General features: G+C 64.3%; 15 protein-coding genes (1 of these 15 running past the window's edge). 5 read left to right on the top strand and 10 right to left on the bottom strand.

Going from position 1 to position 57,671, the window contains the following annotated elements; translation table 11 throughout:
• A protein-coding gene (locus tag CHB97_RS17060; RefSeq protein ID WP_089289209.1) for an alpha/beta hydrolase crosses the window boundary here: on the top strand, positions 1–538 show its 3' portion. 506 nt of this gene lie to the left of the window's left edge; only the last 538 of its 1,044 coding nucleotides appear in the window; its start codon lies beyond the left edge, outside the window; it ends in the stop codon at positions 536–538.
• 266 nt (positions 539–804) lie between these two features.
• Entirely contained in the window at positions 805–1,629 is an 825-nt protein-coding gene (locus CHB97_RS17055; RefSeq protein WP_089289208.1) for a DUF2189 domain-containing protein, read from the top strand.
• A 161-nt stretch (positions 1,630–1,790) separates the two neighbouring features.
• On the opposite strand, the gene CHB97_RS17050 is transcribed toward CHB97_RS17055, so the two are convergent.
• Entirely contained in the window at positions 1,791–2,216 is a 426-nt protein-coding gene (locus tag CHB97_RS17050) for a helix-turn-helix domain-containing protein (RefSeq protein ID WP_200819996.1), read from the bottom strand.
• A 200-nt stretch (positions 2,217–2,416) separates the two neighbouring features.
• On the opposite strand from CHB97_RS17050, the gene CHB97_RS17045 reads away from it, so the two are divergent.
• Both CHB97_RS17045 and CHB97_RS17040 read left to right on the top strand, forming a co-directional pair.
• Complete coding sequence (locus CHB97_RS17045; RefSeq protein WP_089289206.1) at positions 2,417–3,454, top strand: LacI family DNA-binding transcriptional regulator; 1,038 nt, start codon at positions 2,417–2,419, stop codon at positions 3,452–3,454.
• Positions 3,455–3,520: 66 nt separating this feature from the next.
• Complete coding sequence (locus tag CHB97_RS17040) at positions 3,521–5,821, top strand: HAD family hydrolase (protein ID WP_089289205.1); 2,301 nt, start codon at positions 3,521–3,523, stop codon at positions 5,819–5,821.
• A gap of 113 nt (positions 5,822–5,934) precedes the next feature.
• On the opposite strand, the gene CHB97_RS17035 is transcribed toward CHB97_RS17040, so the two are convergent.
• From CHB97_RS17035 to CHB97_RS16995, 9 genes are all read right to left on the bottom strand, one after another.
• Positions 5,935–44,409 (bottom strand): LEPR-XLL domain-containing protein, encoded by a 38,475-nt coding sequence (locus CHB97_RS17035; RefSeq protein ID WP_160105960.1) that lies wholly within the window; start codon positions 44,407–44,409, stop codon positions 5,935–5,937.
• Positions 44,410–44,663: 254 nt separating this feature from the next.
• On the bottom strand, positions 44,664–46,646 hold the full coding sequence (locus tag CHB97_RS17030; RefSeq protein WP_089289203.1) for a hypothetical protein: 1,983 nt from the start codon (positions 46,644–46,646) through the stop codon (positions 44,664–44,666).
• On the bottom strand, positions 46,643–48,793 hold the full coding sequence (locus CHB97_RS17025; protein WP_089289202.1) for a site-2 protease family protein: 2,151 nt from the start codon (positions 48,791–48,793) through the stop codon (positions 46,643–46,645). Before CHB97_RS17025 ends, CHB97_RS17030 begins: the two co-directional genes overlap by 4 nt.
• A 3-nt stretch (positions 48,794–48,796) precedes the next feature.
• The gene (locus tag CHB97_RS17020) at positions 48,797–50,653 is read right to left on the bottom strand and encodes an efflux RND transporter periplasmic adaptor subunit (protein ID WP_089289201.1); all 1,857 of its coding nucleotides are present in this window, start codon (positions 50,651–50,653) and stop codon (positions 48,797–48,799) included.
• A gap of 14 nt (positions 50,654–50,667) precedes the next feature.
• The gene (locus tag CHB97_RS17015; protein WP_089289200.1) at positions 50,668–51,507 is read right to left on the bottom strand and encodes an efflux RND transporter periplasmic adaptor subunit; all 840 of its coding nucleotides are present in this window, start codon (positions 51,505–51,507) and stop codon (positions 50,668–50,670) included.
• Positions 51,507–53,141: a TolC family protein gene (locus tag CHB97_RS17010; RefSeq protein ID WP_089289199.1), complete on the bottom strand. Its 1,635-nt coding sequence runs from the start codon at positions 53,139–53,141 to the stop codon at positions 51,507–51,509. The genes CHB97_RS17015 and CHB97_RS17010 overlap by 1 nt, the downstream gene beginning before the upstream one ends.
• Before the next feature lie 109 nt (positions 53,142–53,250).
• Positions 53,251–54,012, bottom strand: a complete 762-nt coding sequence (locus tag CHB97_RS17005) for a SapC family protein (protein WP_089289198.1) — start codon at positions 54,010–54,012, stop codon at positions 53,251–53,253.
• 414 nt (positions 54,013–54,426) lie between these two features.
• Positions 54,427–55,752, bottom strand: a complete 1,326-nt coding sequence (locus CHB97_RS17000) for a tetratricopeptide repeat protein (protein ID WP_089289197.1) — start codon at positions 55,750–55,752, stop codon at positions 54,427–54,429.
• Between the two features lie 241 nt (positions 55,753–55,993).
• A complete protein-coding gene (locus CHB97_RS16995) occupies positions 55,994–56,932 on the bottom strand; it encodes an IS110 family transposase (RefSeq protein ID WP_160105958.1) in 939 nt (312 codons plus the stop codon).
• Between the two features lie 214 nt (positions 56,933–57,146).
• Here CHB97_RS16995 and CHB97_RS16990 point away from each other — a divergent pair, with 214 nt between their 5' ends.
• Positions 57,147–57,602: a transposase gene (locus tag CHB97_RS16990; protein ID WP_089289195.1), complete on the top strand. Its 456-nt coding sequence runs from the start codon at positions 57,147–57,149 to the stop codon at positions 57,600–57,602.
• The last annotated feature ends 69 nt before the right edge of the window (positions 57,603–57,671 follow it).

Here is a 57,671-nt window from a genome sequence, read left to right as displayed (position 1 = left end):
CCCGCTGCTGGCCATCGATCCGCTGGCCATCGGCGTGGCGGGGGACAGTGCCGGCGGCAACATCGCCGCCGTGCTGGCCCTGAAGGCGCGGGATGAAGGCGGACCGGCCTTGAAGGGGCAGGTGCTGATCTATCCCTGCACCGACCTGTCGGCCAGCCTGCCCTCCCATTTCGCCCATGCCGATGGCTATCTGCTGACGCGCAAGCAATATCTGGCCTATGTCGCCAATTATCTGGCGGGCCAGGATGTTGAACAGGATTGGCGTGTGTCACCCCTGCGGGCAGCCCGGTTCGACGGGTTGCCGCCGACCGTGATCATCACCGCCGGATTCGATCCGCTGCTGGATGAAGGCCGCGCCTATGCCGGGCGGCTGGCCGCCGCCGGAGTGCCGGTGATCCATCGCAGTTACGCCGACATGGTGCACGGCTTCATCACCATGGGCGGCCGCTTGCCGGCCGCCAATCGTGCCATCGCCGATATCGGCCGGGCGCTGGCCTCACACGATATCTACGCCTTCAGCGATGGCGGGGGTATCTGAAACCAGTCAGCGGCGCCTTCCTTACATTTCACCTTCCCTCCTTGACCCGTCCCCACTTGCACCCCTGGCGCCTGTCGCCAGGGGTTCTTTTTGTTGCGCTGCATATATTCTTTGGTTGCGACACAGCATAAATTCAACTGAAAAATATCTCCATTCGATCCATCGTTTTGACTGGCGGGCCGCGACAATTTGCGCCACCATCAATTTTGGGTGACCGCCCGGAAGAGACCGGCACCCCCTGTGCGATACAGGTAAGGGAGGACGTAATGGTGGCGTTTCACGAGGGGGAGCGCATACTGCCGCTCCCGGCGGATTATGTGCCGGTGCCGACGGCACGCCGGTTGACCAACCATGATTTGCAGGAGGCCCTGGCCGACGGCTGGGCCGATTTCAAGGCTGCCCCCGCCTATGGGCTGGCCTTTGGCGGCATCTATGCCCTGCTAGGCCTGGGCGGGCTGTTGGCCCTGACCATGCTGGACCAGCCGCATCTGATGTTCCCGGCCATTACCGGCTTCCTGCTGTTCGGGCCGTTCGCGGCCCTGGGCCTTTATGATATCAGCCGTCGGCGCCAGTTGGGCCGGCCGGTGGAACCGCTGAAGGTGTTCTTCGCGTTTCGCCGGCATGGCGGCAGCCAGATCGGGATGCTGGGCCTGTTTCTGGTATTTGCCACCATCGCCTGGCTGAAGATCGCCACCTTGATCTATGCGCTGTATTTCGGCCCCGCCCCGATGGAGATGGCCCAGCTCTGGGCCGCCGTGACGGGCAGCTTCGCCGGGCTGCGCTTTGCCGCCACCGGCATCATTGCCGGCGGGCTGATCGCCACCACGATCTTCGCATTGTCGGTTTTCTCCGTACCGATGCTGCTGGATCGGGATGTGGATGTTGTGACGGCCATCCTGGCCAGCCTGCGGGCGGTGCTGCTGAACCTGCCGCTGATGCTGGCCTGGGGTGCCATGGTGGCGGTGGTGATCGGGTTCAGCATTGCCGCTGGCCTGCTGGCCCTGATCGTCACCCTGCCCTGGCTGGGCCATGCGACCTGGCACCTGTATGTACGGGCGTTGGGGCGCACCCCGGTTCCCGGCGCTGAATAAATACCTATCTCTCTGGATCGTAACCGATCCAGAGAGATTTGGTGTTCCCTCAGGCGCCGGGCGGGCGCATCCGTGCCCTTGGCTTGCGCGGGCACGGTACCCCGCGGGCCGGCAGTCGCCGGCCTTCAACCGAAGCGGCAAAGCAGCATGACAGCCGCCGGTCAACCGACCGGCGGCTGTTCATTTTCAGGCACCACCCCTGGCAATTGCCGGCGCCAGCGGCCGGGCGTGGTGCCGGTGATGCGTTCAAAAACCCGCGTTAAGTGGCTCTGGTCAGCAAAGCCGCATTGCTGCGCAATCTCCGCGATGGGGGATGGGGAGGTTGCCAGCAGGTGCCGCGCCTGCGCCACCCGCCGTTCCAACAGCCATTGATGCGGCGGCATCCCGGCGCTTTGTTTGAAAGCGCGGGAAAAATGGCCGACGGAAATGCCGCATTCCCGCGCCAGATCGGCCAACCCATGGTCGCCGGCCAGATTGCCCATCATCCGCAGCACCCGGCGCAATTGCCAGGGGGCAAGCCCGCCCCGGTGCGGCGGGCAAGGGCTTGGCGCTATGGCGCCACCATTATCAAAGGCAAGATCGGACATCGGGCGAACAGGCGGGGTGACGGGTTGAACCGCGCCCATCCTATGCCGCAGCGCGCCCGCCCCGCGCGCACCCTGGTACCAGTTTTATAACATTTAACTGACAGAACGATGTCGATAGTGCCGCTGCACCATTGGGAAACCACGGCTTCTATGCTACATCGCCATAATAATCATAATGCCAAAGCCTGGGAGCGGCAGGGTTGAACGGGAAGAAGCCGACCATTGACGATGTCGCCCGCCTGTCCGGCGTGGCCCGTGTCACCGTCTCCCGCGTGTTGAATGGCGGCCCCAATGTCCGCCCCGCCGTGCGCACCAAGGTGATGGAGGCGGTAAAGGCGCTGGATTACAAGGTCAACCCGCAGGCGCGCAGCCTGGCCGGCGGGGCCAGCCGTACGCTGGGCTTTGTCTTCAATTCCGATCCGGAGAGCGAGCCCAATTCCTATTACGAGGCGGCCCTGGAGCTGGGGGCGCTGCGGGCCTGTGTCACGCTGGGCTATCAGCTGCTGATCCACCAGATCCCGCTGGATGCGCCGGACCAGCAGCGGCGCATCCTGGAACTGATCGATGACCAGCGCTGCGAGGGGCTGATCCTCTGCCCGCCCTTCAGCGACGATCTGGCCCTGGTGGAAACCGCCCTGGCGCGGGGCTGCAAGGTGGTGGCCGTTTCCCCCGGCCCCAGCGCCCGCACCCTGATCGACGGAGTGGGTGTGGATGATGAAGCGGCGGGCTATGATCTGACCTGCGCCCTGATCCGGCTGGGCCATCGCCGCTTCGGCTTCATGGCGGGGCTGGAGGCGCATCTTTCCGCCGAACGCCGGCTGGAGGGTTTCCGCCGCGCCCTGACCGACCATGGGCTGGGCGATGATGCCTGCCTGATCCGGCGCGGCGATTTCACCTTCCGATCCGGCACAAGATTGACGCCGGAAATGCTGGATGTCCCCAACCCACCCAGCGTGCTGGTCTGCGCCAATGATGATATGGCGGCGGGCGCCCTGGCAGCGGCCCATGCGCGTGGCCTGGATATACCGGGCGATATTGCCATCACCGGATTCGATGATGCGCCCGTTGCCTCCATCGTCTGGCCGCCGCTGACCACGGTGCACCAGCCGGTGAAGCTGCTGGGTCAGCGGGCCGTTGAACTGCTGGTGGGTCGGCTGACCGGTGCGGTGATGGATGGCCCGCTGTTCCAGCAACTGAACCACGCCCTGGTCTGCCGCCAGACCACCACGGCCTTTTAAGCTATGCTACCGGCCAGTCCCCTTTTGCAGGGTTCGGCCCCATTCACCCAAGAATCCGCAGCGTCCATGGATTTGACCAGCCTGTTGCAACACGACCCGTTGCTGGTGTCGTTCGATATTTTCGACACGCTGCTGCTGCGCCGGGTGGAACCGCCGACGGCACTGTTCGAACAGGTGGGGGCGGCGGCCCTGGCGGCCGGTCTGGTGCCGGCCAGCCTCTCCCCACCCCTGTTCCGGCTGGCCCGGCAGGAGGCGGAGCGGCGGGCCAGGGCGGGGCGGCCGGGCGGAGAGGTCGATCTGGCCGCCATTTACACGGCACTGGGCCTTGGCGATCCGGCGGCGCTGACCGCCCTGGAACTGGCATTGGAGCAACAGGCCATTTTCGCCAACCCGCTGCTGCTGCCGGTGCTGCGGGGGCTGGCGGCGGCCGGCATCCCGGTGGTGCTGCTGTCCGACATGTATCTGGCACCGCCGGACCTGACCCGGCTGCTGGCCGGGGCCGGGATCGGGCCGGACCTCTATCGCCGGCTTTATGTCTCCAACGCAGAGGGTGTGTCCAAGGCAGGGGGCGGGCTGTTCCAAAGGCTGCTGGCCGATCATCCACACATTCCGCCCGCGCGTATCCTGCATCTGGGGGACGATCCGCTGGGCGATGTTGCCATGGCGCGGGCGGCGGGCCTGCAGGCGATCCATTATGTACCGGGGCCGGGGCTGGCCCGGCTGCGGGAACGTGAACGGTCGGTGGCGGGGCTGGCGGCGCCGGTGGAAGGCTTGCCGCCGCGCCGCGCCGCCGCCCTGGCCGGGCGGGCAGATGCAGCGGACGAGGCCGAGGCGCTGGAATTCGGTGCCCTGGTGCTGGGGCCGGCGGTGGCCGAATATTGCCGCTGGGTGGTGGCGGAATGTCGGCGGCAGGGGATCAGGCGTATCCTGCCGCTGATGCGCGAAGCGGCCCTGTTCGCCCCCCTGCTGGAAGATTGCGTCCGCCAGGGCGGCGGGGGGCTGACGGTGGCGCCGCTCTATGTCTCCCGCCAAGCGCTGTTGCCGCTGGAACTGGCGGGGATCAATGCCACCACAGCCCGCCGCCTGCTGACCGCCCGGCCACATCTGCCCTGGGACCGGCTGTTGCAGCAGGCCGGCGGGCAGGTGCCGGCAGACCTGCTGCCCTGGGCCGGGCTGACGCTGGAACAATTGCTGGCCACAGCGGCTGCCGACCCCGCTCTGGCTTTATTCGATGCCCCCGCCCTGCCGGCCAGCGCCGCCGCGCAGGCGGCGGCAACCCGTGCCCTGTTGCTGGATTATCTGACGCCGCTGCTGGGGGAAGGGCCGGTGGCGCTGGTCGATCTGGGGGCGCGGGGCAGTACACCCGCCGCACTGGTGCGGCTGTTGCCGGAGGGGCGGCAGCGCTGCCAGATCTTCCTGGCCTATGCCGTGGCCGATATTGCCGGCCCGCTGGCCGACGGGATCGGCATCCAGGTCTTTGCCGGGCTGGACCCGGCTGGCCAGACCTTGGGCCGCATCCTTTATCGCAGCCCGCAACCGCTGGAACGGGTGCTGACGGGGCTGCATGGCACAACACTTGGCTATCAACGCAAACCGGATGGCAGGGTAGTGCCGCTGCTGGCCGATCCGCCGGCAAAGGGGACAGAGGCACGGCTGCTGGGCCTGATGCAGCAAGGCATCCGCCGCTATGCCGGCATGATGGCCGCCGCCAGCCCGGCGGACAGTCCGCCCGCCCCCGGCCTTACCGCCCTGTTGCCCCTGGCCGCCGCCCTGCTGCGCCCCACGTCGGCAGAGGGGGCTTTGTTGGGCGGGCTGGCCTATGACCAGAATGACGGGACGGAAGGGGAGCGGGTGATCTGCGACGCCACCGCCCTTGAAACCGTGCGTCCCCTGGCCGACCCGCAGATACAGGGGCCGACCCTGGCCCTGGCCATGGGGCTGCGCCCAGCGCTGGCCCCCTGGCCGCAGGGCGCGCTGACACTGCTGGACCCCGGTATTTTTCAGCGACCGGCCGACCGGCTGGGGCTGGAGGCAGGGCATGGCCCCGTCTGCCGAGCGCTGGTGTCCAGATTGCAGCAGCAAGGCGTCCGCCGTTTCGGCATTCTGGCCGTGGGCGGGGAAGGTGGCATGGGGCCGGATTTCATCCGTCACGCGCGGGAAGCCGGGCTGGAGCCAGCGGCCTATGCCGACCTGATGGAACATCTGGCCCCGCCCCCGCTGTTCCACGGCGTGCCGGTGCAGCCGATGGCGGCGATGCGCGATGCCGGCTTGCCGCTGGTGCTGGTGACGCTGGGGTATGCCCGCCAGCTGACCGCCCTGATGCAGCAGGGGTCGGGAGCAGCACCGAGGCTGATCCGTTTGGTTTGAGACCAATCCGCCAAAGGTTAACCCTTGGCGGATATGATGCTGGCGACTGCCCGCCCGGCGCATGAGGGAACGAAAAATCTCCCTTGATCGGTCACGATCAAGGGAGATTGGCATCACAGCGTCAGTTCGAAATGGTCGCCCAGCAGATCGTCCATACCCTGGAACAGGGCATGTTCGTCGGCCAGCGCGGCCGTCGGCAGATCGACAACCTGATCGGTCCCATCATCCTCCATCTCCAGCAGATCGGTGCCACGGGGACCGACCAGCGTGCTGACCCTGATCAGCTTGCTGCTATCCCCCGTGGCCGCCCCGCTGGGCTGGAACGCCAGCAAGGTCTGCAGGGAACCCGGCGCGGTCTTGCCATAAAGCTCAATCGTGCCCCGGCGTTGTTCCAGGATGTCCGCCAGCCGCTGGCTGCCCTCCGTGCCAATGGCACGGATGACGCGGGAAATATTCTCCGGACCGGTTGAACCGTTGACCCGCAGGTTCTGCGCGCCTTCGCCCGCAGCGCCCAAAGTGAAATTGCCACCCAGCAGGCTGACAGCACTGTTCAACACCAGATTTCCCGACAGGGATGACAGCGCCACCGAACCGGTATCCGCCGCCACGCCGACGCCATCGCCGTTGCCACCATCGGCCACGGTCAGGGTGCCGGCGGTCTGAATGCGGATGTCACCGCCAGACAGCGCCACCAGATCGCTGATCGCCGCATCCTCCAGGCTGGTCCGGCTGCCATCCAGGCCGATGCGGTTCACCGTCACGCCCACAGTTCCCGTTGTCAGGTCGCCGGTGGCGAACAGCAACATGCCGCCCGCACCAACCCGTGCCGCCAGGGTGCCAACCGAAAGGTCGATGGCATCACCGGCCAGACCGGCACCCTGGCCCGCCACCAGCCGCAGTGCCGCGGCCGAAACATTGCGGGCCGTGCCGTTGCCATCGATGACGGAGCCGCCTGCCAGCAGGCTGACAGCACCCGCCGCCTCCGACCCGGTGCCCACCAGACCCAGGGTGATGGAACCGCCCGCCGCATAGCGTGCCGCCGTGCCCTCGGCCAGGCTTTCCGCACCGGCCTCCATCACGATATCGCCGGCCGCCGACACATCCAGCGTGCCACCCCCCATCACACTGACATCCCCCGTCGCCGACTGGCGCAGGGTACCGCCCGCCAGCAGGCTGAGGCTGCCGCCGCCGGTGGCCGTCACGGCGGCATTGACACCGACATCCCCGGACAGGGACGACAGCAGAACCGAGCCGCCTTGTGCCACCACACCAACGCCATCGGCATCACCATCGGCAATGGTTAGGGTGCCGGCGGCCTGGAGGCGAATATCCCCGCCGGAACGGGCCGTCAGATCGCTGATCGCCCCATCGCTGAGGCTGATTTCACCGCCATTCGCATTGATGCGGTTCACCGTCGCCCCCACCGTACCCGTGGCCAGATCGCCCGTCGCGAACAGGGCCATGCCGCCGGCCCCGACCTGGGCGGCAAGGGTACGCACCGACAGGTCGATGGCATCGGCCGCACCAGCCGCATTCCCCGCCACCAGCCGCAGCCCGGCGGCGGAAACATTGCGCGCCGTGCCATTGCCATCGATGATGGAGCCGCCCGCCAGCAGGCTGACCGTGCCCGCAGCTTCCGAACCGGTACCCACCAGGCCCAGGGTGATGGAACCGCCGGCCGCATAGCGCGCCGTCGTCCCGTCGGCCAGGCTTTCCGCACCGGCCTCCATCACGATATCGCCGGCGGCCGATACGTCCAGCGTACCGCCCCCCGTCACCATGATATCCCCTGTCGCCGACTGACGCACCGCCCCGCCGGACAGGCTGAGGCTGCCGCCACCGGTCACGGACACGGCAGCGGTGAGGCGCACATCGCCCCACAGGGATGACAGCGCCACCGATCCGGTATCCGCCGCCACGCCGACGCCATCGCCGTTGCCACCATCGGCCACGGTCAGGGTGCCGGCGGTCTGAATGCGGATGTCACCGCCAGACAGCGCCACCAGATCGCTGATCGCCGCATCCTCCAGGCTGGTCCGGCTGCCATCCAGGCCGATGCGGTTCACCGTCACGCCCACCGTTCCCGTTGTCAGGTCGCCGGTGGCGAACAGCAACATGCCGCCCGCACCAACCCGTGCCGCCAGGGTGCCGACCGAAAGGTCGATGGCATCACCGGCCAGACCAGCACCCTGGCCCGCCACCAGCCGCAGTGCCGCGGCCGAAACATTGCGGGCCGTGCCGTTGCCATCGATGACGGAGCCGCCTGCCAGCAGGCTGACAGCACCCGCCGCCTCCGACCCGGTGCCCACCAGACCCAGGGTGATGGAACCGCCGGCCGCATAGCGTGCCGCCGTGCCCTCGGCCAGGCTTTCCGCACCGGCCTCCATCACGATATCGCCGGCCGCCGACACATCCAGCGTGCCACCGCCCGTCACACTGACATCCCCCGTCGCCGACTGGCGCAGGGTACCGCCCGCCAGCAAGCTGAGGCTGCCGCCGCCGGTGGCCTGGATATCGCTGGCAATGACCAGATCGCCCTGCGCCATCAGCACGATGCCGCCGCCGGCCGCCGCCTTGACGTGGGAGAGGGCGGCATCGCCGATCGGCGTGCTGCCGAAGGTCGTGGCCAGCCGGTTGACACTCACGGCCACCGTGCCCAGCGTCAGGTCGCTGGCATCCTGGATGAACAGGCCACCGGCACCGACAGCAGCCGCCAAGGTGCCAATCCGGGTTTCCAGCAGGTCACTGCCGCTACCGGCACCGTCGGCGCTGATGCGCACCGCGCCAGCCCGCAGATTATCGAAGCCGCGATTGCCATCGCTGATGCGGCCACCGGCTGACAGGCCGATGGTGCCGGCCGTCTCCGACCCGGTATCCAGCAATCCGAGGGTGATGTTGCCCCCCGCGACATAGCGGATATTGCCGCCTTCCGTAAGGGTTTGCGCGCCCATCTCCTCAATAACCTCGGCCATGACGATATTGGCCCCGGCCTGGACATCGACGGTGCCGGTGCCGGTGACCATGATGTCACCGGCAGGATCCTGGCGCACATCACCCTTGTTGGCGATAAGGCTGAGATCACCGCCCGACAGGGTGATGCCGCTGGACAGGACCAGATCGTCCGACCCGGCCAAAAGCAGCACCGAACCCTGGCCGCCCATGCGGATACCCTGCCGGTCGCCATCGGTCCCATCGGTGACGGTGATCCCGCCACCGGCCAGGATGACCAGCCGGCCGTGACCGGTCGTCACCTCCACATCTGTACGGGTCTGGTCGCTGACAATCAGGGTGGAGCCATCGGCGGCAACCCGATCCACATCCACCTTGACCGATCCGATGATCAGGGCATCCGTTTCGGCAATGAAGATGGCGCCATCGACAGCGGTAGCCGCCAGGGTACCGACGGTGGTTTCAATATGATTGTCGAAACCGCCGATCCGTCCATGGGCAACCAGGCTAAGATCAGCCGCCGCCAGATTGATATCCGTGTCCCCCGCCGCGCCGGCATCCAGGATATCGCCGCCACGGGCGATGATGCCGATCTTGCCGCTGCCGGCCTCCAGCGCACCCAAGATCACGGTAGAGCCGGCATCCGCCAGGATGCGGCCATCGCTGGCCCGCACAGAAACACCGGCACCCATGCGGATGTCGCCGGCGGCCTGCATGTCGATGCTGCTGCCGCTGGCACTGGTCACCAGCTGGGCCCCCCCGATCAGGACAAGATCATCATCACTATGCAGGCTGGTGCGACCCCGGCTGCTGGTAATGGAGGCATCGATGGTGAGGGCGGCGTTCGTCGCCTCGGTCTTCTCGCGGGCTTCCAGCAGAATATTGCCGACAGCCCCCCGGCTGATGATGTCGCCCGCGACCGACAAAGCGCCATCCTGGGTACGGATCACGACATTGCCGCCGGCACCGGCCAGGGTCACGCCTTCGGATTGGACGATCAGACCATCCACTTCCTGGATGTAAAGGCCGCCCTCTGTGGTCACCTTGGCGGCCAGCCCGCTGATCTGGGTGTTGATATCGTCCGTCGCCGTGCCGATGCCGCGCGCAGCAGTCAACATGGCCAGCCTGGTGTTGCCCCGCAGATTCGGGGCCTCATCCGCCAGATTATCCAGGATCGCACCATCGCTGGCGGTGATGCGGGTTTCCCCGTCTGCTTCCACGATGGTCAGCAGCACATTGCGGGCGGCTGTCAGGGTGACAGCCCCGACATCACCGACAGGATCCAGGGAGCGGATGAAGGCATTGCCGGCCATGGTGATATCACCAGCCGTCGCCTTCACCGTCACCAGGCCACCGGCACTGGTGACGCTGCCCGTCAGGTCAACCGCAGCGGCCGTGGCCGTGATGGCCGACTGTTCCGTCGTCCAGACCCGGTCATTGACGGTGATCTTGCCGGCGGCGGTCAGCTTGATGGCGCCAACGGCGGACCGTATGCCGCCATCCACCAGCAGATCCTTCAGCTTGGCGTTGATGGTGACATCGCCCGCACCATTGGCGCGCACGGTGGCCCCATCCGGGCGGGAGAGAACATGAATGGAGCCATTTTCCGCCGTCAGGGTGATGCTGCCGGCATCCCGCTCCGAAAGCTGGGCCAGATTGACGACGCTGACATCACCACCCGCCGCCAACTGGTTCAGGCTGATGCTGCCAGCACCGGTCCCGGTGACAGAGAGATTGTCAACCGCCAGGGCACCCAGATTGATACCACCGGGGGCCCGCACCTCCAGATCATGGACCTCAATCGCCTCGCTGGCGCGGGCATCGACACCGCTATCCTGCTGGCGCACCGTACCCGTGACGGAATAAAGCCACAGGCGGTGGGTCTCGTCGCCATAGCCGCCCACCACCATGTTGTTCTTGATGGTGATGTTGCCATAGGCCTGCAGGGTCAGATTGTCATCGGTCTTCAGCACGAAGCCGCTATCGGCCAGATCGGCGACCTCGATATTCTGTGCGCGGATCACCGTGACATCATGGAAGGTGGAACCCGCCCCCTCCACAGCGCCAATCCGCACATTACCGCTGGTCTGCAAGGGCTGGATATTTTCCCCGTAACCGATGGTCAGCAGCGAGAAACCATCCGCCAGCGCCCGCATGTCGTTGGAGCTGAGGTTCAGCGTATTGGCCGCCGTGCTGTCATCCAGGCGCCCGATCTCCACATTGTTGGACAGGGTGGCGGTGCGCAGGGTGATGCTGCCGGCCCCGCTGGTGCGGACCGAACCGACGCCGCCATTAAAGTCAATTTCATCCGCCGCGATCAGGATGTCGCCACCGACGGTCAGCCCGCCGGCAAAGGTCACCGAGGCCGCACCGAGAATGGTCAGCTTGCCGGTCACCGTCACCGCTTCGGAGAAGACGACATTGCCGGTGGCATTGATGGTGAGATCACCTGCCACCGAGACCGTCTTCTGGAAGCTGACATCATCGGCCCGCGTGACGGTCAGGCCGCTCAACAGGTTGGCATTGTCGCCCACCGTGGCACCGATGGTGATGTCACCGGCGGCGCCTGCGGTCAGCGTCAGATAGTCACCACCATCGACCCCATTGCCCCGCAGCCCATAGGTACCGCTGGTGCCAATGCTGATATTGCCGCCGGCGCTGATGGTGCGCCGGCCGGTAACAGCCAGGGAGTCCTGAATGTCAACATTGCCATCTTCGCTGATATTGGCGCCCAGATGCAGCGTATGGCCGGACCCGAGAACCTGAAGGGAGGATTTGCTGCCGATCAGATCGGCATCGACATAGATCGCCCCCCCATTCTGCGGGGCCTTCAATACCAGATCGGAGGTGAAGGTGACGCTGTCGCCATTCACGGCGGCATCGCCGATCAGGATGGTATTCGCCCCCTGGTCACTGCCGATTATGATCTGCTTGAAGCCGGCCCCGATCCTGCCGATTTCCGTGTTGTCCAGCTGCAGGGAAGAGGCCGGCGCCGTGGTGATGTTGCCGATCACGATGGTGCGGTCCGTTTGACGCGGACGGATCAGCAGATCGGCCCCAACGCTGCGCAGCGTATCCCGGATATCGAGATCGTCACCTTGCAGAACAATATTCTGCCCCGCCGCATCGATGGCCTTGTCCACCGTAACAGTACCAGCGCCCAGCGAGCTGACATTGGTGGCGCCGGCACTGGAACCGTTCGTCCCGCTGCCACCGACCGACGTGCCGGACAGGGCCAGAACCTTCACCACATCGCGGTCGGCGGACTGGGCCGACACGCTGCGCGCATCCACCACCAGCGATAGCGGGCTATAGCTGAACCCGTCAACCGCCGCACCAATGGCCGCTTTCGCCATTAAGCTCAGCGCCCCGCCGGTGGTGCGGATATAGGGCGCAGCCGCATCGCGCAGGACCGTGCCGTTAAGGCCCGAATTGGCATTACGCGCAACCGTGATACGGCCGGTGGTCACATCCACGTCGAACGTGCCGTTTGCCAGGTTGCTTTCGATCAGCGGATCGAAGGCCCCCCCGCTGGTACGCCAGCCCGCCGCTGTCTGATCCACCAGGATGGAACCCGCATCGGCGGCCAGCGCGATATTGCCCGCCCCATTGACCCGGATACTGTCCTTCAGGGTGATGTTGCCGGACTGCGCCGTCAGGTTGACGGCGCCCCCCGCCGTGGTGACGGCCCCATTCAACAGGATGCCGCCGGTGGTGGCCGATCCTGCTGTCAGCGTCAGCGCCCCCGTCTGGGTGCTGATGGCACCGGAGATCGTGATCCGACCGGCCAGCGTGGCAAGTGTGACAGCGCCATTGCCGCCCTGGGTCAGCTGTTCGATCTCGACATTATCCGCTTCTTCCAGCGCGATGATGCCGGACCCGGTATTGGTGACGCGCAGCGTTCCGGCATTGATTTCCAGCGTGCCGGTGGTGCCGATGCCATTCACGGCGCTGATGATCACCCGCGCATTGCCGGCATCGATATCGGTCGGGCTGTCACCAGCATCCAGAACCGCCCCGCCGGTGCTGCGGATCTCCACCTCACCGGTGGTGGTGGTCCGCAATTTGCCGACGCTGACATTGCCACCGCCGGTCAGGTCAATCTCACCGCTGCCGGCATCGATATAGGTTTCATGGGTCATGGTCAGGCTGCCGGCGGCCGTCAGGCTGACGGCACCGCCATTGCTGCTGATATCGCCCTGGGCGGAGAGCGAGAGGCCCCCGCCTGCCGTCAGGCTGACAGCGCCGCCCGCCGTGGCGATGGTCTGGTTAAGCGACAGGTCGCCGCTGCCACCGGCCTGCAGGTTGATGCCGGCGCTGCCGGTAACGCTGAGCGCACCGTTGACGGTCAGGTTACCATTGGTGGTGCGGATATCGACGGCCGCCCCGCTGGCCTTCTGGGTGATATTGTCGATCACCACCCCATCGCTTTCCACCACATTGATGGCGCCATTGGCGGTGATGGACAGGCTGTCCGCCGCCAGCGTGGCCCGCACCCCGCCGGCAGAATCCAGCACCACCATACCGGCGCCCGGCAGCGCGGTGATGACGATATCGCCGCTGCTGGTGGTGATGCGCACGGTACCGGCATTGCCGGCGATATTATTGATGGTGACGGTACCCGACGCGGTGATGGTGACATCACCGCCGCTGAGGTTAAGCCGGTCGACCACCAGATCACCGGTCTGGAAGACTGTCAGGTTGGCCCCGTTATTGACCGTCGCGGTCAGATTCTGCACTGCCGTGGTCATGGTCAGGTTGCCGCCGGCCGTGACCGTCAGGTCATCGGCCGTGACCTTGCCGCCCAGGGTCAGATCATTGGTGGCGCTGAGCGTGATATCGCCGTTGCCGACATTGAGCGGCACCACCACCACCAGATCATCGGTGGCGGTCAGGGTCAGATCATCCCCATCATGGGTCTTCAGATCGATGATGGTAAGGCTGCCGCCATCATTGGCGGTCAGGGTCAAGGGGCCGGGCGCGCGATCAGGCAAAACCAGACGGACATCACCGCTGGTCGGAATGCTGGGCGTGCTGGTTACCGTCGTCGCCCCCGTCACCAGCCCGCCAGTGGGCGCGGTGTAGAGGATTTCCAGTTCCGACCCGGTGCCGAAGCCGTTGGTGGTGCTGGCCAGAACCGGCGTGCCGGTGGTGCGGCCCAGAATGGTGACGGTGCGGCCAGCCACGTCAACGGCATCATTATCATAAGCTGCCATTTCCGCGATGGTGCCCGCCGCATCCAGCGTGACGCTGGCATGTTGCTTCTCAGCGCCAGCGGCCTCGCCAGCCTCCACCCGGTCGACATTCATGTCGCCGGTGGTCCGCAAGGTGATGTTGTTGCCGGCGGCGTCAACCACGGTCCGGACATCATGCACATTCAATGTGCCGCCGGCCATGATGGAAATGCCGCCATTATTGGCCTTCACCGTGCGCAGGTCGATGGCATCGGATTCATTGACGGTGATGGCACCGCTGCCGGTGGAGACTGCCCACAGCTCACCCACCAGCGTGTTCAGGCCGATGGCGCCACGCGCCTGGGCATCCAGCCCCTTGGCGATGAACACGGCACTGGTGGCCGTACTGATGCTGTCGGCACGCAGGGTGATCCGGCCTTCCGTGCTGTTGGCGGAAACGATCCCGCCCAGCACGGAAAGCGTGCCTTGCGTATCCAGCGTCACATTATGGGCAGGGTCGAACCCGTCCAGACCGCCAATGAAGCCGGTCAGGGTCAGGCTGTCCACCGTATCGACGAAAATATCCCGCTTGGCCCGCAATTCGAAATCGCTGGCATCGATCCCGGTGACCTGCAGGTTGATGAAGCCCGTCTCCTGCGATGTCAGGTTCAGCGCCCCCACGCCCGCCGCATTGGTATCCACCGCACGGGAAACCGCCTGATCACCGGCAGCGCGGATGATCAGCTTGTCGATGGTGCCGCCGCCGCTGGCGCGGATATCGCCCTTGACGAAGACATTGGTGCCGGACGCCAGCTCCAGCCGGTTGCGTGCCGTCAATATGCCGTCGAAGCTCAGGATACGGCCGGTATCCAGGATGATGTTGTCAGACGTGATGCTGGCCGGCAGATCGAAATCGAAATAGGAACCGGCACGGTAGCTGACAGTCTGCGGCGCCTCGAAGAAGCGGTAGAGCTGCAGAACCTTGCCGGCGCTGAAACTGACCGCACTGCTATAGGACAGCGCCTCACCGCTGGCCGGACGCAGCACCTGGACATTGCCGTCACGGCTGGTCAGGCTGATCTTGTCACCGGTGACGGCCGGGGCCGTTGCCGTCGCCGCACCCACCACCAGAGCGTTGGCCGCGGTAATAGAGACGCTGTCGCCGCCCGACAGCGCCGTGGCGACGGATTCCACCAGCAGACCGGGCGAGCGCTCCCAGACCCCGTCCACATCGGACAGGATGATGTCGCCGCTGGTGGTGCGCACGCTGGCCAGCGTATTGACCGCCAGTTCCAGGCCGGTGATGCCGGTCGCCGCCGACAGGGTCAGCCGGTCGGCCACCAGGTCGACATCAGCATCGGCAAAGCTTTCCGTGATCGCCCCCGCAATGGAGGTCAGCGTCACATCCCCCAGCGAGGTGACACCGCTATCCGCCCCGCCGCCCGCCGCCGGAACATCGCTGGCCGACTTGGCATAGACACCGGCCACGATGCTGCGCACGCCGATATCGCCCTGCGCCGTCACGGACACATCATTGGCATCCGCGTTGGTGCGCAACTGCACATCCACCAGTTCAACCCCGGCGCCGGCCGTGATGGTCAGCGAACCGTTCAGGATGCTGGCGCTGTTCACCATCAGGTTGGTGGCGGCCTGCTGGATGGAGACGTCGGCCGCAGCGTTGGTGGTCAGCGTCAGGCTGGTGACATCGGTTTTCACATTGATGGCGCCCTGCGTGGTCACCGTCAGGCTATCGGCCTTGATGGCATTGGCGCTGTTGGTGACGGCACCCCACGCATCCAGCGTGACATCGCCCAGTCCACCGGCGGACAGGGTACCACCGGTCGCCAGGGTAATGTCCTTGTCGGCATTGCCGACGCGGCGGGTGGTGATGGTGATATCATTGCGATCGCTGCTGCCCAGCGTGCGCACGGACGCCACGGTGGCATGTCCGTTGACGGTGGCGATAACGGCGCCATCCGCCGCACTCACCGAGCGCAGGGTCACGTCATCGGCCTCACCCACCACAATATCGCCGGCCTTGGTGAGGGTCAGATCGAGATTATCCACGGCCGTGCCCACGGCGATGCCGCGTTCAGCCGTGGCCTGCAGCACGTTAGCGTGGATCACGGCCCCGCTATCGGCCTGGGCGGCGGTAATGCCCGCCTCACCCGTCGTGGTGGCAACGATGGTACCGGCCTGCGCCGTCAGCTGCACGGTATCCTGTGCTGTCAGTACGGAACCATCCAGACGGATATTGCCGCCATACTGCCCTGTCTGCAGGGCGATGTCGCCCCCGGCAGCCGTGGCCCGGATATCGGCCGTGACATCGCCCATGATGCCGCCAAAGCCGCCAGGCGACAGGCTGGCATCGCCGGCAGAGAAGGTAACGCTGTTTTGCGCTTCCACCCGGCCACTCAGCGTGATGTCGGAACCGGCTTTCACGGTCACCGTCTGCTGCGTTTCGATCTCCCCGTCCAGCGACACTTTGCCCGTCGTATTGATGGTGACGCTGCCATTGGTGGCCGTGGTGGTCACCAGGGAGGAGTCTGCCAGATCAAGATTGCGGCCGACGGTCAGCGATACCTGATCCTTGGCGATCAGCTTGGATTGCGACGCCAGGGTATTGGCGGCGGCCCCGTCGGGCACCACGCCCTGCACGCCCAGGTCGCGGCCGGTGGTGACGGTCAGGGAACCGGTGGTCGCCTCCAGCATCCCGCTGATGCTGGCATTGCCGCCCGCTTCGATCATCACTGTACCGGCCGTGACCGAGTTGGCGCCAAAGGAGGCCGACGGGCGCAGCCCGCCATCCACCAGATTGCGTTCCGAATAAAGCTCGGTCTGCGGCGACAACACCGCCTGCTGTTCATATTTGGTCAGCGTGCGGGTCTGCTCCACCGCCACCTGGCTGGTGTTGGTTTCATAAACCGGCCGGAAATCATAGATCGCCGTATCATTGCTGACCATCTGATAGGTCTGCTGGACGCGCTGGACCCGCACATCCTTGGTCGTGGATGTCCAGGCATAGGTGTAATCATGCTGATCTTCGGTGATGTCGACGAAGAACTTGTTACGTGCGTCAACATTCACATGATGATCATCACCATCCCAACCATCATCATAGCTCATGTTGACGCGATACTGCTGATACGTATTCGGAAGATTCTGACCATGGAAACGGCCGAGCGTTATCCACTCATAGACGCTGAAACCGTCAATGTCATCGGCCTGCATTTCGGAGATGCCATTATAAATCTTATCCCCGAAGCGCGGATAATCTTCGTCGCCAATATCATCATCACCGTGATCGTCACCAATCCAGTCGTCACTGTCATCGTCCTGGGTATGATCGACCACCCGGCTCCAGGAGCCCCAATAGGAATATTGGCCGACGACAACATTATTATGGGTGGTGGCACCTGTGATTTTCAGTGAGGCCGTGTCATTGACCAATGCATCGGCATAGGACCGCTGAATCAGCACCGTGCTGGTATCGCGGCTGCCTGCTGACTGGCCGGCGCGCGGGTCAGCCATGGTCGTGGTGCCATTGTCGTTGCGCGCATAGGTCCATTCCGGGTCACGGGTCAGCGTGACCGTGCCGCTGCCGATGACGGCATCGGTGGACGCGACGGTGAAGATGCGATTGCCGGTGTTATCCTGGTAGGTCGCCTCCCAATAGGCCGCCTGCTTGTCATTATCGACGACATCGAGGCGGTCATTCCACTTGCTGCCGACGCCAGCCGTGGATGTGGCACCGGTGTAAGCATTGGTGGTCGTGGGCGGTGCCGCACCATTATTGCTGCTGGCCCCGACCAGGGTGGAGCCCTTCTGGGTATAATCCAGCGCGGCTTGATCTTGATACTGCGCCACCAACTCGCCATTGCCGTTCAGCGGCAGCTGATCGGCCGTGACGAAACGGCCGCCATCGTTGGAACCGTCCAGTGTGGTATCGCCGGTCAGATACTTGGTTTCCCCCTGCGAGACGACACGCAGCACATCGGCCTGGGAGCCCTGGGGCATCCGGATGAAGCGGTCACGCCAACCATCCACATCCACCCGATAGATCACCTGGGCATTTCCGGCCCAATCCGGGATCCAGGTGGAATTGGTGGTCACACCATTGACGGTGCGGGTGGTCACAGCATTGGCATAGGTGAAGTCGAACAGCGGCATGAAGCCCAGCGCCGCCAGCACAACGGCCTGCTGATCATTGGTCAGTTCATGGAACTGCTTGTAGTTGGCACTGGTGTAATCAGCAGAGGGCGCGACGACGGTCAGGCCCAGTTTGGCAGAGATGCCGGCCCAATCGATCTGGTCATTGCGGTAATCACGACCTTCGACGAAATATTCGCGGAAGACACCGCCAGCAGCATTGAAGTAGCCGATTTGGGTCAGGGTGGCGTCCAGCTTGTGGGATTCCGTGCCCACCTGCACGCGCTCCGTACCGACCTGTTCGGTGACAGCCGTATCCACCCAGGTGATTTCCGACACATTGATGGTGCCAATCGCCACGTCGCGGGTGCCGGTCTGAATCTGGACCGTGCGCTGCTTGGTCACCACGACAGGCGTGGAGACGCTCCGCGTGCCGGCAACACTGGCATCAGCATTGACAATCACGTCACCACCAGCGCGCAGCGCCACCGTACCCGGTGTGGACAGCACACCCTGGCTGCGCAGAGTAATGGTGCCGCCGGTGAGATTGGCCACGGCGATCCCCGCCTCCACCGTCGCAAGCGCGGTGCCGGTCAGGTTCACGCCCGCCTGGATATCGATCCGGTCTTCCGTCTCAATATTGCCGGTGACGGTGACGCTGTTGGACGCGCTGAGCAGCGCATCGCCGGTGGCAGCATCCAGTTGCACCGTGCCGGCCATCCACAGCCGGCCCGCCATCAGATGCACCAGGGCGTCTGCCCGCACCTGCCCCGGGTTTACAGTACCCTTGGCGGCCGCCACCAGAAGCGTATCGGCGGCCTGGATACGCAGCTGCGACCCGGTGGCCCAACCCTTGACCCGCCCGCCCGCATTGACGGTGACATTGCCGCCATTGATGGTGACGCGGTTGGCAGCATCCACTGTCCCATTGATGGTCACGTCGGTGCTGCCGCTGCCGATCTCGATCCTGTCGGTCACGGCGCTGGTGACACTATCCTGCGTGACGGTGACGCCGACACGACCGTCAATCTGGATCTTGTCGGTGGAGCGCAACGTGATGCGGCCGGTGGAGGAGGTGGAAAGCTGTCCGGCGCCATCCCAGCCCGGCTGGCTGGTTTCGGTAACACCGCGCACCCACAGGCCAAGCCCGGAGGAATGGCTGCCGCCCACCAGCGTCACCTGCTGTTGGGCACTGATCAAGCCGCCCACATAGATCAGCCCGCTGCTGGTCAGCGACACTTCACCATCGCCCTTGTCGGCGGCAATGGCGCCGACGATCTGGGCGTTACCATCTGTCAGCAGGGAAATATTGGCAGCGGCCGTGGCGGTAAAGGCGCCATCGCCATCGGGCAACACCCGCACCGCCGATTTCTCGGAGAGAATGAAGCCGAGGCCTGCCGCATCGACACCGGAACGGACGGCAATGCTGGAGGAGGAGAGCAGATTGCCCCCCTGGCTGGTGATCGCGCCCTGCGCATTCAGCCCCTCGCCACCCAGTGCCACATGGCCGGTAGCATTCAGCTTCACGCTGCCATTCCGGCCGGTCCACGCCTGGGTGCCGTCACTATTCATGCTCTGTCCGGCAGCGACGACACCGATAATGTCGATATTATTGCCAGTCAGGGTCAGGCTGCCATTATCCGCGCCCGACAGGACAAAGGCGTTGTAGCCCACAACCAGATTGCCGCCGGCCTCGATCTCCAGATCGCCCTTGACAGCGATCACCACGGCATCGCCCTGCGCCTGCCCGGCCTTGGGTGTTGTGTTGCCGATCAGCACATCGCTCTGGGAGGCCAGCCGCAGGCGCTGGCCGCTGCCGGTCAGCGCCAGATCGGAATTGGTGATCCGCAGCACCCCGCGAGAGGTGAGCGAGAGCGAACCGGCAATATTGAAGGTGCCGGCCACCGCCATGGTGCCCGAGGTGATGGAGACTTCGTAATCGGTTGTGCTGGCGGTCAGCCGGGTGCTGGAGATAGCACCGTCAATGGAGACCGTCTCGCCATCCAGCCGCAGCTCGGCCCCCGTGATCAGGCGCCCCGCCTCCTTGGCAATGGTGATATTGCCCTTGGTGCTGGTGATGGACAGCAGCCCCAGATCGGGGTTCGCCTGACCGCCAATGGTGCTGTTGATCAGCACATCATCGGTGGCCGTCAGTTCGATCCGGCCATCGGCATCCAGCGTCTGGATGCTGGCGGTGGGGCCCGTGGTGATGGTCCGGGCATTCAACCGGACATCATCCTGGGCAATCAGCCGGCCGGTCAGGGTCAACCCCGCCGTGGCGTTGATCTCGATATCGGCGTTGCGCCCGCGGGCGATGATGGTGCCGGTAATGGTGCTGTCGCTGGTCGGTGCCAGTACCACCGAGCCGGAGAGGCTCTCCAGCACACCGGATGCCCCCAGTTGCATACCGCCGCCCTGCGCATCATCCAACGCAAAAGCAATGGAGCGGTAAGAGAGTACATGGCCATCCACCTTCAGCGTGCCGCCAGCACCCGCCTGCAACAGCACGGCGCTGTCCTGGGTTGACGCATTGATGGCATAGCGGCCAATGGCGGCCACATCAGCACCCGCCACCTGGGTAAGCCCCAGGAGCGACGCCTGGGCGGACCCGGCCAGCAGGGTGAAATCGTAAGCGCTGGTCAGCAGCAGCCGCCCCTCGCGCAGACGGGCCGTCAATTCCGGCACATCGCCCGCGGTGGCCAGCTTGCTGCCCACCGCGGGGTTGCCGGTATCGGAGGCAGTCACCGTCCACATCGCCTTGGCAATGGCGGCCTGCACATCGCCCAGCAGATCGGTCAGACCCTTATTGGTCTGCGTGTCGGCCGCCGCCACCAGGATGGCAGCCTCCAGCGTCTGCCCCGCCTTCTGCACCCGCACCTTCAGGGTGACGTCCTGGGCCAGCCGGCCATCGGCCGTCGCCACAAAGCCCGCCGCGGTCAGTTCATGGGCCCAGCCGGATGCCATGATGTTGATGGAACCCGGCGTGGTCAGCGTCACCGTGCTGTTGGCCGACCGGGTGGTCAAGGTGGCGGAGCCCTGAATATCGATCGTACCCGCAGCCACCAGATCAATCGCGCGGCCGGCAGAGATATCCTGACCGATCGTCAAGCCGGCCTTGCTTTCAATCCGGATGGTGGACTGGCCATCTTCCAGGGTGACGCGGCGACCCAGCATATTGCCGCCGGCATCGCGCACGTCCTGCACATCGCCACCGGCAACGATCAGGCCCAACAGCGACGGATTGACCCCGCTGCGGATATCGATGCCGCCATCGCGGCCGGTAACAATCAGTTCGGCCCCACCCGGCATCTGGATGCCGCCGGTGCCGACCAGTTCGATCCGGCTATTGGCGCGGACGACACCGCCGATCTCTGCGGTGTCGCCGGTCTGGGTGGCGGCCAGACCACCCAGATGCAACACCCCACCGGCCTGCAGACGGGCCGTGGAAGCGGTGCGCGACCAGGTGATGGTTTCGGACAGCAGGTTGCCCTTGTCGTCCAGATTCTGAGCGACCTCTGCCCCGGCAAGGATGCGGCCCATGATGCGCACATCATCGGCACCCACCACCTGCACGCCCGGCGTCTGGACGGCTTTCGCCAAGCCGCCGCTGATCAAACCACCCGTGCTGGTCACCAGCACGGAGAGGCCGGCATCATCGCTGCCAGCCTTGCCACCGGACACATTGATGGCGGCAGCGGCCGACACGCCGCCGGCGATCAGTGCCTGCTGGCCAGCATTGATGGTGACGGTGGAATCCGCCCCCGCATAGGTGACGCCGGTGGCACCGATGCGGCCACCGGCAACAATATTGCCGTAAACAGCCACATCCTTGGATCCGGCGATCAGCACATTGGTGCCGGCCCCGGTGGTGACCAGATTGGAAGTGGCATCGATATAGACGCTCTGCCCGGCAGCATTGGCACCGTTCTTGTCGATCAATTCCAGGCCGTTGCGATCAATACCGCCATAGAGAGCGATATTGCCGGCGACATTGGAAACGCCTTCCCAATAGATCCATTTGTCGGATTCCAGGGTCAGGTCGGAACCGGTATTGGCCAGGTTGATATTGCCACGGATGATCACGTCATCCTTGGACTGCAAGGACAGGTCGGCATCACGCGACAGCGTCGTGATGGTGCCCGTCACCAGAATGCCATAGCCGCGCTGACCGGTCAGCACATGGGCCGTCTGCAGGCGCAGGCTTTCGGCCACGCCATCGCCATTGGCATCTTCCATCACCGCCATGTAGCGGCTGCCATCGGCCGCCGTCAGCACCCAGCGGTTGCCGGCTTCCACCGTCCGCACGCTGAGCCCGCTGACCGATTTGCCGGCGGCGGTCAGGGCGTCGGTAATCGGCCCCGCGACATTGCCCTGATCCAGGGCAGCGGCCGTTGCCGCATCCGGGGCCAGGCTGGTGATGGTGCGGCCGGGCAGGCTGTCAAAATAGCTGGCGAAATCATCGGTGGACTTGCCGGCATCCAGGGTGATGGTGCGGCTGGCAGACAGGGAGCCGCCCAGATACATTTCGTCCCCAGCGACCAGCCGCAAGGTCGCCTGCTCACCCGTCAGCACTGGTACGGGTTCGCCGGTCGCGGTGTTGAAGGCGACGCCGGAGCTGATGGCCGAGCCGGAATTCAGGTGCAGCGAGCCGGTGGCCGCCACATAGATATTGGAATTCTCCTTGCGGGCCAGCATTTCGCCGCCGGCATCCAGGGTGATGTCCCCATCGGCGATGACGCGGATATCCCCGCCGCCGACAATGCTGCCCACCTTCAGATTGCCCGCACTTTGCAGCGCCACCTTGTCACCGATGGCCGACACGGTGCCCGTGGCGGTGACATCGATATCGTCGAACACCTGCAGGGTCAGGCTTTCGATGGTGAAGCGGTTGGCGACAAGCTCGCCCTTCTTCAGCGCCACCACCCCGTCATTGCTGTTGTGATCGGCAGTCAGCCGCACCCAGCGGCTGGTGTCGCTGAATTCCTGCTTGGCCAGATCCACCGTCGCGGCCGGGCCAATATAGCGATAGAGGCCATATTCCGCAGAACTATACTGCACCCGCACCGTGTTGCCGGTGCTCAGGGAAGCGTTCTGCACCGTCTTGCGGTCAGTACCCGTCACCAGGTCGGTGGTAATGCGGCGCCATTGTTCGGCATCACCGAACTGATCGGCATTCTTATAGTCGCTGTAATAACGCCCTTCATTGGGCGCCTGGGTGAAGCTGGCGAAGGTCATATCCTTCTCCAGCGCCCAGTCAGCACTCTTGGCATAATCGACGGCGGCCAGGGACAGTTCGCGGCCCGCCGCACCGACATAGCGATAGACATTGCCGCTGGCCAGATCGGCCACCAGCGTGGTGCCCGTCACCGGGGTGATGCGGGTCAGGTCGGTATTACGGTCAGCGCCGACATATTCATACAGCTCGTAGCTGACACCAATGATGTCACCAGCACCGGCATTGGCCAGCGTCTGGCGCTGTTCGGTGCTCAACCCCTCAAAATTGGCCGGATTATTGATGACGGTGATGCCGGAGACCTGCCCGATCTGGCCGGTGGCGCCATTGGCAACCAGCTTCACCTCGACGCCAGAGACATTCACCTGCTCCGTCTGGCCATTGCCATCGGAGGCACGGACATCCAGATGCGGGAACAGGAACCGGGCCAGCCCCGGCGACAGCGCATAGTCACGCCGCAGCTGGGAGATGCCTGCCTGATCCAACTTGGCCCGCAGCGCATCATCGGCGCTGCGGTTGGCGGCCACCTCGTCAATGCCGTCACGGATCGACCCATCGGCCGCCGTCAACAGCACATTGCCCTTGGCGGCCTCCACCGAAATCTCGGATTGCCACAATGTCGGTGCGATCAGCACCAGATCGCCGCTGGTCTCCGTCACCTCCACGCCCAGGGCGCCACGCGCGGCGAAGCCGCCAGTGCCCAGGATATTGCTGTCCAGCTTGGCATTGATGAAGCCGGCCGACGCATCCAGCTGCACGGTATTGCCGCGAATGGTAGCATTGCTGCCATTGATGCCATGTTCGGCGCTGATCAGCACATTGCCTTGGGTGGAAATCACCTTGCCGATGGACAGAGAGCTGCTTGCATTATCCAGGGAGAAGGCGGTGAGCGTGATATCGCCCTTTGCCTCCACCTCCACCAGGCCTTTGCCCCCTTCGACGCTGAGGCTGACCTCCCCGCCCGACTTGACGACCGGCGCATCACCATAGATGGCCACCCCGTCAGCGGTCTTCACTGACCCGCCGGCGGTGAGGATGATATCGGCATTGGCCGTGGTATTGCCGGCTTTGCTGACCGACCCGTCGGTGACACGGATATCACCCGAGATGGTCAGATTGCCCGCGGTATTGACAAAAACACCGGCATCCTTGCCCACCGGCTTGGCCTGCCCGATCTGGATGGCATAGCTGGCTGCCAGGGTATGGGTATAATAATCCTTCACCCCGGTGGTGTAGGTCACCTCCGTATGGATGGTCTTCTTGCGCAGCCAGCCGCCACCGGTGGTCCAGCTACGGGTGGAAACCGTGCGGTTGACGAAATCGCTGGTGAACTTGTTCTGGGCGATATTCTGGAAGCTTGCCGCATCCGCCGCAGACAAGGGCGCATCCCCGCGCTTCCACAGGTCCGTGTCGCTGTAATTCTGGTCGGGCAGCTTTATATCGGCATTGGCGCCGACATAGGTGTAGACGTAATTATCCTTCAGGTTGAGAACCTGCGTGGTGCCCTTGATGACATCCACCGTCTCATCCATCCGGTATTCATACTGGATGGAATAGGCATTGCCGACCGCCTGGCCGGGCAGCAGCTTGTCACCTTCCAACAGCAGCGATTCTGATTCCAGCAGCGGCTGCTGGTCACGGAAAATGAACTCCCGCTTGGTATAGGAATCATCGGGGACCAGGAAGTCCCAGTCGAAACCAATCAGATTGAAACTGTTCTTCTCATATTTGCGGACTTCAAGCTGGGTGGCTTCCTGGCCTTCGGTCCAGACATAATACTGGCCGGCGCGGGGGTTGAACTCGATCTTCTCGTCCAGCCCATGGCCCGTCAGGCCGCCATCCTGCTGGTAATCGATGCGGCTGGACGCGCCATCCTGCACCAGCGTTCCCTTGTAGCGCGTCTCCTCCACCTGGTCGTTGCGGAAGGCGTATTCCGTCTTGGTCAGGGTACCGCTATCGACGATGGTGATCAGGCCGGCCTGGGTATTATCGGCATCGACCCCTTCCAGCACCAGATCATAACGGCTGCGATTATTGATCTCGATGCGGGGCGAGCCGTCGGCCACCAGCAGCTTGCCGTTGCCGGTGGACAGAATCTGACCGGTCAGGGTGATGCGGCCCGGATTGGCGGTGATCTTCTCCACCACAATGGCGTTGCGGGCCGCATCGAAATAGCCATCCAGCGGCACCTTGGCGGTGCCGAAATCGATACCGTCCAGCGTGCTGATGACATTGTTGTTGTTGGCGTCCTTCTTCAGTTCCTGGAAGCTGGACGTCTTGGTGGGGCTGAAATCGGCACCGATATTCAGCGTGGCTTCGCTGATACCGCTCTGGATGGTGCCATTGACGTTGATATACTGGGCGGTGATGCTGACAGCACCCACCGCAAAGATGCTGGAAGGCTTCTGCGTGCCTTCATAAAGATCGGGATAATCCGTCAGCTTTTCAAAGCTATAGGTCTTGGTTTCCTCGTTCCGGTTGAACACGAGGTTGCGGGCAAAGCTGAGATCAGCATATTGGCGCGGGTCGGACACATGGGCCCAGCCGTCCACGTTCAGGTTGAAATTGCCGGCACTGAAAATATCCAGCGTGCCAGCACGCACCTGGCCAGAAACCTCCACGCTGCCTTCCATGTTGCGGAGAACGACCGCGCCGTCCTGGTTGACCACATTGCCCAGAACCAGCAGATCCTGCTGACCGGTGAATATCGGCAGTGCCCCAAGGTCATATTGGGCGGCCGGCAGCGCATCCTGCACGATGGTAACCGTGCTGGCGCCGGCAGCCCCGGTATTGGTCAGCGCCTTGTCATTGAGATAGATGTTACCCGGCGCAAAGGTCACCAGCCGGCCATTCACCACGGAGACGCGGCTGGTGTCGGAAATCACCGCATCCTTCACACGCATCGTGAAAGGTGTGCTGTTCAGAATATTGATGCTGGCACCGGCGCGGGCCGAAAGCTGCTTGCCCAGCAGGGCCTGAATGGCCGCGGCATCGGTATTCTTGGCGTCGATGAAGATGGAGCCGGGGGCGGCATAGACATCCGGCATGTCCAGGAAAAGCTGGTCCAGCTCTTCATTCACGATGTCGCGGGTGGTGCCGTTCTCCAGCGTCACCGTTTCCACCAGGCCCAATTCCTTCAGGGCGCGCTGCACCTCTTCCTTCTGGGCCTGATAGCGGGCGACCGCCTCCGCATTGTTGGCGTGGCTTTCGATCCAGCCATTGATGGCGTTCAGGCGTTCCAGCAGGATATTGCCCAGGCTGGCATAGGTCAGCTTGGGCGAGGGGACATCTTCCGGACGGACCACATAGAATTTGCCCTGCAACGCCTCATAGGCGGCTTTGGCGTCGGGGTTGTCGGCCAGGTTGGAAAGGTCCAGTTCCGCATAGACATAATGGATGCTGGCATCCAGACCCAGGGCCGCCATCTCGGCCGCCGTCAGGCGGGTGCCGATGCGGGCCGGGTCAAGCTGGGCCACCCCACCCACACTCATCGGCCGGACTTCCAGGACGGCCTGATTATTCAGTGCCGCCTGCACCGCGGCGGCATTATCGACCTCCACCCTGTTGGAAGCATTGACAACCGTGCGGTCCTTCTGGGTGCTGCCATAGGGTACCAGCGACAGCGACATCATCTGGCCGGAGGTGGTGCCGCGTTCATCGCCGCCCAACCCTTCATGCGAACGCAGATAGATATTGCCCAGCGCCTGGATATTGGAGCCAGCCCCCACATTGACCAGGTTGGTTTCATTGATGGTCAGCTTGGGATCGGGATCGGCAATGGCGGGCAGCAGGGAGATGGTCGTCACCTCCGTATTGGCATAGCCGTCCAACAGGTTGCCGACGGCGTTGCGATCCAGCCCCGCCTGCAGATAGACGGTGCCACCCAGAATCTTGGCGCCCGCCGTATTGACCTGGTTCAATGCATCGACCACACCATGGGCATCCGCCCCGGCATAGCCGGTCAGCGCTGTGGCGGTGAACAGGTTGGCACTGGGCCGCACATTGGAGGTGCTGCGGGTGGTGACATAGATGTCGCCGCTGCGGTTGGTCAGCGAGGCTTGGCCGATATTCACATTGGCCTGCGTCTGCGCCTCAATCTGTGACTTGCCGTAGGAGATGCCAAAGCCGGAAACCCCGTCGATGCGCACGCTATCGGTCGCATCCACATCGATGCCGGCGGCAATATCCAGGCGGGACGGGCTGCTGTTGGTACCCGTCGTCGTCAGGCTGGCACCGTCGGCAATGTTGATATTGGCCCCCAGACGGTGCTTGTCCGTGCCGATCAGCGTCTGGCTCAACAGCATGGTCAGCGCACCCAACCCGGCCGAGCCAGAGGTCAGATTGTTTTCGCTGTTGTAGCGATCCTTCAGCACCGTGTTGAAGGATCCGATGGTGATGTTGGCGGCCGTGATCCGGGCATTGGCACCGATATCCACCAGCGTGTCGCCCGCCACGATATTGGCCACACCGGCCCCCGCACCGGCCGCCAGCCCCAGAGAGGAGGCATCGGCCCGACCATCGATATCCTTATCGTGAACGGCGTTCACATCCAGGCTGCCCACGCTCACATTGGCGCCGCTGCCGATCCCGGCCTGCACGTCAACGCTGGTGATGGTCCGGGCGGTGGTGCCGGCGGCAGCCACCAGCAGGCCGCCGGAGCTGGCCTGGCTGCGGGCCAGCAGCGTATCCTTGCCATCGGCCCGGATGCGCAGCAGATCACCGCTCAGGGTGACATTGTCCCCCAGCCGGGCGGCAATGCGGCCCACGCTGCTGCTGCTGGCTTCCGACACACCGGTGCTGACCCCGGTGCTGACCGAGAAGCCGGTGCTGTCCGTCAGACCGCTATTCACACCATTGGCCAGCAATTCCACCTCAGCGGCCTTGATGGTGCTGGTGCCGATCAGGGCCTGCACATCCGTGGCCGCCGTGAATTTGCTCACCGAACCGGCGGCGGCGGCGGCAATCAGCCCCAGGCTGGTGGCCGTCGTGTTCACCTTGGCATAGCCGGTGGTCTGCCCCTTGGCGCTGACGGAAAGGTCGCCCTTCAGGTCAAAGGTGGAACCGGCAATATTGGCCAGCACCGCATTGGCGATGAGACCCGTAGCATTGGCGCCACCACCGGCCAGGGAGAAGCCGATCGCAGCGGTGGCCGCGACAGCGGCGGCAGCGGCATCAACATAGACGACAGCGTTGTCGGTGGCCGTCACCACACTGTCGCCCGTAGCCGTGACCTGGGCATTTTCCACCCGCGCGCTGATCCGGTTGCGGATGGTGGCATCGGCCAGGGCGATGCCCAGCGATACGGAGCCACCGAACGCACCGAAGGCCGCCGCGATGGAGGAAGCGCGGGTGTCGGTGACGATGACGCTGTCATCCGTGGCGCGGACGATCAGGCCGCCACCCAGCACGATACCGCTGCCCGTGCTGTCCAGCACCGCTGCCGTCACCTCAGCGGCAGACAGGTTGGTGCTGTTGGTGCCGGATGCGGCGGCACCACCCGCCACCGCTCCCCCGCCGATGCCCAACGAACCGGCATCCACCGTGGCCGCGATTGCGGCGCTGTTGCGCGCCGTGACCTGCAGGTTGCCCGCCGACTGCACAGCGCTGCGCTGGACGATGGCCGACACCACCGCGCCATCATTGCCGCCCAGACGGTTTTCCGCTGTCGCCACGCCGACTGCAACCCCCACACCAACGGCGCCGCCACCGATACCGGCGGCCAACGACGCGATGGTCGCCTTGATGGTGGCGCTGTTGATGGCATCCACCGTCACCGCACCGGTGGCCGTGATGGCACTGTCGGTGATATAGGCGCGGGTCTTGGTGTCGATCTGATTATTGGCATCGGCACCGGCCCCGGCAAAGCCGACGCCGACCAGCCCGCCCCCAACGGAGGCAGAGGCCGCCACGCTGGTGGCGAGGATTGTCGCATTTTCCTGCGCCAGCACCGACACGCCGCCGGTGCCGGCCTTCACGGCATCGGCATTGCTGATGCCGGCTTCCACCACATTGCCGATGATGTTGGAGGCAAGGCTGATGCCGACGGAGACGGCAACGCCCACCGTGCCGAACCCGGCCGCCAGCGAGGCAGTACCCACGGTGGCGTCGATCAGGGACTTATCGCGCGCCGTGACACCGATGCCCAGCACATCCATGCCAGCCGCACCATCGCCATCAATATAGGCGCGCACATCCGTTTTGATGCGGTTTTCGGCATTGGCGCCGGCGCCGGCCAAGCCCACACCAGCCACACCGCCGCCGGCCACCGCCACCGAACCGGCCAGGACCGTCGCATCGATGGACTGGTCGGCGGTGGCATCGATGGTCAGCGCCCCGCCCGCCTTGACACTGCTATCCTTCACATAGGCATGGACCGGGGTCAGAGCCTCCACCAGGTCCACCCGACGCCACAGGCTGGCATTGCCGTAATCCTGCGTCAGCAAGTAATTGCCGTCGGCCTCACCCGGATCGACGATGGCATCCTTGCCGATATATTCATAGATCTCGCCCGCCCGCGCGCCCTTGGCGATCTTCACCCGCTCACCCTTGTTGATACGGGCCGGCTCCTGCGCCGTGGAGTAGTTGAAGGCCACGTCGCTGGTACGATAGCCGATGATGTTGCGGGCCAGCGACACGCCAATGGACGCGCCAACACCCGCCGTGCCGCCGCCAGCCGCCGCAATGGCGGCAGACAGAATCGTGGCGTCGATGGCCGAACTGTTGATGGCGTCGATATCCACCTTGCCGGTGGCGCTGACATTGCTGGACTGGATGAAGGCGCTGGTGCCGGTCCCGATGATGTTCTGGGCATCCACACCCGCGCCGGAAACCGCCACGCCAGCCACACCCCCAAGGCCGATGGCCAGGGAGGCGGCGGCCGCCGCCGAGGTGATGGCCGCTTTCGAGGTGGCCGTCACAATGACGTCACCACTGCGCGCCGCCGCCCCCTTGTCAGCCCCCCGGATAAAGGCATCCACCGTGCTGTCAATGCTGTTGCGCGCCAGCGCCACGCCGACGGAGATGCTGACACCCGCCGTACCGCCCAAGGCGGCCGAGAGGGAGGCCGCACCGGCAAAGGCCCGGATGGTGGAGGTATCGGACGCGGTCACGGCGATGGAGGCCGCGTTATAGCCACCAGCCAGCCCGCCATCCATCGTGGCGGCCACGGCGGAGCCAATGCGGTTTTCCGCCAGCACACCCGATCCGGCTGCCGCCACGCCGGCGGTGCCACCACCGGCAATGGCCACAGAACCCGCCAGCACAAAGGCGCCGATGGCCTGGTTGGCATTGGCATTCACCAGCAGCTTACCCGTGGCATCCACGGCACTGCTGACGATATCCGCCCGCACCGATCCCAGCTGCGCCCCATATTCGCCGATGCCGATATAATTGCGCGCCACAGCCACGCCGATGGAGACACCCACCCCGGCACTGCTGCCGGCCCCGACCGACAACGCAGCGGAAACCACCGTCGCCCCCAGCCGGGTGGTGCTGGCAGCATCCAGCGTCACATCACCGGCCGCCCGGACCGTGCTGTTCCGCAGGCTGGCCTTGGTCTCCGACAGATTACGGTTGACCGCCACGGCCCCGCCGCCGGCCACGGCCACCCCGTTGCTGACCCCCAACCCGATGGAAAGGGCGGCAGCGGCAGCCACGACATTCATATTGGTGGCCGATACTTCCAGCAGACCCGGATTGGCCGCCGACTGGCGCAGCACATAGGCGGTGCCGTTGGCGGTAATGACCTGCCAGGCCTTGCCTTCCTCCAACTGGGCAATCTTCAGCGCTGGCTCCACCAGCCGCCAGAGGGCGGTGTTGGTGAAGTTGGCACTGGAAAGGTCCAGCGTGCCGTCAGTACCGATATATTCGTAAATGCGGCCGCCCGTGCCGCCGTTAGCGTAGCCTGTCTCCAGCTTGACGGTCTGGCCCTTCTTTACGTCCGTGCTGCCATCCGCCGTGGTGTGGGTCCAGCTGATCCCCACCGTGTCGCTGGTCGCCAGCCGCAACCCGGCCCGCTGCAGCCCGCTGGCCAGCGCACGCAGGGTTGCCGCGTCGGCAGCACCGTCAACCTCATATTCATTGACATTGCTTGTGTCAGCATTGTCGCTGTCGCGGCTGGTGGCATTATCCAACGCCGCCGCGCTCAGCCCCAGCCCGGCCAGATCAAGATCGAGCAGCTTGCGCCCGCTGGCCGTCGCCGCCACCGTCACGTTGCCCGTGCTGGTGGTCATGCTGCCGACATTCTGCACATAGGCTTCGGTAACGCCGGTAATGTCATTATAGGCCAGCGAGAGGCCAAGGGAGACGGCAACCCCGTTGCTGCCGCCCAACCCGGCCGACAAGGAGGCCGCCCCCGCCACCGCATTCAGGCTGCTGCCATCCCGCGCCGTCACCGAGACGGAACCCGCCTTGATGCCGCCCTTGGCGTCGCCATCAATGAAGGCACGGGCATCAATACGGATGCTGTTTTCGGTGTAGGAGCCGGCAGCGCTCAGCCCCACCCCCGATGCGCCCGCCGAAGCACCGACCGACACAGCCCCCGCCAGAACGGCGGCGGAGATGGAGGCGCTGTTATCCGCCGCCAGTTTCAGATCTCCCGCCGCATCGATGCTGCTGTTGCGGGTATAGGCATAAACCTGCTGCGCATCGGCCAACTGATCGGCCTGCTGCCACAGGGTACGGTCACCATAATTCTGGGCCCCCAATTGCGGGGCGGCCAGATTGTCGCCCATATAGCGATAGACATTGCCCGCCAGCGGCCCGGTGGCCACCCGGACGAGATCACCCTTCTTCAGCACTGGAACCAGCTGGGCGCTGGTGTAATTGGCCGGCACCTCCACATGGTCGGCACCGATGGTATTGAACGCCACCGCCAGACCCAGCGCCACTGCCGGGGCAGATTTGCCGCTGATGGACACCGAAGCCGCCGCCGCGCGGGTCAAGGCATCAATGGCCGAACTGTCGGCCGCCAGCACGCTGACATTGCCACTGCCACCCGCGCTGACCGCGCTGTCCTGGATGAAGGCATTGGTGCGGCCACCAATGATATTGGTGCCCATCGCACCGCCGCCGCTGAAGCCGCTGCTGCTCTTGACGCCGGCAGAGATACCGATGGCCGTCGCCGTGGTGCTGGCATCAATGTTGGCATTGCCGGTGCTGCTGACGGTGATATTGCCGCTCTTGCTCTCTACCTTGCCAATACGGGCCAGATAGGCCTGCTGATCACGATTGATCTGGTTGCGGGCAACCGAGCCCCCCAGGGAAGCTCCGGCAGCACCGGAGAAGTTGGCACCAATTGCCACGCTGGAGGTTGCCACATCCGCCAGGATGCGGCTGGCATCATCGGCGGTTACGTTGATATCCCCTGTCTTGGCCGTCAGGCTGGCCGTATCGGCAATATGGGCGTCAGCCTGGGTGCTGACGCGGTTCATCGCGATGGTCGCACCGATGGTGAGCGTGCTGGAATTGCCCTGTGGGGCGACATTCGCGCTCGTGCTGGAATTCAGGATGACAGCATCAATCGCGGCATTGTTATGCGCCGTGACGGAGACGATATGACCAGCGTCGATTGTGGCCTTGTCCACCGTCGCCAGCACGCTGGCCGGCTTTTCGGTCCCCAGGGTAGCACCCGTCAGGGCCTCAGCCGCGCTGGCCCACATGCTGGCAACGTCCCAGCCGACGGCGTTGAAGGCCATCGTCACACCGAGACCAAAACCAGATGATTCCATCTGGCTGTCGAGCGTCGCCTTGATGATCGAGTCATTGGCGGCGTTGACACGCACGTCATGACCGGCTTCCAGCACGCTATCGCTGACTGTCGCGGCGGCACCAGAAAGGACCTGGTTGGTGGCGATCACGCCATTCAGGGCCCAGGACGTTCCCTTACCCGCCAGATTGGCGGCGGATGCCTTCACATCGCTGGTATCGGTTGCAAAAATGGAAGCGCGCTCCAGCGCCTGAACCAGGATATCGTTGCCGGCCGTCAGGCGGACATTCTGCACCTTGGCATTCACATTACCGCGCACATCGTTGCGCGCCAGCAGCACGCCGATAGCATTGGCACTGGTCTGTGAGAAGTTCTGCGGCACCCCCACCGGCAGGCTGTCCGGGTTGATCTTGCTGACCGGCACCCAGCGGCTCATGTCATTGTAGTTCTGGATGGATAGATCCAACTGCTCGGTACTCACCGGAAGGAAGGCATAAGCGCCCCCGGCATCGCCCAGAACACGCCGCCACAGCTTGGTATCGGCAAAGTCAGTTTCACCCAATACATCGTCGCCCGTTAGCGGCGTCTCGCCAATATAATCAAATATCTGGCCCGCGGTGGCGCCCTTCAGGTCGAAATCCAGCTTGACGCGATCGCCTTTGTTGATGACTTCCGGCGCCTGAGAGCTGGTGAAATCAACCGCATCCAGCAGAACGATGTCGCCCCGGCCCACACGGCGCACCCCGGAGCGGTCGGTATAGTCGATACCCAGGACATCCAGCAGTGCGTTATTCAGCACTGTGAGCACCTGGAGGCTGGAGGCAGAAGCAACCGTGATGATGGTGATATCGGATTTGATGTTGGCTTTGTCGTCCGCCGTTACCGAGACATCGCCTTCTTGGGCCGTAACCGCGCGCTGTGTCGCATTGCGGATTTCTGCCTTTGCATCACTGTTCACCATATTGGTGGAAACGGTAACGCCGCCCGCCGTTACGCTGGTGTCTGCGCCGATGCCAAAGCCCATCTCGTTGCTTTCGGTCTTGTTCGACACGAAAGACGTGATACTGGCGGCAGACCGCGCATTTACCGCCACATTACCGGACGCGCTGATGCTGCTGTCCTGCACCAGGGCACTGACGCTGGCCGGCTGCGCTTTGGCCAGCACATTACCCCCAAGCAGGGTATCAAGGACCGCAAACAGGATATTCTGGGCCTGCCAGCCGACAGTATTGAAGGCCAGCGTGGCACCGATGGATGTATCACCGGTCGCCGTGGAACTGAAGTTCTTGGCGTTGATACGGCTGTCATTCAGGGCAGTAACGGCGACATCGCCATCTGTCGCCGTCAGGCTGCTATCCTTGGCCAGCGCCTGAACGTCGCTCAATACCAGATTGGTGGCAACGACAAAGTTCTTGCCCGCCTCCTCGCCATCGCCGCCTGCACCGCCGCCCAACGCCTTGACCTCGGAATTGTTCAGCGCCTGCAGGCGGGAGCTGTTCCTGGCATCCACGGTGAGGGAGCTGCCATCAGCGGTGACATTCTCCACCCGCGCCTTGACGTTGGAGCGCATATCGTTGCGCACCACCAGTGCGCCAACGGCACTGGCGTCTGAAGGGCCGAAATTGATTCCATCCGGAACGATCCGCGAGGCGGTATTGCTCTTCCAATAACCTGTATCGTCGTAGTTGGCCGTGGAGAGATCGACCTCTCCATCCTCGCCCATATAGATAAATGTGTTGCCGGGGTCGCCACCGGCATCATGATTGCCGGCCACCCGGACCATGTCGCCGAATTTTAGATTCTGCTTGCCATCGGACGACAGATAGGCCGTCTGCCCGGCAGCCAAAAGATCTTCCGCTGGGTACAGCTTGTTCACCACCCCCTTGATGACCCCCACACCCCCATCATTGGTGGTGACGGAGTTGGAAACCAGCCGGACATTGGAATAAATCCCGGACTGGTCGCTTGCCGCCACGGTGAGAGCCCCCTTGGCCTTCAGCGGCTGTGTCTTGCCGGCATCGGCGCTGACATGGGCATCAGCGTCAGTCGCCAGCATGTTGGAGGCCAGCACCAGCCCGGCGGCCCCACCTGTTGCCCCAAACAGAGCCGAAGCGTTGGAGGAAGCGGCATTGCTGTTGGTGGCATTGATCTGCGCGGCAAGGGTGGCCTTGACTGTTAGATCGCCCCCCGCCTCAACATTGCTGTTTTCGATGTAAGCAGCCACCTTGGCCGGGCGGGCGGTACCAATATCAGTGCCCAGCAGCGCATCCAGCGTATTGAACAGAACGTTCTGCGCCTCATAGCCCAGGGCATTGAAGGCCAGCACGGCGCTGACCCCTGTAGCGCCGGTCTGCATGATGGCCTTCAGCTTGGCATCAATGGCTGACTTATTGTCCGCCAGCACGGAAACATCACCAGCGGCCCGCAGGCTGCTGCGGGTGACGCCGGCCACCGCACTGCTCAACACTGTGTTGGTGACCACCATGGCATTGACGGCCAGCGAGCTGCCGGTGCCGAAGGCGCTGCCGCCGGACGAGGTGGCAATGCCGGTGCTGAGCGCCAGCAGTTCAGCCGCCAGCCGAGCATCCACCAACACCGAGCCGCCGGCGGTCAGATTGGTGTTATTAATCGTCGCCCTGGTATCGGACACGACATCATTGCGCACCACCAACCCGCCAACACCCATGGAGGGCGATTCGGTGATATTGCCGATGTTGGGGATGATGGAGCCGGGGTCGAGATTGGTGATGCGACGCCACCGGGTCCTGTCGGCGTAATTTTCCTTGGCGAGATCGACCGATGCCATGTTCGGCCCGACCCAGGCATAAACACCCCCCTTGACGCCTCCGCTTTCATGGGTCGAGGCAACGCGCACTCGCGTGCCAAATTCCACGCCAAAGGCTATCGCACTCTTCTCCAGCGTCCGTACACCGGACAAGGAACTGTAATCGTATCCATTCAACGCTTCATTGATCAGCCCGCCCACCAGGCTGGCCCCGCCATCATTCGTCGTGCTGGAAACGGCCTTCACATCGCTGGTTGCCCCTATTGAAGCGGCATCCGTCGCCGTCACCGCCACATCGCCGCCCACCTTGGGCGTGCCAGCCACCGTGCCGCTGTAATCGATATAGGCATCGGCCCGGCCGCTCACCATGTTGGTGGCCACCACCGCGCTGACCGCAAAGCCCGACGCGTTGAACAGCGCCGACGCCGCCGAGCTGGCATCATTGCCCACCGTGGAGGTGATCGCCGCCTTGTTATCCGCCGTCACCGACAGCTTGCCGCCCACATCCAGCGCCGTGTCGGTGATGCTGGCCAGCACGCGCGCCGGCTGTTCGGTGCCGATATTCGTCCCCAGCAGCGCGTCCAGCGTCCCCGTCAGCAGGTTCTGCGGCACATAGCCAACCGTGTTGAAGGCCAGCGTCACCCCGACCGCGCCATTGCCCGTCTCGATCACCGCCTTGGTGTCGGCCGCAATCGAGGCATCGTTCAGCGCCGTCACCAGCACATCACCCGTCGCCGTCACCTGCGCCTTGCCGATCTGCGCCACCGCCTCCGACAGCACCGCATTGGTGGCGATCACCCCGTTGATGGCGATATTGGTACCCGACCCATAGGCGCTGCCGCCAAAGGACTGGGTCAGCGCGTCGGCCGTCGCCGTGATATTGGCCTTCTCATCCGCCTTCACCGACAGGGTGCCGGCCCGCACCGTCACATCCGTCACCTTGGCCGAGGCACCGCCCCGCACCTCGTTGCGGACAACCAGACCGCCCACGGCCACCGCATCGGAATCACTGACATTGAAACCCGTCGGCAACAGCTGCGTCGTCTTCAGCTGACGCCACAGATCCTGATTGCTGAAATCCGTCGCCGTCAGGTCAAGCTGTTGCGTCTGACCCAGGAAGGTGTACAGCGCATTCTCGTCACCGCCCGCCTCATGGCCGGCAACAACACGCACCACCGCCCCGAAGCCCAGCTTCTGCTTGCCGTCGCTGCTCAGGAAATCAACCGGCGTGGCCTTGTTGAACAGGTTGTTCACCAGCCCCACGCCGCCATCATTGGACGTCGTCGTCGACGACACCATCTTGGTGTTGGAATTGATCCGCGCGCTGTCCGTCGCCGTCACCGACACCGTACCCGCCGCCGACATCTCACCCGACGTCGCCTTGGTCTGCCGAACATAGGCATCCGCCCGGCTGCTCACCAGATTGCTCGCCAGCAGGCCGCTATAAGACGCACCGCTGGCCCCAAACAGGGCCGACGCCGTCGTCACCGCCGCATTGCTGATCGTCGCATTGATCAGGCTGTCCGTCGTCGCCGAAACCGTCAGGTCACCCTTCAGGTCAAGCCGAACATCCTCAACATACGCCGTCGCATTCGCTGCCTGCTCCGTCGCAATCCCCGTCCCCAGCAGCGCATCCAGCGTATTGGCCAGCAGATTCTGCGGCCGGTAGCCCAGCAGGTTGAAGGCCAGCGTCACACCGGCCGACTTCTCACCCGCCGAGACCGACACGGTCGCCGTCGCATCCATCGCCGCCGCATTGTCCGCCGTCACCGACAGGCTGCCCGCCGTAACCGCACCTTCCGTCACCGTCGACAGCGCCGAGGCCAGCAGCGTGTTGGTGGCAATCGCCCCACCCACCGCCAGCGACGAACCCTTGCCAAAGGCACTGCCGCCGGACGAGCTGGCCACACCTTCAACATAGGCGATCAGCTGCGCCCGCTCCGTCGCCGAAACGGAAACATTACCCCCAGCCACCAGCGACTGGTTATGCAGAGAGGCCTTCGCACCGCCCGTCACGTCGTTGCGCATCACGATGCCGCCGACGCCGATCGCCGGCGAATCCGTCACATTCCCGATGCCCGGGAACATGGCGGAGAAGCTCATCGTATCCACCCGCTCCCACAGGCGGCTATCGCTATAATCCTGCGCCGTCAGATCAATCCGGGCAGCATCACCCCGCCAGCGATAGACACCACCGCCGACACCACCCGCCTCGTGGGTGGAAGCCACCCGGACCGCCGTGCCCTTCGTCAGCGACTGCACCCCGGACAAGGAGCTATATTTATATTCCTCCAGCGCCGCATCAATCAGCCCGCCCACCAGGCTGAAGCCACCATCATTCGTCGTGCTGGAAATAGCCTTCATCGTGCCGATGGCATTGATGCTGCTGGCATCCGTCGCCGTCACCGCCACATCGCCGCCCACCTTGGGCGTGCCGGCCACCGTGCCGCTGTAATCGATATAGGCATCGGCCCAGCCGCTCACCATGTTGGTGGCCACCACCGCGCTGACCGCAAAGCCCGACGCGTTGAACAGCGCCGACGCCGCCGAGCTGGCATCATTGCCCACCGTGGAGGTGATCGCCGCCTTGTTATCCGCCGTCACCGACAGCTTGCCGCCCACATCCAGCGCCGTGTCGGTGATGCTGGCCAGCACGCGCGCCGGCTGTTCGGTGCCGATATTCGTCCCCAGCAGCGCGTCCAGCGTCCCCGTCAGCAGGTTCTGCGGCACATAGCCAACCGTGTTGAAGGCCAGCGTCACCCCGACCGCGCCATTGCCCGTCTCGATCACCGCCTTGGTGTCGGCCGCAATCGAGGCATCGTTCAGCGCCGTCACCAGCACATCACCCGTCGCCGTCACCTGCGCCTTGCCGATCTGCGCCACCGCCTCCGACAGCACCGCATTGGTGGCGATCACCCCGTTGATGGCGATATTGGTACCCGACCCATAGGCGCTGCCGCCAAAGGACTGGGTCAGCGCGTCGGCCGTCGCCGTGATATTGGCCTTCTCATCCGCCTTCACCGACAGGGTGCCGGCCCGCACCGTCACATCCGTCACCTTGGCCGAGGCACCGCCCCGCACCTCGTTGCGGACAACCAGACCGCCCACGGCCACCGCATCGGAATCACTGACATTGAAACCCGTCGGCAACAGCTGCGTCGTCTTCAGCTGACGCCACAGATCCTGATTGCTGAAATCCGTCGCCGTCAGGTCAAGCTGTTGCGTCTGACCCAGGAAGGTGTACAGCGCATTCTCGTCACCGCCCGCCTCATGGCCGGCAACAACACGCACCACCGCCCCGAAGCCCAGCTTCTGCTTGCCGTCGCTGCTCAGGAAATCAACCGGCGTGGCCTTGTTGAACAGGTTGTTCACCAGCCCCACGCCGCCATCATTGGACGTCGTCGTCGACGACACCATCTTGGTGTTGGAATTGATCCGCGCGCTGTCCGTCGCCGTCACCGACACCGTACCCGCCGCCGACATCTCACCCGACGTCGCCTTGGTCTGCCGAACATAGGCATCCGCCCGGCTGCTCACCAGATTGCTCGCCAGCAGGCCGCTATAAGACGCACCGCTGGCCCCGAACAGGGCCGACGCCGTCGTCACCGCCGCATTGCTGATCGTCGCATTGATCAGGCTGTTGGTGGTGGCGGAGACCGTCAGATCACCCTTCAGGTCCAGTCGCACATCTTCAATAAAGGCGGTTGCGTTGGCCGGTTGCGGCGTCGCAATTCCCGTACCCAGCAGCGCATCCAGGGTAGAGGTCAGCAGGTTGCGGGGGCCATAGCCCAACTGGTTGAAGGCAACGGTGGCCCCCGCCGTTGCTGCATCCGCCTTCATCGACATGGTGGCGGTGGCATCCAGGGTGGCGGTGGTATCAGCCCCAACCTTCAGGTCACCTGCCTGCACGCTGCCATTGGTGATGCTGGCGCTGGCCGCACCCAACAGGCTGTTGGTGGCGATGATGCCACCGGCCGCCACCGATGCCCCCTTGGCAAAGTAAGAGGAGGCCTTGGAAGAGGCAACACCATCAGCATAGGCAATCAGCGTGCCCCGCTCGCTGGCCGACAGGCTGACATTGCCCTCTGCCGTCAGGCGCAGCCCGTCAATGCCTGCCGTGGCACCGCCGGCCACACTGTTGCGCATGATGATGGCACCAGTGGCCACCGCCACCGATCCGGTCAGTTCCGTCAGTTCCGGCAAAGCATCGCGGGCGGACGGCACATCGGCCCGCACCCAGCGCGTCTTGTCGGCGTAGTTCTCCGCGCCGAGGTTAATTGTGGAACCGCTGGGGCCAACCCAGCGATAAACCGCCGTCGTCACCCCACCCGCCTTGTGAGCAGAGGCAACGCGGACGGTCTGCCCCTTCTTCAGCGTCTGTTCACCCGAAAGCGAGCTGTAATTGTAGGAGGTCGCCGCCGTTTTGGCCAAAGCGCCCAGCAGGCTGTTCTCCGGATCGTTCGTGGTGCTGGAGACGGCCTTCAGGATGCCTGTTGCCTGAATGGAAACATTGTCGTCGGCCGTCACCGCCACATTGCCGGCAACCGTCATGTCACGGGCTGCACCATTGCTGATCCCGGCCTTGGCAGCACCGGCAACCGCGTTCAGTGACAGGGTCATGGCGCTGGAGAAAGCGGCCCCCCGCAGCAGCGCAAAAGACGCCGCCGTGGCATCATTGCTGACACTGGCCTTGATGCCGGCCGTGTTCGAGGCGGTGACGGCCAGGTTGCCGCCCACTGTCAGGCTGCTGTCGGCAATACTGGCCGTGGCGTCAGCCGGCGTGGCGGTGCCGACGCCATCCCCCAGGAATGCGTCCAGCGTCGTGCCCAGCAATGACGGTGCGTCATAGCCCACCGTGTTATAGGCCAGCACGATGCCTGCGCTGGTATTGGACTGAATAACAGACTTATTGACAGCCTCAATGGTGGCGCTGTTGGTGGCATTGATCGTAACGTCGCCGCTGACGGTCAAGGTGCTTCCCGACAGGGTGGCACTGGCCCCGCCATTGACGGCGTTGACGGCAAAAACACTGTCGCTGGCAACGGACGGCCCCATCAGGCTGACCAGCCCCACATCCACCGCCTTGACCACCGCGTCGGTGGTCGCGGTGATCAGGGCGGCTGCCGACGCCTGGATATCCAGCGAACCGGCCTCCAGGGTGATATCGCTCACCGCGGCACGGGCGCCGCCCGCGATCTGGTTGCGGGCAATGGTGCTGCCGCTGGCCGTGGCCCTGGCCGCGAGAACATCCATCCCGTCCGCCATCAACGGATCGGTCTTCGCCTCTGGCTTCCAGAGGTCGAGATTGGCGTAATCTTGTTGCGAGAGGTCCAGCGTGGTCGCCTGGCCCAGATAGATATAGGTGGTGCCGGGCGTACCACCGGCCTGGTGGCCTTCCGCCACCGTCACCTTGTCATTGAGTTTGACGGCGATGCTCCCCTGGCTGGATGCCAGGGTGGGGGCGGGGCTGGTCCCCAGCAGTTCCGCCGCCCGCGCTGCGGCACGGCCGCGGCGGCCATTTTCCTGATCAGTGGCAATGGTGGTCAGTTTGATATTGGCATTGATGTCGGCCTTGTCCTTGGCGGTGACACTGCTCTTGCCACCGGCCTTGACATTGTTTCCCGTCGTGCTGCCAGCCAGCAGAGCCTCCGCCCCACCGCGCACCCGGTTGCTGGAAAGCATCAGGGAGGAGGCAACGGAGAGCGCCCCCATATTGACAGCCGTGTTGCTGACCGTGGCATTAATGGCGGCAGCGGCTTCCGCCGACACCGCAAGGTCGCCGGTACTGGTGACATCGGAACGGATGATGCGGGCCGCGACCAGCGGCTTGTCCGTGGCCAGCGTGCCGCTGCCCAGGGCCTCTGCCAGATTGTTGAAAAACCCGTCGGAAAGCGCCACACCCAAGCTGTTGAACGCCAGGGTTTCCGCCCGGGTCGCACTGGCGGCACCGGTAGAGGCGGCAGAAACATCGGTGGTCGCGTCGATGGCGCGCTGATCGGTGGCGCTGACCCGCAACCCGCCCCCACCGGCCGTGACCGTGCTGTCCATAATCGTGGACTGTACATCGCCCTGAACCGCGTTCCAGGCATAGGAACCGCCATAGCCCAGGCTGGCCGGCAGAAGCAGCACCCGCGACAGTACCAATGCGTCCGTCTTGGCCACCATGGTGGCGTCGCTGCTGGCGGTGACCGTCACGGAACCCGCTGCCAGGACAGAGCCTGAGACACCGGCCGTCACGCTGCGGTTGATCGTATTGTCGGCCCGGGCGAGCCCCAGATTGATGCTGACCAGCAGGTTGGGATCTGTTTCGAAATCTGCCGAGTGGGCCAGGAAGACTGACTTGTCAGCTGCCTGCACCGTGATGCTGCCATCCGCGACATTGACCTTGCTGTCCACCAGCTGGGCGGTGATGGCCCCCGTCACCTGGGTATCCACCGCCTTGGCCCGGGAGGTGACGGCGACCGCCCCTTCCGCCGTCACCGTCATGGCGCCGGCATTGATGGTGCTGTTGCTCACCCTCGCCCCGACCGTGTCGGCGGCGATGCTGAGTTCGTTACTGCCGGACAGGCGGGAAGCCGTCAGCGCCTTGATCGAGCCGCCGGACAGGGCGGAGAGGCTGACCGCCCCCACCGCCGCGCCATTGATCGCACCGACATTGGTAACGGCACCGTCACCGCCCAGGGTCGCAGCGGTGGTGCGGGAAAGGGTGATGCTGGACTTGAAACGGTCAAAACCGTCCAGCGACTTGATATTGCTGTCATCCAGCGTCACCGTCACGGCAATCGCGGTATGATCGCTGGCAGCCACCTGCAAGCCCTGGCCCGCCGCGTTGCTGCCCACGCTGATGCTGGCCCCCGCCTGCACGATGGCCTGGGTGTTGTTGGTGACGCTGATGCTGGCCTTGCCGCCATCCCGGGGGCGGCTATCGATGGTCAGCGACTGGCTGTTGTCCGCCGTCAGGGTGACCGACCGGGCCTGCAGCACGGCCGAGCCGGTAATGGTGGCCGTGGCCCCCGCCACCACGCGCGTATCGACCACATCATAATCACCGCTGGCGATGACGGATGTGTCTCCCCCCACGCTGGCCGCAGCGATCAGATCGCCAGCAATGCGGATCGTGCCGGCAATGCTGATGCCGGCGGAAAGGTCCAGATTGACGCCCCGGTCGAAACGGCCGGTGGCGGTTGCATCGGCCCGCAGATTGATATCGCGGTTGCCGGTGATGGTGGCGCCATCCAGCACCACGATGCGCTCAGCCTCCACCGTCAGGCTGGTATCACCCAGGTCCAGCGTATCTAGCGTCACCGCGTCCCTGCCATCCAGCCCCCGGATGGTCAGGGAATTGCTGGGCTTCAGGAAGGTGATATCCTCGAATGTGCTGCCGGACAGGATCAGCTTGTCACCCGCCATGGCCAGTTTGGCGTCGGCATCATCGCCATTGGTCATGGTGATGACGCGATCAACCGTCAGCGTATTATCGATGATCGGTTCCAACCCGGCATAGCTGACGGTCACGCCGTCGCGGCTGATGATACCGTCAGCGGGGCTGAAGGCCTGGAACAGCAGCGACTGGTAATTGCCGCCATCCAGCACCAGCGTATCAAAGCCCCGCGCCCCGCCATCCATCACGCCCAGAAGATGGCCTTCCGCCTTCAGGATGAACCGGTCCTGGCTGTCGGCGGCGCCCTTCAAATCCTCCACACCCCGGAAGCTGATGGCACGCACATCGCCGCTGCCTTCCCCGGAAATGGTCCAGTCCGCATCCCCGCTGACCAGGGCCAGCCGGTCACGCCCCGCCCCGGTATCCAGGCTGAAGGGGGCATTGCTGCCATCCTCGACGATCACCTGATCATTGCCACCGCCCAGGATCAGGCCGGAGACGCCCCGCACCTCGATGAAGGAGGGGCCGAGATCCAGGCCGGGCTGACCATCGGCAGTGACATCCAGCGGCGTTTCCCCGATGCGCACCACACCGGAGGCGCTGACCACCACGGAAACGTCACCGGAGAACCAGGAAAGGTCCAGCACGCCATGGTTGATACTGTTCAGCACCGCCTTTTCGCTGTCGGCCGCCGACAGACCCAGGCGGCTGCCGGCTTCCCCGTGCAAAGCGACCGTCACCGGCGTGCCATCGAACAGCTGATCCAGCCCGCTGCCCTGTTGCGCCTGCAATGTCTGGCCGGCCGGGGCCGCCAGCAGGCTGGCCCCGGCCCCGAGATCGCCCGGATTGTCGATGCGGGCATCCAGGGTGATATTGCCGACCGCCAGGGATTGTGCCGCCATATCGGGGGTCAAGGTCAGCGCGATGGCATCGCGCGGCGCCTGGTCCGCCTTGATATCCGCCTTTTCCACCGCCTTGTCCGGGTTGACAGCCGCACGGCTGGCATCCATCGCCACCAGACCGGCAGCGCCATTGGCACTGATCAAGGCGGGGTTGTTCAGGCTGTCCAGGTCGGCACGGGCCTGCCCGGTCATCAAGGCCGCCGTCTGGGCGCCAAAAATGCCGTCGGCCGACAGCAGCAGGCGGGGTTCCAACTTCTCAATATGGAACGGGTTGGCCGAATAACGCCGACGCCGACCGCCACCGGTCACGCCCTGGCCCCGCCCATATCCACGCTGAACCCCGCCCCTGTTACCAAGGCGACGTAGACGAGACAGGACGCGACGGACACGACGGTTAATATGATCGACACTGAACATCATCAGCTCCTGGACCGCAATGCAGCAAGACAAACAAAAGGGGAGGCACACACTATCCACAAGGATAGCATACAACTAAACATACATAAAGCGCCCACAGTGCTTTAACGCGTTAAAGCAAAACGGATTTCGGGGGCAAACAGAGATTATTTCGCGCCGGCGAAGGCCAAGGATTTTTCCTGCCAGTCATCCATTTTCAGCACCTGCCGGCGGTTGGCGGCCGCTCTCGCCTCCGCCCGGCGCTGCACCAGCGCAAAGGTCAGCAAGGCCAGCTTCCCGCCGAGAGGGCGCCCCAGCTGCTGCCGGAGCAGCTTGCGAAGGAAGACCGGCGCCCCCTGCTCCAGCAGGGGATCATCCAGGCTCTGAAAGGGCTGGACGGAGCCGGGATCGCCCTGCCGGGCGACGCGGCCGTAAAGCTGCCAATCCACCCGCTGGGCTTCATTGGCCTCTGTGGTGATCAGATGCAGGCCGCCGAGGGCCAGCATGTCGGGCGGTACGCGGATATCGGTGCCGCGACCGGCCATGTTGGTGGCAATGGTGATACGGCCCTGCCCCCCGGCAGCGGCAATGATGGCCGCCTCCTCCTGCTCATGCAGGGCATTCAGAACCTGACAGGCAATGCCGCGCGCCGCCAGCCGTGCGGCCAGCGCCTCGCTGGTGCCGATGGCACGGGTGCCGACCAGGATCGGCCGGCCGGTCTCATGCACCCGCAGGATTTCCGCTTCGACCGCATCAAACTTGGCGGCACTGTCCGGCAGCACGCGGGTGGGTAGATGCAGGCGCTGGGACGGCAGGCGGCGCGGCACCCGCACCACGCCCAGCCGATAGACGCGCCACAGCTCCCCTTCCACCCGCTGCAAGGTGCCGCTGACCCCGCCCATGCGGCGGTAAAGCCGGAAGAAACCCTGGAAACTCAGCCGGGCCTGCGGGGCCGTCTGATCGGTGATCGGCACCCCTTCCTTGGCCTCCACCGCCTGATGCAGCCCATAGCTCCAGGAGCGATCCTCCATGAAGCGGCCGGTCAGATCATCGACGATCACCACCTTGTCATCACGGATCACATAATGATGGTCGCGTGTGTAGAAATGATGGGCGGTAAGGGCCTGACGCACCAGCTCTTCCCGCCGGGCCTTGCCACGCCACAGGGGCGGCAGCGTGCGGCCCAGCGTCTCAATCCGCAATTCCCCGGCCGGGGTCAGTTCCAGCAGGCGGGCCTGTTCATCGGGCCGGTAATCCACGCCGGTGACCAGGGCGCGGGCAATCCCATCGGCGATAATGCTGGCTTCGTGCAAGTCCTTGCCCTGGCGGGGGACGGCGATGATCAGTGGCGTCGCCGCCTCGTCGATCAGCACGCTGTCGGCTTCATCGACAATGGCCGTGTGCAGGCCCCGCATCACCGGCTGGGCCGACGTCGCCTCCCCACCCAGCCGGCGGATCAGCCGGCGGTCAGGATCGATGATGCCGCCCAGCGCCAGCTGATCGCGCAGGAAATCCGCCGTCAATTGCTGGCTGGTGGCATAGACCACATCGCAATTATAGTTCCAGCGCCGCCGGGGCGGATCCATGGTGCCAGCGATATGGCCGACACTGACACCACAGGCATCATAGAGCGGGCGCATCAGCTCCGCGTCACGCCCGGCCAGATAATCATTGGCGGTGACGACATGGCAGGGGCGGCGGGTCCAGGCGGCCAGTACCGCCGCCAGCCCCACCACCAGCGTCTTGCCCTCCCCCGTCGCCAGTTCGGCGGCATTGCCACTGGCAATGGCCAGCGCCCCGATCAGTTGCACACGGTAGGGGCGCATCCCCAGGGCGCGGGCAGCCACCTCCCCCACCACGGCCAGGGCAGCGGCGTCGCGGTCCAGCCGCTCGCGCAGCGGCAGACGGCCGGCCAGCCCCACGTCCGCGGAAACCGCCGCCATGCGCTGGCGCAGTGCCTCTTCCGACAGGGGGGCCAGGGCTTCCATCGCGGCCATCACCGCATCGGCCATCTGCCCCAGCCTTTTCAGGCCAAAGCGGCGACGCCGGATCATGCCGGCCAGATTGTCGGCCAGCACATCCAGCCCGGATGCCAGACGGGCAGGGCGGGCCAGCAGACCATGGCCATATTCACGCGCCAATGCCGTCATAGCCGGTACCGTTTCTGCATCAGCTGGTCAACGGCGCGGCCGATACGCTGGGCCACGGTGCGGGGTGCAAGCTGCAGCCGCAGCCGGCCCGACCGGCCATGAAACAGGCCCGGTGCCTCGGTCGGCTTCAGTCGCACCATCACCTGGAAGAAGGCTTCACGCGCGATCTCACCATGGCCTTCCTGGTCGCTGACCTGGATATCGCCGCCCCCCCGCCAGCCCAGCACGGCCGACGGCAGTTCACGCTGCTCTACCGGGATGACGGTGGTGGTCTGGGTGGGCAGCGACCAGCCGGCAATGCCGCTTAGCCGCACCTCCCGCGCATCGACCGGCCCATCGAACAGGCTGGCGGCATCGGCCTGCGGGATCACGGCGACGAAGCGGTAAAGGGCGGGATCGACGATCAGGCCAAGCTGTCCGCCGCGGGGCAGCAGGCTGCCCAGCCGCTGCTGCAGGCCGGGTGCCGCCCAGATACCGGCCTGTTCGGCCCGCACCTCCAGCAGGGCCACCCGCTTTTCCACATCGGCCAGTCGTTCCCGCAACGTCTCCAACCGGGAACGCAAGGGGGCGACATCGGCCATCATGCGGGAATGGGCGTTGGCCAGAATGGCTTCGGTTTCCATGACCTCCGCCTTCAGCTCCCGCTGCTCGAACAGCAGTTCGGGATTGTCCAGCCGCATCAGCAGGTCGCCCGGCTGCACCCATTGGCCGTTACCGGCCAGGATTTCGCGCAGCCAACCGCCCTCCAGCGCGTAAAGCCGCTGGTAATGGTCGGATTCCACCACCCCATGCGCATCCACCGAATAGGGCAGCGGCAACAGGAAGATGGTCGCCGCCAGAAAGGCGGCAAAGCCGGCAACGGCCGTGATGGCCCGATGGCGCTGACGCGCCAGGCTGGGGCCCGACAGCAGATAATTCGGCAGTTTCGCCAGCGGCATACCGATCAGGCCGATGCCCGACAGCAACCCCACGCCCAACCCCAGCCACAGCGACCGGTCGGCAGCATAGATCACCACGGCAACGGCAATCACCAGCCGGTACAGGGTGGAAAGCAGGCCATACAAGCCCAGCAGCACCGCCTCCCCCGGACTGTCGGCAGGGCTGATCCCTTCCCGCACCCCGAAGACATGGCGCTCGATCCAGTAAAACCATTGCCGATTGGCCCGGTCATAGAGATTGGGTACCTGCACCAGATCGGACAGGATGTAATAGGCATCATACCGCAGCAGCGGGTTGCCATTGAAAATCAGGGTAGAGATGGAGGCGATGATCATGGTGTTGAACGCCAGCGCGTTCACCGCCCCATCCCCCGTATAGGCCCAGACCAGGGCCGCCAGGGCGGCCACCGGCAGTTCGGCCAACATACCAGCCGCCCCCACCAAGGCCCGCTGCCAGTGCGAGCGGAAGGCCCAGCTGCTGGTGGCATCCATATAGGGCACGGGCATGAACATCATCAGCATGATGCCGAAGGTGCGCACCTCCCCGCCGAAATGCCGGCAGACCACGCCATGACCCAGCTCGTGCCAGCCCTTCAGCAACACGGTAATGACCAGCAGCCAGGGCAGGTTACCTGGTGACAGCAGGCCCGCCGACTGGGTCAGCAACTGATCCAGATTGTCAAAGACGGCCTTGCCGGCCAGCAGCATCAGCACCCCCAGGACCAGCAGGCTCCAGGGCGTGAACAGGAAGCGGGTGAAAGGCTGGATGCGGCGCAGGAACCCGTCGGGGTCCCACAGGGGCACCCGCATGAAGAACAGCGACAGCAGCTTGGAGCGCATCTCCATCCGCTTATGCTGAACATAGCGGTCGAAAATGCCGTCAATATCCGGCTCCCGATCCACATGCAGCAGGCGCGCCTGATAAAGCTGGGCCAGAAGCTGCACCACCTCTTCCTGGCCCGGTGCCTCCGTCGGGTCGCTGTCCAGCATCTCCGCCCATAATTCCTCCACCGTCTTTTCGGTGGTGAGGGCGGAGAGGAAGCGGAAGGCCGCCGGGCGCAGCCGGAAGAACTCGTTATTATAAGGGTCGTGCAGGATGTACCAGTCATCGCCCCGGAAGCGCTGGCGCCGGGCACGGATGCCGGTGCGCAGACCGATGCGCAGGCCGGCAACGCGAAACCAGGAGTCACTGAAGGTCCGGCGCGCCATGGCTTACCACCAGAGCGACAGGCGCAGCGCGTCAAGCGTGCGGTGGGTGAGGATCCAGAGGATCGACCGCCGTCCCGCCTCGATCTTCGCCACACCGCTCATGCCCGGGCGCCACCAGTCGCGCGCAGCATCGGAGAATTTGGCATGCATGATAAAGACATTGCCCTGGCCCGGCTCCACCTGCGCCACGGGCAGCACACGTTCAACGGTAAAGGCGATCTTCTCATCCGGGCGGGTCAGCAGTGACAATTCGCCCTTGTCGCCAACCTTCACCTCCTGAAAATCGCGCTCACTGACGCGGATTTCCAGATAGATGTCGCGGACCTGCACAACCCGCATCAGGGCTTCGCCCTTGTTCACCGGGGCCCCGACCAGCCGCTTCTGGTCCCCATCCACCACCACCCCGTCAAAGGGGGACTGGATTGTGGCCTGCGACAGGTAATAGCGCACGCGGTCCAACTGCGTGCGCACCTTCTGTTCATTGGCCTCGGCGATGCGCATTTCCGCCAGATCGCCGGACGCGCGGGCTTTCTCCCCTTCCCGCGTCTGGCGGCGCAGGTCGGCCAGACTTTCCAGTTCGCGGGCCTGCATCTCCCGCGTGTCCAGTTTCAGCAAATCCTGGCCCTGCTGCACCTGATCACCGGCGCGGACCGGCACCGCCTCCACGAAACCGTCAAACGGGGCGGAGAGGATGGCCATATGGTCGGTGGAAAGCTGGGCCGTGCCATCAACCCGGTAATCCCAGCGCCCGATCAGCAGGAACAGCAGCAGCAGAACCGCCATCACCCCCAGTGATTTCAGCCCGACATGCTCGGGCTTGATGAACTGGTGGCGCCAGCGATCCAGCCGACGCAGCAGGCGGCCACCCCACCATTCATCGCTCGCCTCCAGCAGGTAAAGCCAGGGCGTGACCTGGCTGGCCAGCAGGCGCAGGGCCCGCAGCCCGTCAATATCCGGCGCCTCGCCCACCCATTCACAGCAGAGAATGCCCACCACCTGCCCATCGCGGCGCAGCGGCAGGGTGAAGATATGATCCACCCCCCAGAGGCGGGCCGCGCGATGATGCGCGGCGCTGATCAAGGCCTCGGTTGCCGGGGGCGGCCACTGGATTTCCGCATCCTGGTCGGCCGCCTCGTCATAGGCGGCCTGCAGCTCCATCACCGTGCTGGTGCGATTTTCGAACCGCTCCAGCCCGCTGATGGCCCGCACCCGCACGGCATTGCCCCGGACCCAGCCGATGCTGGCCTGGGAACAGCCGAAACTGGCCGCCACCATGTTGACGACGCTCATGCAGGCGGCGACGAACCTGTCCTTCGACTGGGTGACGGCCATGATATCCATGACCTGCACCAGATGCGGCACCGTCTCGGCCTCTGCCGCCGGCGGATTGGCGCGCAGGCCGGGAATATCCGCCACCAGCAGGGCGCGGACGACGGCTTCGTTCACCTTCTGCTGGCTGCGCGCCTCCACCACCTGCACCAGCATGGTGGGGCGGGCCAGACCGGGCAACCGGGCCAGCAGCAAGACCATCTGTCCGACCGCCCCATCGCCGGCCCGCAGACGATCGACCGCATAACCGTGGGAAAGGGCGCGCGGCACCAGCGCGCCCGCGGCGGCAATCAACGCCGCCGCATCATGCCCGCGCAGCAAGGGGGCCGCCGCTGGCATCTGCCCCCAGCCATTCTCGCCATCTTCGGTCAGGATCAGACAGGCTTCTGCCCGGCACAGGGCAACGACGCCGGTCAGATAGCGCTGCCAGAACAGATCGTCTGGCAGCACATCGCGGCGCAGCGCGCGCAGAGCGTCAATGGTGGCGTGACCGCCACCACCGGCTTCCGGGCTGAGGGGAACGACCGACATCCGGGCGCTTCCCCTTATTCCGGCTTATCGGCAGGCGGCCCGTCCGGACGCTGCAACGCGATGCGGCCGGGCAGGCCGGGGCGGACCCGGCCATCGGGATTGGCAAATTCCAGCTTCATCTTCACCAGCCCGCTGGCCGGATCAGCGACGGGGGAAACGAAGGTCACCCGCGCTTCCACCGGGATGACCTGCTCACCCGACATTACCTCCACCCGGCCTTTGTCCCCCAGCTTGATGGCACGGGCAAAGGGTTCCTCCACATTGACGGTGAAGATGCAGATGGACTGGTCCACCACGCGCACCACGGCATCGTCACGGCGTACCCGTTCGCCCGTATCCACCATCACGGATACAACCACACCATTGATGGGGCTGGTCACCGTGCGGCGGTCGAAATCGGATTTGGCGATATCATATTCCACGCCCGACCGCGCCCGGTCGGCCTCCAGCGAGCGGACGGCGGCGGCGGCTTCCAGATATTCCAGTTCCGTCCGCCGCAGCTCCGTCTCGCTGATCGAACCGCTGCCCTTGTACAGGCTGCGGGCCGAGTTCAGCAGCCCTTCCAGAATGTCACGCCGCTGGCGCGTCGCCTCCAGCCGGGCACCATCATCGCGCAGAATCTGGCGGCGCTTGACCTCCAGTTCCTCCAGCCGGGCATCCAGGCGCAGCAGGGGCGCGCCAGCCTTGACGCTGTCCCCTTCCTTCACCGGAACATCGCGGACAATGCCGTCCACCGGCACACCCAGCGACAAATCACGAGCGGGTTCAGTGATGCCGCGGAAGCTGGCCACGGTTTCGGCGGCGGCGGGCCCCACCAGCAGCAATGCCAGCAAGAAGCAAGAAATTGTGCGCATCAGCGGCCCCGCTTTTCCGGCATGGAGACGGCATTGATGCCGTAACGCTGCAACAGCATTCCCTCCGCCATATCCAGCGCCGCAAAGGCGCGATCCAGTTCCACATGGGCGACCAGATTCTGGCGCTGGCTTTCCAATAGTTCCTCTTCCCGGTCCAGCACTTCCTTCAGGCTGATCCGGCCTTTCTCGAACTGGTCCAACGCCGCCGACAGCAGGCCCTGGCGCAGGGTGGCGGCACGCTCATTCTCCGCCAGCTGCTTCTGGTTGCTGCGCACCGCATCGATGCGGGAACGGATGGCATTGGTGACGGCCACGTCGGTGGCCTCGCTATCCGTCACGGCGCGGCGCCGGCCCAGGCTGGCCGCCTTGGCCTCGTTGCTGCCGCGCCCATTGCCCAGCAGCGGCATCTTATAGGTGACGCCGACAAACCAGGAATTGTAATCGGCATGCAGGGCATCGCGGCTGGACAGAAGCGGGCTGTCGGTGATGCGCGGCGTGGAATAGCTGGCCACCAAATCCAGGTCCGGGCGGGCCTGGTTTTCAGCATATTCGGCGCGGATCGTCTCCCGTTCGATCTGCAACTTGGCGATGGCATATTCGGGCCAGTTCTCCCGGGCACGCGCCACGCTGGCATCCCAGACAACTGCGTCGGCAGCACTGCGCGATGGCCGTTCGGAGGCCCGCACGGCCAGATCGCCCAACTTGCCATGGCGCTGCAGGTTCAACAGGGTCCAGACCCGGGTTTCGGCATCGGCCAGGGTCTTTTCCGCCTGGGCCAGCCGCACCTGACGCGCCGTCAGGCCGGCGCGGGCCTCATCAATGCTGATCCGGGGCGCGCGGCCGGCATCGGCCATCTGCTCCGTCATACTGACCAGCTTTTCCGCCTTCGCCACCGAACCACGCAGCAGGGATACGGTTTCCTGCGCCCCATAGAGCGACCAGTAGGAATCCACCGCGTCGCCCGCCACTTCCAGCAGCTTCAGCCGATATTGTTCATAAGCGACATCCTGGTCCTTCTCCGCAATCATCAGGCGGGACCGGGTGGCATTGGAACCGAAATTGCGCAACAGGGGCTGGCGCAGCGTAATCTCGAACGTGGCCTTATATTCGGTATCTTCCTTGCGGGCCTTCACCACATTATCGCTGCGGGTGCCGACCAGCTTGTATTTCACCTCGTACCGGCCGCCATAAGGCACCAACCCTTCCACCCCCAGGCTGCCATTATGGGCCCGCTGGTCGAACAGTTTGGTGGCGCGGATCACTTCATCCAGCGCATCATATTCCGTGTAATCGCGGTTATAGCGATATTCGACCGACAAGGTCGGCTCATAGAGCGCACGTTCCGCATCCGACAGAGCCCCCGCCACCTCTGCCGCCACCGCGCTGGAGATGGAGCGGGCATTCTGCGACACAGCCAGGGACACCAGCAGGGCAGTGCTGAGACGGATTTCCCCCTCTGACACGGCGGGGGCCAGCGCCTCCTCAGCCGGGCGGATCGTGGCCGCCACCGGGGCCGGTCGCTTGGCACGTTCCGGCGCGATCACCGCATCGTCAGCCAGGGCGGGACCAGACACCAGCATATGCAGCGCACTGGCCAGCAGCGCACCCTTAAACCCCCGTACCCGCGTCCCCATCTCGCCCCCGACAAGCCCGAAGCGGCCCCACCACCGCCTGTCACCCGATACACACTCAGTAAGCTCCAGGCCGGCCCTGCCCCTCAGGAGGCAAGGCCGGCTTCAACCCTCACTCCGCTGCAACCGGCTCTGCGTCGGTCGCATCGGCAACCTCGGGCACCGAGGCCGAGAGGCCATCGCGCAACTGCACCAGCCGCTCAATCTGGGCCAGCGACGTCAGGTGGCTGTAGATCGGGGTCAGGTAGCGTTTCTGCCGCAATTCTAGGAAGGTTTTATCGGACAGGTTGTTCAGCCGCTCCGCATTCACCACATAGGCGCCCGAAATATTACGGATGCGATCGCCATCCATCACCTTCATGTTCAGCGGGCTGAACATATTCATCGCCTTCAGCTCGGCGCAGAATTCCTGGGTGAAGGCGGCAAGCGACTGCAGCTCGGTCAGATAGGCCTTGATGCGTTCGATCACCGGGGCTGCATTGCCCTCCTCATCGAACAGGCGCTGGCCTTCGACCTCGTTGATCAGATCGCTGCCGGTATCAATGCAGACATTGAAGAACTGTTCCTCCCCCGACTGGGCCAGGGAGAAAGGATAGCGGCGGATGATGGCCGGCACATAGGTGGCATTCCAGCGGCCATCGGCATCGACGAACAAGTTGCGCCCCGGCTCCAGCCCCAGCAGCACCACGGGCATGAAGGCATCCTGCGCCTCATCCTCGACAAAGACGATGGGATAGGTCGCGGTGGCGCGATTGAATTCATGCACCATGATGGACGCGACATGGATAGACGCCGCGAACTTGAAATTCGAGATTGGCAGGACATGAAGATTACGATGAGCGTTGCTATTGAGAATCTCAAGCTTGGTAAACACGTTTACGCCCCATATCGTTTGAATTCGCGCTAAGCCCTCATTGAGGGCAAATGGATATGGAAGTCAAGGGGAGACAACATACACTCGAATCCATGTGCGCTGGAATTATAGTAGAGAATGTTAGTATTTATTCTACTTTTTTTGATTCTCAATGGCAGGAATTTTCTAAAACGGCAAAGATTGAACTAGGCCATGACAGAATGATGAAAAAATCCCCTTCCATTGGCGGAAGTCAGGCGATTCCGGAAATATTCATGTTAAACAAGTATGCATGTCTGGCAGAACAACCGGCACGTCAATCATACGATTTGACTTTGCCTCAAGGCGGTGCTGGCACGGCAACAATATACTGCTTTTCTCTGTGTCGCCGCCCGACACCCGCCCGCAACAAATTCTTGCCTTCAGGATCGGATATCAGACCTGCAATGACAGCCAGACATTCACCCCGTCATGCATGGCGGCCACCGGCACGGGGTCACCTTCCTCCACCGCAAAGGGGGCGGGCGGCAGGAAAAAGCCCGGCTGCCAGCCGCTGGCCGGGCTGTCGCGGAAGGGGCTGTTGTCAAACGTGATGCCCTGGCCGAAATCCAGCCAGATCCACTGCACCAGGGCGGCACAGCGCCCCGCCTTGCTGGCCGTCAGGTCAAACTGCACCCGTCCCTGCATGGGTAGCGTGTCGGCAGTGAAATCAAACCGGAACGGATCGAGGCTTTCCGACAATGCCTCCGGCTGCACCAGCCTTGCATCATAACGCGCGGCGCGCGGGAACAGCCGGTTGAAACCGCTGAGATCGAAGCCGTTTGTCAGGCCGGTGTAAAGATGCTTTTCCAGCAACGCCCCGCCGGCCAACGCCACCCGCACGCCCCCCTGTTGCGGCAGGATGCGGGCATCGGGGCGCAGCAGCCGCGCCTTGGCATCGATCACCGCCGGGATGACCCGTTCGGACAGGAAATCGCTGGCAATGATTTCCGACAGCAGCACATCGGCCGGCCGCGGCAGATCAACCCCCACCTGCAGGGCGGTGGACAGCTTGTTCACCACGGTGATGCGGTCGGCCAGACCGTTCTGGGCAATGATGCGGCGGGCGGCATCGGCGATCCAGGGCACCGCCTCGCAGGTGATGACCTGGGCCCCGGCGCGCGCCGCCATCATCGCCAGCAGGCCGGAGCCGGTGCCGATCTCCAGCACCAGATCGCCCGGCCGCACCTGCGCCTTGATCGCCGCCTCATAGGCATCGTTGCGCGGCGCATCATTCACCATCGGCACATGCCAGAGCGACAACATGCGGGTGCGCAGCTTGGTGCGCAGCAATTCGGCATCCAGGAAATCGGGTTTCAGTTCCAGGGCCCGCTCCACCTGGAGCACCGCTTCCTCGAACCGTTCCAGATCACGGCAGGCGGCAGCGAGGTTGAAGCGGCTGATCGGGTCTTCCGGTTCCGCCTCCACCGCGCGGGTGAAGCTGGCCGCCGCCGCCTCCTTCTTGCCAAGCTTCTGCTGGCACAGGCCGATATTGAAATGCAGGCCGCGATATTTCGGATCGGCCTTGCCGGTGCGCTGAAAGGCATCCAACGCATCGGCCCAGCGGCCTTGCGCCTTCAGCACCACGCCCAGATTCCAGCAGACGGGGGCCAGCCCCGGCTGCTTCTTGTCGATCTTGCGATAAAGCGCCTCCGCCCCCGGCCAGTCACCCTGGTTCTGCCGCGCCACGGCATCGGCGAAAATCGCGTTCAGATCCATCATCAAACCCCGGTGACCATCCGCTGGAACTTTTCCTTATCTAGCCCCGGCGGGCGATCCGGTACAAGTGACAGCAAAAACAACGACGAATAAATGATCCACTTAGCCCGGATTATGCACTGGTGTCGTGCTGAAATTTGGGGGGTGTGTAGCGCAAGTCATTGATTGAGTTTATGATTCAGTCGCCAAACACAAATCCGCCCCATCCAAGGACGCTGCACCCGCCATACGAGCAACTGTCTTTTCATGCGGCTTTGGCTTTCCATGGTTTTGCGTCCCTGACGATGGCATTGAGGACAGTGACGAGTTTGCGGACACAGGCGATGATGGCGAGTTTTTTGGGTTTTCCCCTGGAGACGAGGGAATCTCTGAATTCTTTGAATGACTTGTTATGTGTCATGGCGACGAGAGCGGCCATGTAGAGGACGGTTCTGACCTGTGGCCTTCCGCCCCTGATGGATCGATGTCCCTTGAATTTGCCGCTGTCTCGGTTGAAGGGGGCAACGCCGACCAGGGCAGCGATCTGCTTGCGGGTGAGTTTGCCGAGTTCGGGGAGTTGGGCGATCAAGGTAAAAGCGGAGATTGGGCCGATACCTGGAACGCTGGTGATGAGAGCATGGAGAGCTTGCAGGTGGGGCGTCTGCTGGACGATTTCCTGCATGACCTTCTCGATCCTGACGATATCGGCGAGAATGGCGTCGAACCGTTCTGCGGCGGATGCCTTGACCATCGGATCGCGGAAATGCGGGATCTGATTGTTCAGACGCACCCGTTCATCGATCAACTGGCGGCGATAGGTGAGAAGTTCTTCCAGACGCCGCTGCTCCTCACAGGGCAGCGGCGTTGGGTCCGGACACCTGATCCGGCCGAATTCGGCCAGAACAGCGGCATCAATCGCATCCGTTTTGGCCTTGCGCCCCATGCCACGGGCCATCTGGCGAACCTGGGCCGGGTTGACGATGGAAACGGCAATGCCAGCCTGGGTCAGCAGCTCATGGGCCAGCCGCTCATACCCGCCGGTCGCTTCCAGGATGACATGAGGGTTTGGCAGGCTGCTGAGACGGCGGGCCGATGTGGCAAGAGCAGACGGCGTGTTGCTGACGGTCTCGGTTTTGTTACGGCCGGAAATGAAGACGTCGAGGCTGGCTTTGCCTACGTCCAAACCAATAAACGTGGTATCCATGATCCTCCGCATCCCTTTCTCGTGAGTTCGGTGTCGGGCACCTGACAACTGTTCGGGCTTACGAGATGGGGCGGCACGGGAACCAGGCTGAGGGACGGGCTTTTAGCCCAATCCGCCGACGGTCTCCGTGCCGCCTTGGCTTACGCGCCAGGTGGCGCGGGCCGGCAGTCGCCGGCCTCCAATCCGCCAAGGGTCAAACCCTCGGCGGATTGGTATGATCCGCACGATCCGGGCTCACAGGCCCCGGGTGGAGATCCTGGTTCGGGCCGACAGCCACTATGCAGCACCGGAGGTGTTCAACCTCTGCCGGGCCCGGGGCGTAGATTTCATCCCCGGATTGGCCACCAACGCCGCCCGGCGCGCCCATGTCATCCCGCTGGAGGCCAGCACCAGGGCAAGGGCAACGGGATCAGACAAGGTCCGCCGCTTCACCGCATTCCATGATGGCGCCCGCAGCTGGTGTCGGGTTGAGCGCATCATCGCCCGTGTCGAGGCGGGGCCGCAGGGCGTCGACACCCGCTTCATCCCTGGGTCAAGCCCGAGGACCACCAGCCTGACCGGCGGGCGGGGCAAGTGGCTCTACGAACAGGTCTATTGCCGCTGGGGCATGGCGGAAGAGCACACCAAAAGCCGGAAAACCCACTTAGTACTACAGTTGCGTTTGTTGTAATCGATAGTGGACGAGAGCGGCGTTTGCCTGATGTCTTCGCCTCCAGAGTGACCAGTCGAGGACGGCGTC

It is taken from the genome of Azospirillum sp. RU38E (assembly GCF_900188385.1).
Classification (GTDB): domain Bacteria; phylum Pseudomonadota; class Alphaproteobacteria; order Azospirillales; family Azospirillaceae; genus Niveispirillum.
The sequence above is the reverse complement of the archived record's forward strand: the minus strand, read 5'-3'. Positions and strand labels throughout refer to the sequence as shown.

Coding starts and splice junctions, on each gene's coding strand:
- CHB97_RS17055 (WP_089289208.1), top strand. CDS start 805: ATGGTGGCGTTTCACGAGGGGGAGCGCATACTGCCGCTCCCGGCGGAT.
- CHB97_RS17050 (WP_200819996.1), bottom strand. CDS start 2,216: ATGTCCGATCTTGCCTTTGATAATGGTGGCGCCATAGCGCCAAGCCCT.
- CHB97_RS17040 (WP_089289205.1), top strand. CDS start 3,521: ATGGATTTGACCAGCCTGTTGCAACACGACCCGTTGCTGGTGTCGTTC.
- CHB97_RS17030 (WP_089289203.1), bottom strand. CDS start 46,646: ATGACGGCATTGGCGCGTGAATATGGCCATGGTCTGCTGGCCCGCCCT.
- CHB97_RS17025 (WP_089289202.1), bottom strand. CDS start 48,793: ATGGCGCGCCGGACCTTCAGTGACTCCTGGTTTCGCGTTGCCGGCCTG.
- CHB97_RS17020 (WP_089289201.1), bottom strand. CDS start 50,653: ATGTCGGTCGTTCCCCTCAGCCCGGAAGCCGGTGGTGGCGGTCACGCC.
- CHB97_RS17015 (WP_089289200.1), bottom strand. CDS start 51,507: ATGCGCACAATTTCTTGCTTCTTGCTGGCATTGCTGCTGGTGGGGCCC.
- CHB97_RS17010 (WP_089289199.1), bottom strand. CDS start 53,141: ATGGGGACGCGGGTACGGGGGTTTAAGGGTGCGCTGCTGGCCAGTGCG.
- CHB97_RS17000 (WP_089289197.1), bottom strand. CDS start 55,752: ATGATGGATCTGAACGCGATTTTCGCCGATGCCGTGGCGCGGCAGAAC.
- CHB97_RS16995 (WP_160105958.1), bottom strand. CDS start 56,932: ATGGATACCACGTTTATTGGTTTGGACGTAGGCAAAGCCAGCCTCGAC.
- CHB97_RS16990 (WP_089289195.1), top strand. CDS start 57,147: ATGATCCGCACGATCCGGGCTCACAGGCCCCGGGTGGAGATCCTGGTT.